This window comes from Pontivivens nitratireducens, from assembly GCF_014235845.1.
Classification (GTDB): Bacteria; Pseudomonadota; Alphaproteobacteria; order Rhodobacterales; family Rhodobacteraceae; genus Pontivivens; species Pontivivens nitratireducens.
On sequence record NZ_JACJUQ010000011.1, the window covers coordinates 1 to 55822 of the forward strand.

Below are 55822 nucleotides of genomic sequence, written 5' to 3' on the forward strand. Positions count from 1 at the left end.
TTTCGAGATGGTCATTCATGCTTCCTTTTGGTGAAGCATGAACCGGATCAATCATACACAAAAGGTCGGACACTCTCGGCCACATGCCCCTGTTGCTCCATCGCCAGCGCGTTGAAGTTCGAGAATGTCATTCCCACCATGAACATCGACATCGAGACGACCACCAGAAATGGCACCACGGTAATGATGTCCGCCGTCAGGACCAGCAGCGTGCTCAGCACGATGAAGGCGAGGACCGCGCCGTGGCTGAGAAAGCGCATCCCCCACCGCTCGACCAGCCAGGCATTCGCGAAGGATGACAGCGCGATGCTGCCCGCGATCAGCGCGAACACCAGCGGAAACCACACGCCAAGCCCCATGACATCGCCCAGAATCTGCTGCGCGGATGTGATGAAGCCAAACAGCGCCCCCATGAACGTCCCCGCAGCCAATGTATAGCCCATCGTCAAGCGCGAGGTCAGAACCGAGCGGAAGGCATCCGCCACAGCGGGAAGGCGGATCTCGCGCCGGTTCTGTGGCGCGAGCGTCTCCGGCAGGAACCTGGCGCAGATCCACCACATCACGATGGAATAGAGCGCCAGCACACCGAACACGGCCTGCCAGGGCGCGATGAACAGGACCAGTTGGCCGATGCTGGGCGCCACGACGGGAACGGCCATGAACACCATCATGATCAGCGATATCACTTGCGCCATCTGTCGTCCGGAATAGCAGTCGCGCACGATCGCGGTGCTGATGACGCGGGGCGCCGAGGACGCAACACCCTGCACCATACGCGCCAGAAGCAGAAGCTCAAAGCTGGGCGCAAAGATGCAGCCGATCGCCGCGACCGTATAGGCGGCCAGTCCGACCATCAGGATCGGCTTGCGCCCGAACCGGTCCGCCAGCAATCCAATGGCCAGCTGCCCAACGGCGAAGCCCGTCATGTAGGCGACGATGACCGTCTGCGCACGGTTGGGGTCGTCCAGCAGGAATGCAGCCCCGATAGAGGGCAGCCCCGGCAACATGATATCAATGGCCAGCGCGTTCAGCCCCATCAGCGCGGCCATGATGGCGACAAAGGCGTTGAAGCCGAGCGGAGCGTGGCGGGAACTGGAATCTGTCATGGAAACTGTCCGGTCAGGAAGGGGAAGAAAGGTCAGCGTCCCTCCCCTATTCCCATGGCACCGGACTGTCGAGGGCTTTAGCCCCGGGTCACCCAATCGTCATAATCAGATACCAGAAGGTGGGTCGGCGCGACATCCGCCTCGATGGTGGCAAACCGTCCGATGGGTTCGCGAAAGATGTTGTCGGTCAGATCGTCATTGACGGTCGAAACCTCACCAATCAGGACGTCGCCGCCCTCACCCCAGAAGGCATGCCAGTCGCCGGGGCGCAGGGTGACGCTCTCGCCGGGGGCGAGCATCAGCTTGTCACCCGGTGCGACGGTGCGCGCGATGCCGTCGCACGCGACGGTGCAGACGCGATCCTGCGCGAAGTTGCCCGCATCGTCCGAGCCGAACAACTCGATGGCCAGCGTCGCCCCGCCCCGGTTTATGATATCCTCGACCTTGTGCACATGGGTGTGCATCGGGCTGAGCTGATCGCGCCGCGAGATCATGATCTTCTCGGCGTAGAGCATGCCGGTGCCACTGTCGCGTTCCGAAAGGTCGCCGTTGCGGGTGGTGAACAGGAACAATCCCATCTCGTCAAACCGCCCGGCACCGTAATCGGTAATGTCCCAACCCAGACGGCGGTCCATGATTTGCCGCGCATCGCTGCGCACGCGCGCCACAAGATCCTCGGGCGACCAGTTCGCAAAACCGGGCAGGTGCTGGCCATGCTGCGCGATGAACGCGGCGGCATCCGCAAGGATCTGATTGATTTGGGAGCGTTTCATGAGGAATACCACGCGGTTTGAGGGTGAGGATGCGTTCGTCTCCTTCTCACCCCAATGGCAGTCTTGCGTCAACGTCCCGCGAACGTGACATCTGACGAAAGAGGGGGCGCCTGGCCCCCTCGATCATAGTCGCTTCGGTCCGGTTCAGACCGGCTGTTTCGTCTTGCGCAGATAGGGCAGGATGCGCTCGAACGATCCGAACTTCTGTTCTGCTTCCTCATCGCTGACGGCGGGGGTGATGATGACGTCATCACCCTGTTTCCAGTCGGCGGGGGTCGCGACCTGGTGTTCTGCGGTCAGCTGGATCGAATCTATGGCGCGCAGGATTTCCGCGAAATTGCGGCCCGTTGTCATGGGATAGGTCAGCGACAGCTTCACCTTCTTGTCCGGCCCGATCACGAAGACCGAGCGGACCGTGGCATTGGTCGCGGCTGTGCGCTCCTCACCCGCTGTCTCTTCCGCGGGCAACATGTCGAAGGCCTTGGCCACCTTCAGGTCGGGATCGCCGATCATTGGATAGCTGACGGATGATCCCGATACGGTTTCGATATCGGCCTTCCACCGCTGGTGATCCTCGACCGGATCGACGGAGATTCCGATCACCTTGGTATTCCGCTTCTCGAACTCGTCGATCATCCCGGCCATCGCGCCCAGTTCGGTGGTGCAGACCGGCGTAAAATCCTTCGGGTGACTGAACAGAACGGCGTAACCGTCACCGATCCAGTCGTGAAACCTTACCTCACCCTCAGTCGTGTCGGCGGTGAAGTCGGGGGCGGTATCGTTGATGCGCAGGGACATGGTGTATCCTCGATTCGTTTACAGGCGTAAACCGGAGGTAGGTGCACGGACACGTCCGCGCAACTCCTCAATCTCAGTTGCGCGGTATGGTAGGCGTCAAACCCTGCGCGCGCTGGGCCTCGATTTGTTGGGCGGTGGCGATGACGGTGCCATAGCGCTGCGCGCCGGGGGGGTGCGTGGCAAGAATGGAGCTGGACCCGGCAAAGCGGGCAAAGCTGGCAGCGCCGTCAACGGGATCATAGCCCGCAAGTTCCGCGATATAGGTGCCCAGAACGTCGGCCTCCAGCTCGAAACTCTGCGAATAGGCGCGTCCTCCGATCTGCTGGCCAAGGTCCGCACCGGCCTGCGCATCACCGCCAAGCCCCCCCAGGATCAGCGCCCCGGCGAGGCCGCCGAGTCCGACCTGCTGCTGGCGACGTTGCAAATGCCCGGCAATGTGGTGGCCTGCCTCGTGGCTCATGATGAAGGCAACCTCATTGGCGTTGCGCACGGTGCGCAGCATCGCTTCGTTGAACACGATCAGAGGGTAGCCGTTCTGGAAGGTCTGAAAGGCGTTGGGCTGATCGCCCGGGGCGATCTGAAACTGGAAATCGCAGAAATTACCGCTGCGCCCGGTTTCGGCACGGCAGGTGCTCTCGGCAATCGGCTCAATGCGTTGAGCAACCTGACGCATCAGGTCCTCCCCCTGCGACAGCGATCTGTTCGCCGCAGGCGCGGCAGTTGCAGGCGGAGCCACGGCGCCTGCAGCGTCAGGCACCTGAAAGGTGGGTTCACAGGCCGTCACGGCCAGCATGGCAAGGGCGGATATAAGAATGCGCACCGGTCTCTCCATCTTGTTACGACAGACAGAATAGCGCGTTTTTCCCCGCTTGCCATATGAGTGCCCCTGACAGTTTCACGTTGTCCGGGGGGACGCATGAAAGCGGCCAAATGTGCAAAGTCACAATGCACTGGCATAACTGCCAAATAACCAATAGCGCGCGCATCTTTTAGAAGATGGCGATTTGGGGCATTTCAACTAATTGATTTTATTACAGGAATCGGCGCCTTTATTTTCCGGCTGGGAAGAGCGTGCGCACTGACATCAAAAGCATGCGCACCGGCACCGGAGAGACGGCAAAGAAAAAGGCCCGCCGAAGCGGGCCTGTTGTCATGTCGACGATGCCGAGGCGTCAGGTGCGACCGAGGAGTTCTAAGAGGCTCCAAATCGTTTCGAGCCTGATTTGCATTTTCATCCCTAAGACGAGTTTCGAAATAACTAAAGACGTTCGCAACTGAGGGTTTCCGGAGATCGATGCCATTTCTGTCCCAAGCCTCCGTCATCAATACCCGCACTCTATGAGCGATTTTCTCCCGACGATCACCCTTGAGGTGATGCCTTGGCATCAGAGCTGCGACGGCTGACTCGCTGGGCTCCAAGGCCTCAAATTACCGAAAAAGTTCGTTCAAGGTCCGCCCCTTGTATAGAATGAACGCGTCGCTTCTGCCTCCTGCACGCGGGGAGGTGCGAATTTTCATGCTCAGTGCGATGCTCGCATGCTCAGCGATAAATTCTTTTGCCTCAGGTTTGTCCAATCCTCGTCCGGAAAGTTGTAACCGCGGGTCTCCTGCGTCAGTTCGCAATTTCGTCCGCCACTCAACCATGGCTCGGCATAGCGCCAACCTGATCTCGCCGATCTCGCGTTGGCGACTTGGAAGTGCTTGCCACGCCTTGTAACCACCTAAACGGGTTTCCAGACGGCTACCGGTGGTGGAGGGGGTAGTGTTGATCGCGGACCCAGGAAGACGCAACATTTCGACGAAGGTGGAATATGGCACGATCGAGATCGCGCCGTTTTCGCTATCCATCACCTCGTAGCCGTGCTCGGTTTGGCTGACAAAAATCACTGGGCGTCTCGCCAGTATAATTTCTGTCCTTGGTGGGAAATTGTAGCGAGGTGCGCTGGTCATGCGGCAGCCTCGATTCGATAATTTTCCCAAAGAACATGATCGAGGTTTGCTCGCAGCACGTACTGGGCAACGAGACGGTAGCATGCCGCAAATGCCCGCGGAGCTGCGACAGATGTATAAGAGAACAGGTCTTTCATATAGTAGAACGGCTGACCCGACTTCGCGATGCGACGGATCTCGTCGTCCGTTTCCACATCTGGATGCGTTACAAAGTAATGCATCCTCATCATGTTATCTCGGCGCTGGCGCCCATAATCATTTGCGTTAACAACAATCATGTCGTCAGCTACGTCAGTCGCTGTTGATGCGGCTATCCTCTGTTCCGTATCAGCGAGAAATAGCGTCTGCTCTACAGCGCTGAGTTGCTGGACAAACCGCCATTGGTCGTCATCGGAATCCTGAAATTCATCAAGGATCACAAGCGGAAATAGCCTTCCCATCCATGAGCGCAGATGGGTGCTGCCCTCGAAGAGCTCCGCCGTCGCAGCGGCAAAGAGGTCAAAGCAGACGATGCCATCTTCGTCCTTCAGACGCTCGCTTTCCGCCCCCCAATCCCCTTCGAACTGCGTGCGCCGGGTGCCTTCCTCGGAGGGGGCCATCATTTTCAGAGGTCGTCCACCCAGTAAGCGTCCGTGGCACCGCAAAATATCCCAGCAGAAGGAATGAATATCCCAGCAGAAGGAATGATAGGTCCGCACATCGATGCGTTTCATTTCTTCCTGGGTCAGAATTTCACGGCAGCGCTTCAGGATCTCCTGCACAGCGGCACGGGAAAAGCTCAAGAACAAGATGCTTTGACCAGGCGCAAGCGTGTCCAGAATGCCCTTGCACTTGAGTAGCGCGAGGGTCGTCTTGCCCGAATCCGGCCCGCCAATCACCAACGCGTGACCTTTTTCGTCTATGACGGATTGGGCGTTTTCCGCAGATCGAGAAAGTCATGACCTAAACTAAGCCCTCGATATCAATATCGAGCGGATCGGGGTCATCCGGCCCGTCTTCGCCGTCGCCTGCTGCGTCGGTATCGTCCAGCTTAGGCAACGCCATCTCAGCGGCGACGGTCTCCAAAAAGGTCTTCACCGTGTCGGGAATCTCGTCCAGCGTCTGGCATTGCTCGATCAGCATCGCGGCAAAACCCGAGCCCTTCTTGGCCTGGAGGACCTGCTTGGACAACGCGATCACGTCGTCATCGCTGTCGCCGTCTTTAAGATAGCCCTTATCGGTCGGATAGTCGGGATGGTCTTTGGCCTGATCTAAAAAACGCCGATGGACCGCAGGCGATACTTCGGCGGCCAGCAAGTCTTCTGTGCCTTAGCAGGCTGCTGAAAAAGTCGAAGACCGTCCATGTTGGCCCAGATCCGGGCCTCTTTTTGGGCTCTCTCGTCGAGCTGATGGGAATGTCTCGCTGCGGGCATCAAGCATCTTGACGAAAATCAGGCTCTGAAAACCTTTTTCAGCAGCCTGTTAGGGCCGGGAGGAACCTGAGCGATCCCGCTCAGTGTCGGCCGCAGCATTTCTTGTATTTGCGCCCCGACCCACAGGAGCATGGATCATTTCGGCCTGGCCGGGGACCGGCCTTGAACGGCACGTCGCTGAGATTCGCAGGCTCCCGCAAGGAAAGCTCGGGGCGGGACTGATGGAGTATCGTGGCGACGCAGTTCGGGATCAGATCGGGTGCTTCAAGGTCGATCTCGTCATCCGTGAACTTGCTCTGGCCGGTGTAGATATCCTGAAGCGCCATCAGGAAGATCATCGTCTCACGCGTCTCTTCGTCAGACTGATCGAGCAGGCGGCTCCAAGCCTGCGGTCGGAGCCGCATGGCGCGCGTGAAGCCAACAACCCAAGGCTCCCACATAACTTCGTCGCTATTGGGATCAACCTCGTAGATCGGTTCGACCCAAAGCGAGCCGGTTATTGCCTCAACGACCGAGTTGTAATGCGCCATCACTGCGCCAACAGTCTCCTCAGCGGCCTTTTCGTCAGGGAATTCCGCCTGCCCCGTCTCACCCCAGACATGAGGCAACCATTCCGAGGGTGGATCATCTCTGGGCAAGCAAGAACACCGACTATGTAGCCATTGAGTTCGCTGAGCGTCATTGGCATGTGCTCAGCGGGCAGCGCATGCAGCAGTGCGTCAAGTCGATCGAGTTCTTGATCGGACTGGTCCATGGATGTCTCCCGGGGAGGTCAAGCGCTGTTACTCTGCGCAACGCCAGCCTTCAACTAAGGAAATGTCAGTTCTGAGCTGGGATCGATACACGCTGCGGGCAGATTGAATGTCGACCTTGGGCCGGCGTCGCGTATGCCGCCTCCTTACGGCGAGCCGCGCGAGGAAGCCGCGTGCGCTTCGCTTGTTTTCGTGCACTGCGCAATGGAGGCGTAGCCCAGATCTGGTTGTGGAGACCAGCGCTGGATGCTTGCCAAGCTTGGGCATGTAGCCGGCAGTCCTTGAAGGCGCTCGGTCGCTCGTGCTTTCCAAGCTGTGCCGGCCTACAAATTAAATAAACAATATCAGAGCTATAAGAAAACCTCAAGAATTTCCGAGAATTCTCTTGACAGGGGTACGCAAGAAAAACTGCCGTTTTGCGCACTCTTATGCCCCATTGGCAATAACGAAGGCAAATGGCGACCCCTGGAGGATTCGAACCCCCGACCTGATGATTAGAAGTCACCTGCTCTATCCAGCTGAGCTAAGGGGCCGTTAGGGGGTCAGTGGGTCCAGGCGCCTCGCCGGTCATGGGCGAAATTGTCGCCGTAACCGCGATTTCTGATGTTCGGCTTGCGTTTCTTGGGCTCCATGACCTGATGCGGAATTCCGTGCCGCCGTGCATACTCGATAGCCGCCTCGCGGGTGTCGAACTGCATATGTACCTGACCGTTCGTATCCCCCGATCCCTGCCAGCCCATCAAGGGATCACGTCTTTTGGCCTGAGCGGCTTCGAATTCCAGAACCCAGTGGTTCAGATTCGCCGTTCCGGAGGTCATTGCGGCTCTCGCTGGCTGATAGATACGGGCAAACATGGATCATATCCCAATTAGAATTCCGCTATAGGGTATGTGCAAAAAATAACGCCCGCGCAAGGGGCGCGGGCGTGATGTGGATTGGAAATGTCTTGCACGCATTCCGGCGCGCCTGCTGTCTTCAATTGGCCGATGCGACGACAAAGCCACGCTCGACGTTGCTTTGCTGGGTCATGTAGAGCGTATCAAGGTAACCGCTGCCCGCTGCGCCGACACCGTTGGTAAAGGCAGAGGCCACGGCGGCCAGTTCTGCTTCCGCCGGTCTGGGGGCGGTTGTCGCAATGATCAAAGTGAAAAGAGCAGACAAGCCGAACAGGGCGTTCACAAGGGTACGCATTATACACTCCATTGAAATAACATAATTTATTCGTTGTATGCAGTATCAACTCGGCATCCCTCGGCAAGTTCCCGCCGATTCAGAAAAAGAATCATTTCAAATGAATTTTCTGCAATTGCCGCGCAAATTTCCCGCCATGGAATTCCGCCACGGAATAAAGCCGTTGAATACGGTTCGTGGAATGTATCGGAAGACGTTTCGACCGAAACGTGAGAACAAGACGCCGTCGATCCCTGACAAGGGAGCGTGGGTGGGTGGTGGTATTGTCAGACACCGACGGCTCTGCTGCTTGCACTTCAGAACATAGGGGGGCGCCGCACTCTGACAATTCGCTTTTTGCAATAGATCGATTCAATTTTAGTCATTACCGGAGGCCGCGCCGGTGATTGAAGCATGTGCAATCCTCGCTATATCTCATCTGTGCAGCCGAGGGGAAAAACATGAACGACACCATCACGCTTCCTGAAGTCGTCCGCCCCGAACAGCCGAAGCTGGAGGGTGGACGCAAATTCGTGATGCGAACCGACTTCTCCCCCGCCGGTGATCAACCCACGGCGATTGTCGAGCTTTCAGACGGGGTGAAGGCCGGCGAACAGGATCAGGTTCTGCTGGGTGCCACGGGTACAGGCAAGACGTTCACCATGGCCAAGGTCATCGAGGAGACGCAGCGCCCCGCCATCATCCTCGCCCCCAACAAGACGCTCGCGGCGCAGCTCTACGGTGAGTTCAAGGGGTTTTTCCCGGACAACGCTGTCGAGTATTTCGTCAGCTACTACGATTATTACCAGCCGGAGGCCTATGTCGCCCGCTCCGACACCTATATCGAGAAGGAATCGCAGATAAACGAGCAGATCGACCGGATGCGCCATTCAGCCACGCGCGCCCTGCTCGAACGCGACGACGTGATTATCGTGGCATCGGTGTCGTGCATCTACGGCATCGGCTCGGTCGAGACTTACAGCGCGATGACGCAAGATGTCGTCGTCGGGCAAAGCTATGACCAGCGCAAGGTCATGGCCGATCTGGTCGCCCAGCAATACAAGCGCAACGACGCTGCCTTTCAGCGCGGTTCGTTTCGCGTGCGCGGCGACACCGTTGAAATCTGGCCCGCCCATATGGATGATCGCGCCTGGAAGCTCAGCTTCTTTGGCGAGGAACTGGAAAGCATCACCGAGTTCGATCCCCTGACAGGTGCGAAGACCGGCACGATGGACAAGGTCCGCATCTACGCCAATTCCCACTACGTTACCCCGCGCCCGACCATCGCGCAGGCCATCGTCGGCATCAAGAAGGAGCTGAGGCAGCGGCTCGACCAGTTGGTAAACGAGGGCAAGTTGCTGGAGGCGCAGCGCCTGGAACAACGCACCCAGTTCGATCTGGAAATGCTGGAGGCAACCGGCGTGTGCAACGGGATCGAGAACTATTCGCGCTACCTGACGGGCCGCGCGCCCGGCGAGCCGCCGCCCACCCTGTTCGAATACATCCCCGACAACGCCATCGTCTTCGCGGACGAAAGCCATGTTTCGGTTCCGCAGATCGGCGGCATGTACAAGGGCGATTACCGGCGCAAGTTCACCTTGGCCGAGCATGGCTTCCGCCTGCCGTCCTGCATGGACAACAGGCCGTTGAAATTCGAGGAGTGGGACGCGATGCGCCCGCAATCCATATATGTTTCGGCCACCCCTGCCGCGTGGGAGCTGGAGCAGGCGGGCGGCGTCTTTACCGAACAGGTGATCCGCCCCACCGGCCTGCTGGATCCGCCTGTCGAAATTCGGCCAGTGGAAATGCAGGTCGATGACCTGATGGACGAAATCCGCATCGTTGCAGCGCAGGGAATGCGGGTTCTGGTGACCGTTCTGACCAAGCGCATGGCCGAGGATTTGACGGAATATTTCCACGAGCAGGGCATCCGCATTCGCTACATGCACTCGGATATCGACACGGTGGAACGGATCGAGATCCTGCGCGACCTGCGCCTGGGCGCGTTCGACGTTCTGGTGGGCATCAACCTGCTGCGTGAGGGTCTGGATATCCCCGAGTGCGGCCTCGTCGCGATTCTGGACGCGGACAAGGAAGGCTTTCTGCGCTCCGAAACCTCGCTGGTGCAGACGATCGGGCGGGCGGCTCGGAATGCCGATGGGCGCGTTATCATGTATGCCGACCGCATCACCGGCTCGATGGAGCGGGCGATAGGAGAAACCAACCGCCGACGTGAGAAACAGCAAGCCTACAACGAGGAGCACGGAATAACGCCCGAAACCGTCAAGAAGAACGTCGATGACATTCTGGCCGGTCTCTACAAGGGCGATACAGATCAAAGCCGCATCACCGTCAAGGTGGACAAGCCGATGGTGGGCGAAAACCTGGCCGCCCATCTGGAGGCGCTGCGCAAGGATATGATCAAGGCCGCCGAGAACCTGGAATTCGAGGAAGCCGCCCGCATCCGCGATGAGGTCAAGCGTCTGGAAACGGTCGAGTTGACCATCGCGGACGATCCGCTCGCCCGGCAAAGCGCGGTGGAGCAAGCCGTCACCGAGGCGAAGAGGGCCTCCGGTCGTTCCACGGCAGGCAAGGGCGGAACTCGGCACTACAGGGGCAAGAGTCAAAAGAAATTCGGAGGGTGACGTAGCGATAAGGGCTGTAAACAGCTTGTGTACGATGGCATGCTGGCCCTCAGCAGAGGGGGCGATGCGACGTGCCGACGGGGGCCACAACCACAATAGCCGAAGTCACGCGACAGATTTCCGTGCTGAACAGCGATATGAGGTTTCGCGTCCCGGCAACGACCGTGATGCTGATCATTTTCCTGTACTTCGTGGACCTGTCGGCGGCCATCTATTCAGGTGCGATCTATTATATCTGTGAGTTCATGCAGTATCGCATCGGACGCAAATACATCAAGAATCCCAGCAAAGAACATTACGCCCAGATGATGATCGCTTCGACCCTCGCGGTCAGCAGTGTCCTGTTGCCGGTCGTCATGATGTGGCATCTGGGGACCATGTATCCGCGCGTGATATGCGTCACGATCCTGACGGCGACATTCCTGCATGTTGCACTGATCCGTTCCCCCCATTTGCGATTCGCTGTCGTCACGGCCATCCCGTTGATCTGTGCCTTCTACTATTTGATAGTGCTGCAATATTTTGAGAGAAACGATGTCGTGGTTTTGCTCGTAAGCCTGCTGGGCGTGACCGCATTCAACGCGTATTTCATGTTGGCAGTGTTTACCTACAACCGCTTCCAACGCGCCTTGCTGATTGCCAGCGATACCGCACGGGCGGCGAGCACCTCGAAAAGTCAGTTCCTCGCCACGATGAGTCATGAGTTGCGCACCCCGCTGAACGCGATCATGGGTGTCAGCCAATTGTTGCACGATCAACCGCACCATCCCGCCTCCGCGGTTCGCATCGCGGCGCTGCAACGGGCATCGTTCAGCCTCAAGGCCCTGGTGGACGACGTGCTGGACCTGACGCGGATCGAGCAGGGCATGATCGAATTGCGTCCGGTTCGCACGAATCTGAAGGACGAGATCTCCGCCATAGCGGAGCTGCACCGGTCCGTCGCGATCTCGAAGGGGCTGTCCTTCGAACTGCGCTTCGCGCGGCATATACCACAATACCTCGTCTTCGATCCGTTGCGGGTACGCCAATGCGCCACCAATCTGCTGAACAATGCGCTGAAGTTCACGGATCGCGGAAATGTCAGCATGACCGTCAGGACCGCGCAAGCGCAGGGTGACGAGGTCCGGGTGGAGATTGAGGTCAGCGATACGGGCATCGGTGTTCCGCCCGGAATGCGCCACCATCTGTTCGAAAGCGGATACCAGTCTGACATTCCCCCCGCCTCGCCCACTTGCCACCGTCCGAGCGGTGCCGGTCTGGGGCTGAGCATCTCGCGTATGCTCGCACGGCAAATGGGTGGGGATATCACTTTGGTCTCGCAGATTGATGCGCAGATGGGCGCGACCTTCCGCTTTACCTTCACAGCGCAACTGGCTGGTCCCAAGCAGCCCGACACGACCGACACCGCCGCAAATCCCCTGACTATGGCTGTGCGAAACATCCTTGTGGTGGACGATATCGCCACCAACCGCATGGTCGCTGCCGCCTTCGTCGAGGCGGAAGGCCTCAACGCGACGCAGGCGGCAAGCGGGGCCGAGGCGCTCGATCTTCTCGCTCGGGGCCAGTTTGATCTGGTGCTGCTGGATATGAACATGCCGCAGATGTCCGGCCTGGAAACATTTCAAGCCATCCGGGCCTCGAACACGGCATGGGCCTCGATTCCCGTGATCGCCCTGACCGCCGACGCAATGCCCGAGGACACCGCACGCTATCTGCGTGCGGGCCTCGACGGCTATCTGGCAAAACCGCTCGACAAAAGAGCCTTGCGCGCGGAAGTCTCCGCCGTCTTCGCGGGCAGGATCAACTGTGAAGATCGCAACGGACATGCACGATGACACCGCCGCCCACCGGTTCGGACCAGGTCAGCCCGATCGCATCGGCGGCACTGCCCTGCTTGACCGCCACGCGCGGAAGGCGCCCGTCCCAGCTGGAACTGATCGCGTATGTCGGACTGACCCCATCGACCGTCAACGCACGTAAGCCGAAGGGCAGACGCCCCGCGGTCGGAACGGTCCAGGTCGTCGCGGACCCGAACTTGGTGTAGGGCACCGCCGCAGGGTTTTGCGTCCGTATCACGACATTCTCATAGACATTGCCCGTAAAGGTCACGCCGCGCGTGCGGGTCGGGTCCAGCGTTCCCCGGTCCGTATCGACATCGTCCACACGCTGGATGATATCGCCCCCGATGGTCTTGAATGCGTTGTCAGTCACTGAAATCCCGTCGATATAGCGGTTCGGTCCGATCGGGGCGATGCGGATATAGGTAAAGCTCCTAAGCACGTCGGAACAGGTGAAGATATTGCCCGTGATCGTCAGGTTTCCATAAGGATTGTCGTTTGCCGTGTTGGCATTGTGCTCATCGGTCAGTTCGATGAACGCATTGTCGCAGTAGTTGCCGGTGAACACGGTCTTGACGTTCTTGTTGGTCAGCACGACCCCGGCGGAGCGTGCGGCGCCTTCCCCCGCATTGTCACCCTGCCACCAATGGTTGCCGACGAACAGATGCCCACCACCGGCCACGACGGCAAAATGCAGGAATTGCACGGCGCGATTGTTGCGGATCTTCATGTCGTTCTTGTTGGTGTTGAACGCGATGGAGGTCCGCTGTCCCACATCCTGATCGCCATCCGGTGACAGAAACTCGTTGCTCTCGATCGAGATGCCGTTGCAACCCTCCCCGATCGAGGTGATGGCCCGATCCTTGGGCCGCACGAACCAGCAATCGTGGATGTGCCAGGCTGTACCGCTTTGCGCCAGCATCACGGCGGAGGCCCGACGGTTGCACAGAAACTCGATCTGCATCAGGCATTGCCGGTTGATCGAGGTAAATCCCGAATAGTCCAGCATGTAGCGAAACCGCGTGAAGCTGTAGGTCTGCGTGCCCGCAGCGGCATAGAGGGGCTGGCTCAGGATCAGCTTCGCGTTCGGGATATCGACCTCGCGAACATAGACCTCACGCCCCACGCCGGTGCCCTCGACCAGGCTGCCCTGTTCGATCTGCGCGACGTTGACCACATCGGTCAGTTCCAGCGGTTTCGCGCTGTCATAGCTGGCGGAGGAGGTGGCGGTGGCGTCGTTCCAGGCGGAGGAACTGGCCGCCTCCAGATAGCCGTTGCGGATTGCGCGGCGGTTGCCGAACGTGTCGCGGTCGCCTACCGCAGCGTGCACATCCACCGGGCGCGTCAAGCGGATCTGACGGCCGCACAGGTCCAGGCTGTCATGGTCGGTAAAGGCATAGAGCGCCCCCAGCGCGCGTTCCAGCGCGACCTGTTCGTCCTGAAACGCGTCCAGATAGGTGTCGTAATTGTAGTTATGCGTCAGCGCGACCCGACCGGGTGAGGAATGCGCGATCTTTCCCGTGAACCGCACCCGCGCGTCCAGCGTCAGTTCCGACCCGATATAGAACTCGCCCTCAGGCACCAGCAGATCGCGCCCGGCGCTGGCCGCGTCGGCCGCATAGAACGCATCCGTATCGTCGGTGACGCCATCGCCTACCGCGCCGTAATCGCGCACGTCCACCCAATCCATCAGATTGCGCAGAAAATTGGAGGTGGCGTCCTCGATCACAATGCTCTCGATGCGCACGGAACAATTGTTGTCGCCGATCAGGTCCAGCCCGAAATGTGCCCCGGCGACATTCTGAGCCCAGACCAGATCGACCCCGCCGCGTGCGCCCTGGCCGACGATCGCGGATACCTCGTAGACCTCACCATAGGTTTCCAGAAAGACGGCGTCGCCGGTGCTGGGCACCGTTGCCTCTGCCCCGCCATTGGTCAGGGGATAGGCCGCGATGCGAACCGAGGGGCGATTGCCGCCGACCAGCTTGACCCGGGCGGAGACGCGCAGATAGCAACCCGGAGTGATGGCGGTCTGTTCAGTATAGCGCAGTCGCTGCACGCTGTCGGTCTTGAAGATTTCGAGGCACTCGCCGAAATCCGCACCTCCCGCCACCAATGCTGCGTTCGGGGCGTCGTCATAGGTCGCCTGACCTGCCAATCCGTCCTGACTGGACCAGACGGAGAGACCGTCGGAAAATGCGGGCGGCATCAGGTCGATACCGTCGGTGACTGCCTTGTTCATCGATCAAATCCTTTCGCCCGACGGGCGCGAAGGATTTGAAGTGGAAATCGGTATCGCGCCGACTGTGCCGGTGCTGAAAATCTCCACTGAAAAATATCACCGGACGAATCCGGCGAATGTCTTTGTCGCATATGCCCGTTAACGTGTGGTTAATTCAGGCTCCGGTTCCACTTTCGGACAGCAGTCGAACGCCGTTGATCCGCCAGATTCCGTCCACTTGCACCACTTCGTATTCAGCGACGTAACTGCGCGTGTCTCCTCCCAGCACGACCTGTTGGAAGAACCTTTCACCCTCCTGCCGTAACAGTGAGAACCGAATGGAGGCGGGCCGCCAGACCATCGGATAACCCTCCCGTATCATTGCGCCAAAACCGTCGGCGGTGCCAAACATGTTCTGGATCATGGGTGAGGCATGCGCGAACGCCGCATCGAAATCATCGCGCTGAAAGGCGTCGATCTGCTGGGCAATCACGTCGCGTACTGCCGCCTCATCCGCCCGTGCCGCACCGGGCAGCATCAGCGCGAGCACGACGATCAGTCCGAGTAGTATGCGCATGACGATCCTCCTCCGGTGCTTCGATAGCATGCCGCAGCGAAGCGCCCGACAGTATCGAAACTCTATGGAATCTACGCGCCACCACTCCCGTTTGTTTCACGGCTCAGTTGGTGACGAAGACCCCGTTCAGCGCCTGATCAATCAGGGCCACCGTTTCATTCACGCCGTAGAGCGCCACGAACCCGCCGAAACGGGGTCCCTGGCTTGCCCCCAGCAGCACCTCGTAGATCGCCGCGAACCACGCGCGCAGCGGCTCGAACCCGTGCGCCTTGCCAACGGCGAAGACCTCGGATTGCAATGCTTCCGCCTCCACCGGCCCGTCCCACGCCGCCAGTCGTTCGCGCAGATCGCTCAGCGCGGCGCGCTCTTGCTCGGTGGGCAAGCGGTAGACCTTGGCAGGTTTCACGAAGTCCTGGAAATAGCGCACCGCGTGGGCTGCGGCGCGGTCCAGCCCGGGATGGCTCTCAGCTGACGCATTCGGCGCATATTTGCGGATAAAGCCCCACAGAACGTCCTTGTCCTCGGCATTCGCGACCGAGGCGAGGTTCAGCAGCATCGAGAACGTCACCTCCATGTCGCTGACCGGCACCGCGCTGCCATGGATATGGTGCACGGGATTGTTCAACCGCTGGGCGTCGTCCTGATCCACATAGGCGCGCAGATGCTGGTGATATTCATCCTCCGCCTTGGGGATCACATCGAAATGCAACCGCTTCGCGGTCTTCGGCTTTTGGTACATGAACAGCGACAGGCTTTCGGGGCTGGCATAGGTCAGCCAATCCTCCATGCTCAGGCCATTGCCCTTGGACTTCGAAATCTTCTGCCCTGCGGCATCGAGGAACAACTCATAAGTCAGCGTTTCGGGCAGCGGCTCACCCAGGGCTGCACAGATCTTCTTGGCCTGTGTGACACTGTCGATCAGATCCTTGCCCGACATTTCGTAATCGACGCCCAGTGCGGCCCAGCGCATCGCCCAGTCCGGCTTCCACTGCATCTTGACGTGGCCGCCGGTAACGGGGATTTCCACGCGCTCGCCATCCGGCTCGGCATAGACGATGGTGCCCTTGGCCACGTTGCGTTCCAGCGTCGGAACCTGCAGGACATGGCCCGTCTTGGGCGACACCGGCAGGAACGGAGAATAGGTCGCGCGGCGTTCTTCCCCCAAAGTGGGCAGCATGATCGACAGCAGTTTGTCGAACCGCTCCAGCGCGCGCTGCAACATCTCATCGAAGCGGCCCGACAGGTAATAATCGGTGGAGGAGGCGAATTCGTAGTCGAACCCGTAGGAATCGAGGAACGCCATAAGCCGCGCGTTGTTGTGCGCCCCGAAACTGTCATGCGTGCCGAACGGATCGCGCACGCGGGTCAGCGGCAGGTTCAGATCCTGCTCCAGCACTTCGCCATTCGGTATGTTCGTGGGCACCTTGCGCAGACCGTCCATATCGTCCGAGAAGCAAAGCAGCTTCGTCGGGATGTCCGACAGCGTCTCGAACGCCTGACGCACCATGGTGGTGCGCGCAACCTCCCCGAACGTGCCGATATGGGGCAGACCGGACGGGCCGTAGCCTGTCTCGAACAGGACGAAGCCCTTTTGAGGCGGCTTTTTCTCGAACCGTTTGACCAGCTTGCGCGCCTCCTCGAAGGGCCAGGCCTTGGATGTCAGTGCAAGTTCTGCGAGGTCGGTCATCGGGTCATACTCCATGGAATGCGCGCACACCTATTGAGGGGGCGGTGCCGCGTCAATATATCGGAACTGACCGACAACAGGAGAATTCCATGACAGCTCAGCTTTCGGCGCAGGATGCGCTTGTCGCAACCATGATCGCCGTCTCTGCCGCGGATGGCGCGCTCAGCGACCGTGAAACGGATTCGATCAGACGGATGATTGCGGTGCTGCCGATCTTCGACGGCTACGATCCCGCCCATCTGCCCACGGTGGCGCAGATCGTGTTCGACCTGTTCGAGGATGAGGACGGCGTCGATGCTATGGTCGGGCTGGTGGCAGATGCGCTGCCCGGTACCCTGAACGAGACAGCCTACGCGCTGGCCTGTGATGTCGCCGCCGCCGACGGCACCGTGCAGATGGAGGAGCTGCGGCTGCTCGAAATTATCCGGCACGACATGAACGTCGATCGTCTGGTCGCCTCCGCTATCGAGCGGGGGGCCCGCGCCCGCCACGCCAGATTGCCCGGCTGAGTTCCTGAGGGGCAGACGCGCCTCAAACGGGAATATTTTCCACGACCCGACCAAGAAGGATCCGACGATGAGCCTGATCATCCACCGTAACGGCGACCGCGCGACCGTGTCCGCCCCTGCCGAAGCCTTTACCGGAACTGTCCTGATCTCCCCCGTGATCGTGACTCCGAAGCCTGCCAGCATCCGTTCCGTCGATGTCAGCTTTGCGCCCGGTGGGCGGACGTTCTGGCATCACCATCCGTTGGGGCAGACCCTGCGTGTGACCTCCGGCATGGGGCTGGTGGCGTTGCGCGGCGAGGCTCCTCAGGTAATCCGCGCGGGTGATACTGTCTTTATCCCGCCGGATGTCGAGCATTGGCACGGCGCCACGCCGACCACCGCGATGAGCCACATCGCCTTTCAGGAGGAACCGGAAGGGGAGACCGTCTGGCTGGACGCAGTAACTGAGGATGACTACGCCCTCACCCCCGCCTGATGGGGCATTAAGGGCCGCGCGCGTGACAAGACCTAGCGTGTCCACAGACCCGCATTGCGGATCGCGGTGGAGCTGAGATCGACCATCGGGCCGGTCACCATAGTCCAGACCGGCGGCGTCATATGCGGCAGCAGATGCGCCGCTCCTTCCTCCAGCCGTGCATCCGTGAACATCCGCGCGGCCGGTGACAGACCCGCGCGGACCTGCTCCCCCGGTCGGGCCAGAACCCCGATTGGAACGGACCGGGCGATCCGCTGCCAGTCATCCCACTTGTGAAAGCTCGCCAGATTGTCCGCGCCCATCAGCCAGACGAACCGCACCCGTGGATACCGTGCCTGCAAGGCGCGGATCGTCTCGGCCGTGTAGCGCGTGCCAAGCTGAGCCTCGATATCGGTTACATCCACACGGGGGTGTCGCATGATCGCGCGTGAGGCCGCAACGCGCCGGGCCAGCGCTGCCGGTGCATCGGACTTGAGTGGGTTGCCGGGTGACACCAGCCACCAGACGCGATCCAGCCCGAACCGTTTCAGCGCCTCGCGCGTGATATGAACATGCCCGGCATGGGGCGGATCGAACGACCCCCCCAGCAACCCGACGATCTGCCCGTCGGCGGCGCGCGGCTGCCCCGTTTGCATTTTGCTTCGCGCTCCAACCGCTTGCGATGTGTGCTTGTCGGATTTGCAAGGACCCGTTGTCAACCGACGGGCAGGGCGGATACGCGATCATTGACGCGCACGGTGCCCGGCTCGATCACCTCGGCGCACCATCCGCCATGTCCGCGCAGGGCCGCGTATCCGCCATTTCCCAGAGCCTCCTCCATCCGCGAACATGGCGCGCAAACCGTCGTCCAGCGCAGGAGTGCCGATCCCATACGGACGCTCCGTCCCTTGAGCGCGGTCAGGTTGATGCCGCTGACCACGATGTTTCGACGCAGCATCTGGGGCAGCACGTCGCGCCCGATCAACGCGGCGATGACGTCCAGATGCTCCGCCTGTATCATTGTTACCGCCCGCTTGCCCGGTCGGCCATGATCGCCCGCCAGTCCGCCTGCGCCGATCTCGACCTCTTCGCACGGCAGCAGGGCCTCACGCCGGGCGGGCCGGATGCCGATCCACTCCACCCGCCCGGGCCCGCCGGTGCGCGCGATCAGTTCCTTGAGTTCCATCACTGCTCCCGTTGCTCCTCACCTTCAAAACCCTTATCTCCACTCCAAACCTGAATTCAGACCCGGAGTGTTCCCATGGCCGCTTACCAGTACGTTTATCACATGGACGGCGTGTCCAAATCCTATCCCGGCGGCAAGAAGCTGTTCGAGAACATCCGCCTGTCCTTCCTGCCCGGTGTCAAGATCGGCGTCGTGGGCACCAACGGCTCGGGCAAGTCCACCCTGATGAAGATCATGGCCGGCATGGACAAGGACTTCACCGGTGAGGCATGGGCCGCCGAGGGGGCGAAGGTCGGCTATCTTCCGCAGGAACCCAAGCTGGACGACAGCCTGAACGTGCGCGAAAATGTCATGCTGGGCGTGGCGGAGAAGAAGGCGATCCTCGACCGCTACAACGAGCTTGCCATGAACTATTCCGAAGAAACGATGGACGAGATGACGGCCCTTCAGGACCAGATCGACGCTGCGAACCTCTGGGATCTCGACAGCCAGATCGACGTCGCGATGGAGGCTCTGCGCTGCCCGCCCGACGAGGCCTCGGTCGATACGCTCTCGGGCGGTGAGGCCCGCCGCGTCGCCCTGTGCAAGCTGCTGCTCGAAGCGCCCGACATGCTGCTGCTCGATGAGCCGACGAACCACCTGGACGCGGAAACCATCGCCTGGCTGCAACAGCACCTGATGGACTACAAGGGCACGATCCTGATCGTCACCCACGACCGCTATTTCCTCGACGACATCACCTCCTGGATTCTGGAGCTGGATCGCGGCCGCGGCATTCCCTACGAGGGCAACTATTCCGCGTGGCTGGAGCAGAAGGCCAAGCGGCTGGAGCAGGAAGCGCGTGAGGACAATTCCCGCCAGAAGACGCTGGAGCGTGAGCTGGAATGGATGCGCCAGTCGCCCAAGGCCCGTCAGGCCAAGCAAAAGGCCCGCATCAACTCCTACAACGAACTGGCCAACAAGTCCGAGCGTGACAAGGTCGGCCGCGCCCAGATCGTCATCCCCAACGGTCCCCGCCTCGGCGCGAAGGTGATCGAGGTCGCGGACCTCAAGAAATCCTACGGCGACCGCACCCTGATCGAGGGGCTGAGCTTCTCGCTGCCGCCGGGTGGCATCGTCGGCGTGATCGGTCCCAACGGCGCGGGTAAATCGACCCTGTTCCGCATGTTGACCGGGCAGGAACAGCCGGATGAGGGCACGGTGGAATACGGCGATACCGTCAAGCTCAGCTATGTGGACCAGTCGCGCGACGCGCTCGATGGCGACGCGACCGTCTGGCATGAAATCTCCGACGGGCTGGACATCATGAAGCTGGGCGACGCGGAGATGAACTCCCGCGCTTACGTAGGCGCTTTCAACTTCAAGGGCGGCGACCAGCAAAAGAAGATCGCCATGCTCTCAGGCGGGGAGCGGAACCGCGTCCACATGGCCAAACTGCTCAAGGAAGCGGGCAACGTCCTGCTGCTCGATGAGCCGACCAACGATCTGGACGTGGAGACCCTGCGTGCGCTGGAGGATGCCCTCGTGGACTTCGCCGGGTGCGCCGTCGTCATCTCCCACGACCGCTTCTTCCTCGACCGTCTGTGTACGCATATTCTAGCGTTCGAGGGCGAAGCCCATGTCGAATGGTTCGAAGGTAACTTCGAGGACTACGAGGAAGACAAGAAGCGCCGTCTGGGTGCCGATGCCTTGGAGCCGAAGCGGATGAAGCACAAAAAGTTTGTCCGCTGATACGCGGAACATTCCGACAGTCCCAAATGACGTTGCCCGTCTACATGGTACCGCAAGTGCCGCGCCATACAGACGGGCCGTTACAGCGTCGGGCTTGGTTGTGTTACACTCTTGAGCAGTTGCAAAAATAGGGAATGTCCGACGGTTCGCCCAAGTTCATGCAAATTAAACGTGAAATATTGCTAGCATGTCCCAGTTGCATCCGAGGAATCGTGTAGCGCCAGACAGGAACGCAATTATGTCACTCACCTCCACGACCGATCCCGACCGGAGGCTGGCGACCGGCACAGCTGGCTTGGACAATGTTCTGAATGGCGGGATCACGCCGCGTCGCCTGTATCTGGTCGAGGGGACGCCCGGATCGGGCAAGACGACCCTGGCTTTGCAATTCCTGATGGAGGGGCGCTCGCAGGGCGAAACCGGTTTGTATATCACCCTGTCCGAAACCGTGAACGAGCTTAGCGCAGTCGCCCGATCGCATGACTGGACCCTCGACGGGATCGAACTGTTCGAAATCATCGCCGAGGATGAATTCGCCACTGCGAACGAGCAGTCCCTGTTGCATCCCAGTGAGGTGGAACTGGGGGAGACGGTGCGTGGAATCATCGAATTGGTCGAGAGGCTCGACCCCGCCCGCGTCGTGCTCGACAGCCTGTCCGAACTGCGCCTTCTGGCGCAAAACCCCTTGCGGTATCGCCGTCAGATCCTGGCGCTGAAACACTTTTTCGCCCGTCGTAACTGCACCGTTCTGATGCTGGATGATCGCACCGCGGAACCCGGCGATCTGCAACTTCATTCGATCGCGCATGGTGTTATTTCGCTCGAACATCTCGCCACCGATTTCGGGTCCGAGCGCCGCCGGCTGCGGGTCATCAAGATGCGCGGTCTTAAATATCGCGGGGGCTATCACGATTTCACCATCGAAACGGGGGGCATCTGTGTCTATCCCCGGCTGATCGCGGCACATCACCATCGGGAATTTCCCACCGAACCGGTCACCACAGGTCTGGTGGAGCTGGATGCCCTGCTGGGCGACGGTCTGTTTCCTGGCACCAATGCACTGCTGACGGGGCCGGCGGGGATCGGAAAGACGACGACGGCTGTGCAGTGCATGATGGCGGCGTTGAAGCGGGGGCAGAGGGCCGCTTACTTCCTGTTCGACGAACGCCTGTCCACCCTCATGATCCGATCCAGGGCCCTGTCGATGGATCTGCAGCCCTATATCGACAACGGTCTTCTTCAAATTCGCCAGATTGATCCCGCCGAATTGTCACCGGGGGAGTTTGCCAGCGCCGTGCGCGAATCGGTTGAGGGTGACGGGGCAAGCGTCGTCGTGATTGACAGCCTCAACGCATATCTGCACGCGATGCCGAGCGATAATTTCCTCGTTCTTCAGATGCACGAATTGCTCAGCTATCTTTCGCAACAAGGCGTCGTGGCGCTTATGATCCTGGGCCAGCATGGGGTGACGGGCGATCTGCGAACAGACCTCGACATCAGCTATCTGGCCGATACCGTCATGATGCTGCGTTTCTTCGAGGCCGGGGGCGAGGTTCGCAAATCCATCGCCGTTATCAAGACCCGAACATCGGATCATGAACGCAGCATACGCGAATTCACGATCACCCCGAACGGGATCGGGATAGGTGAGCCTATCCGCAGCTTTACCGGCATCCTGTCCGGATCGCCCGTCTACACTCGTGAACTGGGCAATCTGCTTTCGGAGGAGGGCAGCAAGAAGTGAGCACGTCATCCGATCACCTCGATGGCGGGGGGGATACCTCGGCGGATGTTTCGACGTCGGTCGCTGTGCTCGCACCCAAGGGGCGCGACGCGTCGGTCGCTGTTCAGGTGTTTGCCAAGGCCGGTATTCCATCGCAATCCGTACCGAATTTGCAGGCGCTGGCCGACCTGATCGAAAGACAGATCGGGGCGATCCTGATCACGGAGGAAGCCCTGAGCGGCCCCGGCGCGGACGCAGTGGCACAGGCTATCGCTTCGCAACCGTCCTGGTCGGACGTGCCGTTCATTGTTCTGGCGAACGGCACCATCGCCCGCCGAAGCGATCACGCCGCAAGCAAGATGGACGTGCTTCGGAATGCCGTCCTGCTGTCGCGCCCGCTGCATGCCGAGGAACTGACCCGCGCCATCCGATCTGCCCTGACGGCCAGATGCCGGCAATACACCGCGCGCGATCAGATGGAGGAGTTGCAGCTTCGTGAACGTCAGTTGTACGAGAGTGAGGCGAAATTCCATGCCATCGCCAATTCCGTGGACCAGATGATCTGGTCCACTCTGCCGGATGGGTTCCACGATTATTACAATGATCGCTGGTACGCCTTTACCGGCGTTCCCCCCGGATCGACGGACGGGGCAGGATGGAACGGAATGTTCCACCCCGATGATCAGGAGCGCGCGTGGCAGCGATGGGACCGGTCCCTGAAAACGGGCGAACCGTATGAGATCGAATACCGCTTGCGTCACAGATCGGGCGAATACCGCTGGGTGCTGGGCCGCGCGCAGCCTGTCCGGGACAAGGACGGTACGATCATGCGTTGGTACGGCACCTGTACCGATATACATGAGATCAAGATGGCTGAGGAACAGCGCCAACTCATGCTGGGTGAGATGAATCACCGGGTAAAGAACACCCTCGCTATGGTTAACGTCATGGTCTCCCAGACCTTGCGCCGGGCCGACAGCCTGGAGGACGCGCAGCTTTCTATTCAGTCGCGGATCGGGATGATGGCGCAGGCGCATGACCAATTGATCAACGCAACCTGGACGGAGACCCATATCCGCGAGGTCATTGACGCCGCTCTGGCGCCCCATCGCACGGGTGAAAAACGATTCGAGATCGAGGGGCCGGATATTCCCATCGGGTCCAAACAGGCACTGGGATTGACCATGGCGCTGCATGAGCTTTCCACGAATGCCAGCAAATACGGGGCCTTGTCAGTGCAGCAGGGAAAGGTGTGCGTCACATGGAGCGTTGAATCGCACAACGATGACAACACATTTCGGTTCCATTGGGTTGAGCGTGATGGCCCCACGGTCGCCCCGCCGTTGCGTCGTGGCTTCGGCAGCCGCATGATCGAACAGGCCCTCGCCGGATATTTTAACGGACGGGCGGAACTGTTATATGACCCTGCGGGTTTGAGTTTTGACCTCACAGCACCGTTGACTGGTTTGACGCTGCAATAATGCGAGCCAGAAGTTAACGATATGAGTGCCGAATGACCGTGAATACCCGCAAGCCTCCTGCCGTTCTCATCGTTGAGGACGAGCCGCTGATCCGTATGGACGCCATTGATATTGTCGAGGATGCGGGGTTCCGAACCTATGAGGCTGCCTCCGCCGATGCCGCTTTGCTGGTGATGGAGCGTGTCGATGACATTGCGATCCTGTTCACGGATGTCGATATGCCCGGTTCCATGAACGGGTTGGAGCTTGCAGCCCATGTAAGGAACACCCGACCCTCGGTGAAGATCCTTATCACATCGGGAATTTTCAATGTGGATCAGTCATCCCTGCCGAATGGGGCGGTGGTGATACAAAAGCCATATGCAATGGGCCATGTGACCCGAAAATTACAGGAAATCGCCGCCGAACTCGACGCGCCTTGCGATCAGGACTGATTTACGGAGCTGCTCGGACAGGGCCGCCGACCCTGCCACCGGCCCTGCGCCTTCTCAGCTGAAGCGATTGACCGGCAGCTTCAAATAGACGTTTCCGTCAGTTTCCGCCGGGGGGAGCCGCCCGCCCCGCAGGTTCACCTGCAACGCCGCGAGGATGCGGTTCGGTAGCGGAACGATCCTTTGGCGATCTTGCTCAGGCCTGCCGCCTGCCGCAACCGACCATGTCACAACAGCTAAAGCGTTTGAGGGAGGCCTGGCTGGTCACTGGCCGCCGGGAGGGGCAGACGATCTTCTACGCCATCAAGGGCCGTGAAGTAGCGGCCGTGCTGAAGACGCTTCACAGTTTGTACTGCGCTCGCTAGGGCGCATCGCCCTTCGCGGGAATTGCAGCGCCACGATGCCTTGCATAATGTGCGACGCATCTGGTTCACCTTCTTTCCAACGTATCGGGGCCTTTTCCATTCCTGTCAGTTCGCAAATTCGTAAGGAGGATAAGGGCGCACCGGCCTTGCGTCTGCTGGGGGCGCGGGCCCTGTTCGATCTGCACCCCGAACCTGCCGAAATCTCCATCGTGGGGGGGCGGATCGCGGCCAGTGGCGGGCGGGATGTGGACCTGTCGGGGTGCCTGCTGCTGCCGGGGATCGTCGATCTGCACGGCGATGCCTTCGACAGGCACGTCGCGCCCCGGCGGGGTATGGTCCGCACTCCGGCCGACGGGCTGCCGATGTTGTCGTCCGAGCTGGCGGCATGCGGCATCACCACAGCCTATCTGGCGCAGTTCTGGAGTTGGGAGGGCGGAATGCGCAGCCCCGACTTCGCAAAGGCATTGGCGGATGCGCTGGCCGATTGGCGCGGCGACGTTGATCTGCGTATGCAGTTGCGGGTTGAAACGCACATGATTGCGGATTTCAACGCGATCGCGCGATTTGTGCGCAAGGCGGGTATCGACTACGTCGTGTTCAACGATCACCTGCCCCACGCGGCCCTGGCCCGCGAAGCCCTGCCGCAGCGTCTGACCGGCGCGGCGTTGCGGGCAAAGCGGTCGCCTGAGGCGCATCTGCGCCTCATCCGCACATTGGCCGCGAACGCGCCGCAAGTCCCGGTGGCGCTGGCCCGTCTGATCGCGGAGTTGCCGCCGATCCGGCTGGGCTCGCATGACGATACAAGCGCCACGGTCCGGGAAACCTACGCTGGCATGGGGGTCGCCATAGCGGAATTTCCCCTCGTGCCTGAGGCGGCGCATGGGGCCGAGCATGGAGCTGTGATCCTTGGTGCGCCGAATGTGGTTCGGGGGCGGTCGCACGGGCGCGGGCCTTCGGCCATTGACCTGATCGGGCAGGGGAAATGTACCGCGCTGACCTCTGACTATCACTATCCCGCCCCCCTGCAGGCGGTGCACAGACTGGTGGCCGGGGGGATGGCGCTGGGCCAGGCATGGTCGTATGTTTCCGCGAACCCGGCCCGATTGATGGGGCTGTCGGATCGGGGCAAGATCGCGATCGGGGCGCGGGCGGACCTTGTCGTGCTCAACGCGGACAACCTGTCACTGATGGCGACGTTCGCAGCGGGCCGTCCGGTCTGGATGCAGCCGGACATGGCGACAAGGCTGCTGCGGTGAGGCTGGTTCGTGCAAGGCGATCTGCGAAAGGGTCGGGGCTGGTATCCATTCACGCAGTTCGGATCGCAGCGCGGATCGCGGTCTTCCTGACCACGGTCGGCTTGGTGTGGGGCGTGGCGCAATCGCACCCATGGCTGACCCCCTATGTGGAGCGTTCGGCCCGGGATGTCGCCCTTATCCTCGACGCGGCGACGGCGCGAAACCTCAACGCGGGCTGGGTGGATGCGCAGCTTCGTCTGGCCGTCACGGCGCGGGATCGCGACCGGGTCGCCCTGATTGTCGGACTGGCCGAGCGATATGACGTGCCGCTGGACCCGGCGTTGAAGGCGCAGGCGGATCAGGTGGGTGAGATCTCCGTCGCGCAACGCGTGATCGTGTGCGGCGCGTGCGCCTACGATCTGAACAGTTGCCCCGGTCTGGCCGATGTCGTTTCGTGCAATCTGCCTGTGGAGCTGACCCCGTTGGGGGACGTGAACGCCCTGCGGCGCGGGGCCGTCGATTGGTGGCAGGATCAGCCCGTGGACCGGTTCGACGTGGCGCTTGCATCGGTCGGGCTGGCGGCGACGGGTCTGGCCGTGGCCAGCGGGGGGACCAGCGTCACGGTAAAGATCGGCGCATCTGTCCTGCGGGTCGGTCACAGATTGGGTCGTGTGAACGCCCGCCTGTTGCACGCGGTGTCGCAAGGTGCGGACAGCGCGGCGGGGCTGCGCGGCTTGCGCGTCATGGCGGGCGATCTGGCAGATGTGCGACAGCACACGTCGCTGGCCGATACGGTGGCATTGTTGGCGCATGTGGACGATGTAGGCGACGCCGTCCGTCTGGCTCGCGTCGCGGAGGCCGCCGGTCCCGCCACGCGCGGGCATTTCGAGGTTCTGGGCAAGGGCCGGGTCTTTCGCGCGCTGGTCAGGCTCAGCCGGCCGATGATCGCGCTCGGCGTCCTGATTCTGGCGCTGCTGACACAGATTTCTGGGATCATCGCCAGTCTGCTGGTCCATCATTTGACCCGACACAGGCGGTTGCGCGGTGCAAGGCGATAGGTCATCCTCACCGACGCGCCTGTGCCGCGCGATTGAGAGGGAGGCTCTACAATGCGCAAATTCCTGGTGGTTCTGGACGAAAGCCCCGAGTGCATCAACGCCATTCGCTTCGCCGCGTTGCGGGCGTGCAGCACGACCGGCGGGGTGCAAATCCTGTCGGTGATCCAGCCCGAAGTCTTTCAGCACTGGGTCGGGGTCGGTGATCTGATGCGGGCCGAGGCACGACAGGTGATCGAGGAGAAATTCGCCTTCTTCGCGGAAAAGATGCGCCAGAACGAGGGGATCGATCCCGAACTGGTCATCCGTGAGGGGGAAACTGCGAAGGAAGTCCTCGCCCAGATCAAGGAGGACCGTGAAATCGGCGTTTTGGTTCTGGCGGCGGGCACGCATGGCGACGGGCCCGGCCCGCTGGTCACGCAGCTTGCGGGACGGATGGCCGGCGACATGCCCGTGCCCGTGACGGTGGTGCCGGGGGGGATGACACTGGAGCAGATTCGTTCGGTTTGTTGAATAGCAGACCTGGCCTATCGACTTTCGAAGCTATTACGTGCCCTCAGGCAGAGTTGCTTGGGGCATCTGCAATATCGTGGATGGGGCGACAGGACGGGGAACCGCCACGCCAACTTGGAATCATTCCAGATATATCTTGAACATTTCGCTCAGGATGGGCATTTTGAAAAGTAACCAAGGAGTACCCCCATGTTCATCCAGACCGAAGCAACGCCGAACCCCGCGACCCTGAAGTTCCTGCCCGGTCAGGCAGTCATGTCAGCCGGCACCGCCGATTTTCCCAGCGTCGAGGCCGCCGAGGCGTCCCCCCTCGCCATGCGCATCTTCGCCGTGGAGGGTGTGGCCGGTGTGTTCTTCGGCCCGGATTTCGTGACGGTCACCAAAACGGATGCGGTCATGTGGGATCACATCAAGCCTGCCATCCTGGGTGCCGTGATGGAGCATTTCCAATCCGGCGCCCCAGTGATGAGCACTGATGCCGGCACTGTCGATCATGCTGAACATTCCGGTGAGGATGAGGAAATCGTCACCCAGATCAAATCCCTGCTGGACACCCGCGTTCGCCCGGCCGTGGCCCAGGATGGCGGTGACATCACATTTCACGGCTTCGACCGTGGCGTGGTCTATCTGCACATGCAGGGCGCGTGTGCGGGATGCCCCTCCTCCACCATGACCCTGAAGCACGGGATCGAGAATCTGCTGCGCCATTACATCCCCGAAGTGACCGAGGTTCGTCCTGTCGGGGTCTGACCTGCGCATCCTCGCCTTCGACACATCGGCCGCGCATTGCGCGGTCGCTCTGTTCGCGGGGGGGCGGATGCTTGCCCAACAGCGTGAGGAGATGGACCGCGGACAGGCGGATCGTCTGATGCCGATGCTCAGGTCCGTCGGTGAAGGTTTCGACGTCGATGCGCTGGCCGTATGCACCGGACCGGGCAACTTTACGGGCATCCGCATCGCTGTCGCCGCCGCACGGGGGCTGGCGATGGCAATGTCCATTCCGGCGGTCGGTGTCAGCGTGCTCGAAAGCCTCGCACCGCGCGAAGGGGAGGCTCTGGTCCTCGCCGATGCGCGTCAGGGGCGGCTCTATACGCAACTGTACCGGGACGGGCAGGCGGTGCGCGACCCGGACATGATGCTGATGGAAGAAATCGCGCAGGCCGCACCGCAAAACTGGCACATCGTCGGTCATAGAGCGGAGGAGGTCGCGCAGGCGCTTGCCGCGCCGAGCTGGGACGATACTGCCCATGCCGACCTGTCCAGCATGGCCCGCATTGCACAGGCGCGCGTGGCGGCAGGCGACGTGACACGCCCGTCACCGCTTTACCTGCGGCCCGCCGATGCTGCGATCTCCAGCGAGGCACCGCCGGTTCTGCTGCCATGACGGCGCAACGGCTCGCGGCGCTTCATGCACGCTGTTTCAGTGACGGCCCGCGACCGTGGAGCGTGGCGGAATTCACGGATTTTCTGGCCTCCGATCTGGATCACGTCCTGCTTGATCCTGATGCGCTGGGCGTGGTCAGGGTGGTCGGGGATGAGGCTGAGTTGCTGACGATCTGCGTCGATCCCGGCGCGCAGAGCGCGGGGCGCGGGCGCGCGATGCTGAACCGCCTGATCGCAGAGGCGCAGGCGCACGGTGCGACAGCGATGTTTCTGGAGGTCGCTGCGGACAATACCGCTGCCCTTGCCCTCTATAACGCCGCAGGTTTCGTCCAGACAGGGCGACGGGTGGGATATTATCGCCGTGACGGGGGCGTTGTGGACGCGCTGGTAATGGTGCGCGCCTTACCCTTTCAACAAGGCTGACACGCGGATTCATCCTGCGCAAATTGCGGGTGAAGAACCTGCGTGATTTGAATCTCCTGCTCTATGACTTGCGAAGGGTGGGGAAGATTTGACCGTCATGGGCACGGCCCGAGGTGGACCGGTTCTAGCTTACGCGCGACGGATTGTGGTGCGGCAGACCCTCTGCGGCCTTGACCAGGACCCGCCCGCGCGCCAAGTCGGATACATGACACAAAACCTCTCCGACCTGACCCACGCCCTGATCGACGCCGCCAGATCGGCGGGTGCCGATGCCGCTGACGCTGTCGCGATTTCCGATGACAGCCTTTCGATCGAGGTGCTCAAGGGTGCCCTGGAACATGCGGAACGGTCCGAGGGGACCGAAATCGGCCTGCGCGTCATGATCGGGCAGAAACAGGCGAGCGTCTCAGGCTCCGATACGCGGCCTGAGATGATTGCCACATTGGCGGCGCGCGCTGTTGCAATGGCGCGCATCGCTCCGGACGACCCTTGGTGCGGGCTGGCCGATGCGGACATGCTGTCGGATGTGCGGGATGCCGGTACGCTCGACCTGATCGACGACAGCCAGCCCGATCCGCAGGAGTTGGAACGCTGGGCGCTGGAGGTTGAGGCCGCGGCACTGCAGGTCAGTGGCGTCATGCAGACGCAGGCCTCGGGCGCGGGCTGGTCGCGGCGTCAGATGCATCTGGCGGCGACCAATGGGTTCAGCGGCGGCTATGGCCGCACCGGCTGGTCCGTCTCCTCCGTCGCGATCTCGGGCGAGGGGCTGGGGATGGAGCGTGATTACTACGCCGACAGCCGCACCCATTCGGATGAGTTGATCAGCCCGGCGGAAATCGGGCGCTTGGCGGGTGAGCGGGCCGTGATGCGCTCAGGTGCCAGCAAACCGCCCACGGGCCGGTACCCTGTGCTCTATGATGAGCGGATCAGCTCCGGCCTGATCGGACATCTGGTGCAGGCGTCGAACGGTGCCAGCATAGCGCGTGGTTCAAGCTGGCTGAACGATGCGCTGGGCAAGCAGGTTCTGCCCGATGGCATTGACCTGATCGAGGATCCACACCGCGCCCGCGCAGCAGGCTCCCGTCCCTTCGACGGCGAAGGCCTGCGTACAAGGCGCCGTGCTCTGGTCGAGGATGGCCGCCTGACAGGCTGGACGCTGGACCTGTCCACGGCGCGGCAACTGGGCATGACATCCACTGCGAACGCGGCGCGGGGAACGGGCGGTGCGCCATCGCCCGCAGTAGGCAACCTGACGCTGACCCAAGGCGACAGAACGCGCGAGGATATGCTGGCCGATATGGGAACCGGCTTGCTGATTACCTCGCTGATCGGATCGTCGATCAATCCCACCACCGGCGATTATTCGCGCGGCGCATCGGGTTTCTGGGTCGAGAACGGCCAGATCGTGCGCCCCGTCAACGAATGCACGGTCGCGGGAAATCTGCGTGACATGTTGATGAGCATCGTCCCCGGCAACGACGCCCGTCCGCATTTGAGCAGGGTTGTCCCCAGCCTGCTGGTCGAGGGGTTGACCATTGCCGGAGCATGAAGCCGACCGCACTCTGTTGATCGAGGCTGCCCGCGATGCGGCGCAGGTCGCGCTGCGCCATTTCGGAGCCTCGCCGCAGGTTTGGCAGAAAAGCGGCGGCCAAGGCCCCGTTTCTGCCGCCGATCTGGAAGTGGACCAGTTGCTGCGCGAAGGCCTGATGACCGCGCGCCCCGATTACGGCTGGCTGTCAGAGGAAACCGCCGACGCGCCCGACCGGTTGCGCCGCAAACGCTGCTTCGTGGTCGATCCCATCGACGGGACGGTCAGTTTCCTCAAGGGCAAGCCGGGCTGGGCGATCTCTCTCGCTGTGGTGGAAAACGGCACGCCGGTTGCGGCGGTCGTGGCAATGCCCGTAACCGGCCATGTTTACAGCGCAACACGGGGGCGTGGGGCGATCTGGAACGAACAGCCGATGACGCTGACTCGGGCCGCGAACCTGCCGCGCATCTCGATCCCTAAGAACCAGTTGGCAGCCGAATTCTGGCCCGCGGGCCCTGCCCAGATCACTCCGGTGCATGGCGGGGCGCTGGCCCTGCGCCTGACCCGTCTGGCCGAGGGGGATGTGGACGGCACGGTCACATTTCGGCCCGTGTGGGAATGGGACATCGCGGCGGGCGCCCTGATCGCGGCGGAGGCAGGGGCGCGGGTATCGGACCGGGCCGGCCTGGACCTGAGCTTCAATTCGCCCAGCGCGCAGTTGAATGGACTGATCGCCGCGGCACCTGACCTGCATGCCGATCTGATGACGCGCACGGCGCGAACTTGACCTTCGACGCGCCGTGGCTACGGTGCGGGCAACTTCAATCCCGGTAGTGGAGAGACCTATGACACAGCGCTTGCACCTGGTATTTGGCGGCGAACTGATCGATACGCAAAGGACGACGTTCGCGGACGTGTCCAAGATCGACGTCGTGGGCATCTATCCCGATTACAAGAGCGCCTACAGCGCATGGAAAGACGCCGCTCACCGCACGGTGGATGAGGCCCAGACCCGCTATTTCATCGCCCATCTGCACCGCCTGCGGGATGAGGAAATCGCCGCCTCGCCTACCGAAGAACTGGACTGAAGCGGCCGCGATGCGGGTTCTGGCATGGCTGATGTATTACTATCTGCGGCTGGTCTGGTTCACCGCGCGGGTGCAGGTTTCGGGTAACACGGACCTGCGGGCGCAGGCTTTGCAAGGGCGTGCGCGGTTCGTCTATGCCCTGTGGCATGGGCGGCTAACCGGTGTGACCTATGATGCGTTACAAGGGGCCACCATTACCGGCATAGCGTCACGATCCGGCGACGGTGAATTCGCGACCCGGTTCCTTGAACTTTTCGGATTTCGCCTGATCCGTGGGTCCAGCGCCAATCCCAACAAACCGACCAAGCAGAAGGGCGGGGCGGCAGCACTCGTCGCTGCGTTGCGGTTCCTGCGCCAGACCGATAACGGAATTCTCGCTCTGACGCCGGACGGGCCGAAGGGACCCCGGGGGGTCTGCCAGCACGGCGTGGCCGCAATCGCGGTCCGAACCGGTGCCCCGGTCGTGCCCGTGGCCTGGTCATCGAAATACACGTTGACGTTCAACAGTTGGGACCGGGCGCTGATCCCGTTGCCCTTCAGCCGTATCCATCTGATCTGGGGGCAGGCGCTGACCCCACCGGCCAACATGGCGGACCGCACCGCGATCGAGGCGTTTCGCGGCGAGGTCGAACGCGCGCTGCTTGACGTGACGCTGGAAGCCGACCGAAATGCCGGACGTGCGGAACCGTTCTGTCAGGGTGAGGCGACGTGATGCCATCGCTGGGTCTGGGTGCATATGATGTCTTCGCGCGCTTGGGTGAGCGTATGGGCCAGCGTGCGCTGGACAAGCGTATGGCGCAGGGCAAGGAAGACCCCGAACGTGTGGGCGAGCGGATGGGCTATACCGAGATGGCCCGTCCCGACGGTCCGCTGGTCTGGTTCCATGCGGCCTCCGTCGGGGAATCGCTGTCCGTCCTCGATCTGATCCGGCGGATCGAGCGGCGCTGGCCGGAGCTGCATGTTCTGGTGACGACGGGAACCGTCACCTCGGCGCAACTGATGGTCAGCCGCTTGCCCGAGGGTGCGATCCATCAATTCTATCCGCTGGATTTCCGGGCCAGCGTGACGCGCTTCCTCGACCACTGGAAGCCCGATCTGGTCCTGTGGACGGAGAGCGAGTTCTGGCCGACCATGCTGGATCAGGTGAAACGACGGGGCACCCCGTTGATCCTTCTGAACGCCCGGATATCGGAAAAATCCGCGAAGGTCTGGCGCTGGGCGCCATCTGCGGGAAAACAAATCGTTCGCAAGTTCGATATGATCATGACGCAGGATCAGGCCACACGGGACCGGCTGCTGCGCATGGGGGCCTTGCCCGATTGCGTCGAGGTGACAGGCTCACTGAAGGACAGTGCCGCGCCGTTGCCGCATGATGAGACGCAGCGCAAACGCTTGAGCGCGCGGCTGGGCGCCACGCTGGTCTGGTGTGCCGCTTCGACCCATCCGGGTGAGGAGGCCGTCGTCGCGCAGGCGCATCGGCTGGCGCGACGTGGCGCGCCCAATCTGGCCTTGATCCTGGTGCCGCGCCATCCCGACCGGGGGCCGCAGATTGCATCGGATCTGGCGGATGATGGCTGGCGCGTCGGTCTGCGCAGCGCGGGGGACGAGATCGGGGAAAACGTCGAGATCTACGTGGCGGACACACTCGGCGAACTGGGCCTGTGGTATCGCCTGTGCCCGGTCTCGCTGGTCGGCGGTTCCCTCGTGCCGATCGGAGGGCACAATCCGTTCGAGCCGGCGGCCCTCGGCTCCGCTATCGTGCATGGTCCACATATCTCGAACTTCGCCGAGGCTTACCGGCAACTGCACAGCGCCGGTGCCGCGGTGGAGGTTCAGGGTGCCGTCGATCTGGCAGCCGCGATTTCCGATCTGCTTCGCCCTGACCGGGCGGCAGTCATGGCGACCGCCGCGTGGGATCTTTCCTCCGCCGGGGCGGGCACGCTGGACCGGGTGCTGTCCTTGCTGACGCCTGTCGTGACAGCCGCGGTGCAGCGGTGAAGGCGCCGCATTTCTGGTACGCCCGCCCGGGCTGGCAGGCACTGGCGCTGCGACCGCTCGAAGCTCTCTGGCGCGTCGGTGCCAAACGCAGACAGGCGCGCGGGCGGGGGGAGGCCGTTGGTGTTCCGGTGATCTGCGTCGGCAATCTGACCGTCGGTGGCACGGGCAAAAGCCCGACAGTCATCGCCCTGATCGAACGGTTGCAGGCCCGCAATCTGACGCCGCACATCCTCAGCCGAGGTTATGGCGGCACGCAGACCGGGCCGATCCGTGTCACGCAGGACATGACGGCGGATGAGGTAGGCGACGAGCCGCTGATGCTCGACGCGTTCGCGCCCGTCTGGGTCGCACGCGACAGGGTGGCCGGCGCGCGAGCCGCCTGTGCTGCGGGGGCGGATGCGCTGATCCTGGATGACGGATTTCAGGACCCTGCGCTGATCAAGGACATCTCGATCCTGGTGGTGGACACCCAAACCGGATTCGGGAATGGCCGGGTTCTGCCGGCAGGCCCGTTGCGCGAACCGGTGGCACAGGGTCTGTCGCGGGCGGATGTGATGCTGGCTATAGGCGGTGGCACCCCACCTGACAGCCGGGGCGTGCCCATCGCGAGAGGAGAAATCCTGCCCTTGCAGACAGGAATGCCCTGGCAGGGAATGCGGGTCATCGCCTTTGCCGGGATCGGGCGGCCTGAAAAGGTCTTCGCGACATTGAGTGAACTGGGTGTCGATTTGATCGCCAGCCACGCCTTCGGTGATCACGAGCCGTATTCCAAGACGGTTCTGAACCGTCTCCTTCATGAGGCGCAGGGTGAAAATGCGCGTCTGGTCACGACGGAGAAGGACATTGCCCGTCTGCCGGACTGGTTTCGCCCCCACGTGATGCCGCTGCCGGTGCGGTTGAGTCTGACGGACGCCAAGGCAGTGGATGACGCGCTGGACGCTCTTTTCTCTTGATAAAGGTATAGACGGCGAGGATTTCCCCCGCCGTCAAACGTGATATTCTCACTGAACATAGCTGTGGAAAACCGAACCGAAGTTGGTGCGGTCGGTTGTTTCAGGGTGCTTTCAAAACGCGTGGTCCGATGCCGCACGTCTTGTCTGCGCCATCACCCTGCCGTGGGCAGGTCCGCAATCAGTGCGTCCAGATCACCATTACGACGGTCGAGCATGGAGGCGATGGCCGACCGCTCCGTTGTCAGCATGCTGACACCCTCCGCCACAATGTCGATCAGAAGCGGCTGCCCGGAGCGATCGGAAAACTGCCATTGCACGATGAATGGGCTCGAACCGGGCCGCGTGACCGTGCTTTCAACGACGATGCCGCGATTGCCCAGATCGTTCGCGCTACCGATGGTGATTTCACCACCCTCATAGCCACTGAACTGCGATCCGTACTTGTTGGCCATATACTCCGCAAACGCGGTGGTGAAGGCCTCCTGCTGCGCGGGGGTCGCGCTGCGCCATGCGACGCCCAGAACGTATCGACCGATCGCGGAGGTGTCGGCATAGCGATCCATCGTCTGACGGAACGCTGCCTGTTTTTGCGCCAGCGACATATCGCTGTTCACGTAACCTTCGACCTCGTCAGCGATGGTGTTCGTCAGCGCGGTCGCCTCCTGCGGGGTCAGCGCCTGAGCGCTGATCGGCAGGGTTGCCATAGCAGCGGCAAGCATGGTCGCGCGGGCAGATTTCAAAATGAACATGGTAAACTGTACTCTCCGAACTGAATTATTCAGCATATATGTCTACGAACCCGTCGTCTCCACTATCGGTTCCATTCACGAATGCGCGACGATTCTGGATGTAGGCGGTTTTCGCGGCGGAGTAGCTGTCCTCAGACTCGTAGAGGATACCGTCGAGCACGGGCCCCAGATCGTCGCGCGTATCAATGGCATCCACGACGCCCGAGGTGATCAGAACCTCCTCGGCGGTATCGCTCTCGCTCCACGTGAAGGGGTTCAGGACGAAATCCACCACGGTTCCCGTCGCGTCACGCGCGGTGCTGGGCCCAAAGATCGGAAGTTCGACATACGGCCCCTCGGCCACGCCGTACCCTGCCAGCGTCTGTCCGAAATCGGCGGGATGACGCGGGATCCCAGCCTCGCCGGCAATGTCGAGCAGGCCGCCAAATCCCAGCGTCGTGTTCATCAGGAACCGGCCCAGATTGTCGCCCAGTGCGACAGTGTCACCCTGCAACGTATTGTTGATGATGTCGCCCGGCAGCGCCAGATTGCCGATGAAATTCTCGACAGTCCGCTCCACCGGTTCGGGCAGTACGGCGCCATAGACCTGCGAGGCGGGACGCAGGACCACCGTATCGACCCCTTTGTTGAACGCATGAATCCCGCGGTTCGCAGGCTCCAGCGGATCCGCGATCAGGGAGGTCTGGTCGGTGGTATCGCCGGTGCAGGCCGACATCACGAAAAGGGCGGAAAAAACGACGGCGGGCAGGGCAGATTTCATCACTGGGCTCTCATTCACTCGGAAACAGGTCGGGTACGATATGCGGTTTACAGTATCAGATATCGTGCACATCAAGATCGCCAATCGTTGGACCTGCCGAAAAGCGGTGCTATAGCCATTTTCAACAAGACAAACGACCGGCTGCACGAATTGGTCATATTTTAGTGTCAGCACGGTATATGACGATCAGTACAGGTAGGTGAACATGGCGGCAAGAGGCCCCGCACCCGGACGTGAAGAGCTGCGCGCGACGCTTCGCAAGAGCCGTAGCCTGTTCCGGGTCGTATTGCTGTTCAGTGTGTTCGCGAACATCCTGGTTCTGACGGGGCCGCTGTTCATGTTGCAGGTCTACGACCGTGTGCTGTCCAGCCGGTCCGAGGCGACACTGGTGGCGCTGTTCGCGCTGGTTGCCGTGCTCTACGCTATCATGGGTGTGCTGGATTATGCCCGGGGGCGCATTCTGGGCCGTGTCGGCGCGCGGTTTCAAAGCATGCTGGACCGCCGCGTCTTCGACGCGTTGCTGCGGCGCTCGGTCGATCCGAATTTCCGCAATCGACCCGCCACGGGGCTGCGCGATCTGGAATCCATCCAGCGGCTGCTGTCTTCTCCCGCGTTGTTCGCGTTCTACGATCTGCCGTGGACACCGCTGTTTCTGTTCGCGATCTTCATCTTCCACCCCCTGCTGGGCTGGCTGGCGGTTGCCGGCGGGCTGGTGCTGATCGTGGCGACCGTGCTGAATCAGGTTCTGTCCAAGGCGCCGCAGCGTGAGAGCATGCAGGCCTCGGCCACGGCCGAATCCTTCGCTGAATCCGTGCGCCGCGATGCGGAGGTCGTGCAGAGCCTCGGGATGCGCGATGCCGTTCTGGGCCGCTGGCGGCAACAGCGTGACATGGCGCTGGACACGTCCATCCGAGCGGCGGATGTATCCGGCACGTTCTCGACCTTTTCCAAGACGTGGCGTTTCTTCCTGCAATCGGGGATGCTTGCACTCGCGGCATATCTCGTCCTTCAGGGGGAGCTTAGCCCCGGTGCCATGATCGCGGGGTCGGTGCTGCTGGGCCGCGCATTGGCCCCGGTCGAGCAGGCGATCGCGCAATGGTCGCTGGTTCAACGCGCCCGGCAAGGCTGGGTATCGCTGACCCAACTGCTCGAGGCGACGCCGGAGGAAGAGGAAAAGACCGAACTGCCGCGTCCGCGCGCCATGCTCGACGTGGCTGGCCTGACGGTCATCCCGCCGGGGGAAAAGATTCCCACGCTCAAGGCGGTGTCGTTCCGCGTCGGTCCGGGTATGGCCCTTGGGGTGATCGGGCAGAGCGCATCGGGCAAATCCACGCTGGCCCGCGCCATTACCGGCATCTGGCCCGCCTTTCAGGGCAAGGTCCGCCTGGACGGCGCAGCGTTGGAGCAGTTTTCGAGCGAAACACTTGGCCAACATATCGGCTATCTTCCGCAGGACGTGTCGCTGTTCGACGCCAGTGTCGCTGACAACATCGCCCGCCTGTCCGCCAATCCCGACCCCGCCCAGATCGTCGAGGCGGCCAAGAAGGCCGGCGCGCATGAGATGATCCTGAAATTGCCCGACGGCTACGACACCCGGATCCAGTCCGGCGGCAGTCGCCTGTCGGGCGGTCAGCGCCAACGGCTGGGCCTGGCCCGCGCGCTGTATGGCGCGCCGGTCCTGCTGGTGCTGGATGAGCCGAACGCGAATCTGGACAGCGAGGGCTCGAATGCGCTCAATTCCGCCATTGAGGGCATGAAGGCGGCGGGGGGCAGCGTCATCATCATGGCGCACCGCCCGGCCGCTATCACGCAATGCGAACTGTTGATGGTGATGGAGAACGGCAGCGTGAAGGACTTCGGCAAACGCGACGATGTGCTGCGCAACAACGTCAAGAATTACGAACAGGTCGCGGGCAAGCCCACCCCTGCGAAACGTGTCGCCCAGGCCCAGCCATCCCAGCCGCCCAAGGTTGCGCTGTCGCCGCAATCATCCGCCCGGATCGGTCAGATCGCGCCGGTAAAACCCTCAGGGACGGAGCAGGGAACATGAGCCAGCCCGAGAAGTGGAGCGCCGTTCGTCCGATCATGCTAGGGGTGCTCGCCCTTCTGTTCCTCGTCGGCGGGGTCTTTACGTGGTCTATCGCCACCACCATTGCGGGCGCGGTCATCGCATCGGGGCAGTTGGAGGTCGAATCGAACCGGCAGATCATACAGCACCCCGAGGGGGGCGTGGTCGGCGTGATTTATGCGAATGACGGTGACATGGTCGAAGCGGGGGAAATCCTGATCCGTCTGGACGATACCATGCTGCGCTCCGAACTGGCCATTATCGAGAGCCAGTATTACGAACTGATCGCCCGTCGCGGACGCCTGCGGGCGGAGAGCGAGGATTTGCCCGCGATCCGCTTTGATGAGGACTTGCTGGAAATTGCGCAACAGAACGAGGAGATCGCTGAACTGGTCGGCGGCCAGATCCGCCTGTTCGAAGCGCGCATCGCCTCCAACGCGCAGCAGATCAGCCAGCTTCGCGAACGTCAGATCCAGATCGAGGAGTTGATCGAGGGGCGCAATGTGCAGCTTGCCGCGCTCAACGAACAGCTCGGCCTGATCTCGGAGGAGCTGATCGACCAGCAATCCCTGCTGGATCGCGGGCTGGCACAGGCCAGCCGCGTGCTTTCCCTGCGGCGTGAGGACGCGTCGCTGCGCGGGCAGGTCGGTGAACTCGTCGCCTCGGTCGCGGAAAGCCGGGGCCGCATCGCAGAGCTGGAGATCGAGATCATCCGGCTTCAAACCACCCGGCAGGAGGAGGCCATCACCACCCTGCGCGACATGCAATATCGTGAGAACGAACTGCGTGAGCGGCGCCTGTCCGCCATCGAAACGCTGTCGCGCCTCGAAATTCGCGCGCCCGTCTCCGGCATCGTCTATGGTTCCACTGTCCATGCGGTGCGGTCGGTCATCCGGCCCGCCGATCCGGTGATGTTCATCGTGCCGCAGGACAGCCCGCTGGTCATCACCAGCAGGATCGAGACGATCAATATCGATCAGGTCGTCGTGGGGCAGGAGGCCGTCCTGCGCTTCGCCGCTTTCGACCAGCGTACCACGCCCGAACTTTACGGTGTCGTCACCCGCATTTCCGCGGATGTGCTGACAGATGAGGTGTCGGGCATGAACTATTACGAGGCGCAGATCCTGCCCTATGATGGTGAGATCGACAAGCTTCAGGGGCTGGAACTGGTCCCCGGCATGCCGGTCGATGCCTTCATCCAGACGGGGGAGCGCAGCCCGCTGACCTTCCTGACCAAACCTCTTACCGATTATTTCACCAAGGCGTTTCGCGAAACCTGAGCGTGCGCCGAAAGGAGATACCATGTCCATCGAAGCCCGTCTGAACGAACTCGGCATTGCCCTGCCGGACGCCGCCGCGCCAGCCGCAAATTACGTGCCCTTCGTGCGCACGGGCAATCTGCTCTACGTGTCCGGGCAGGTGCCGCAGCAGGATGGCAAACTGGTCGTGGGCCAGCTTGGCGCAGGCTACAGTGTCGAGGATGGCAAGGCGGCAGCGCGGCTGTGCGCCCTGTCGCTGATCGCGCAGGTGCGCAAGGCCTCCGGCGATCTGGACAAGGTTCGGGTGCTCAAGCTGAACGGCTTCGTCAACGCCACCGCCGATTTCGGCGAGCACCCGGCGGTGATCAACGGCGCGTCCGACCTGATGGTCGAGGTGTTTGGCGAAAAGGGTCGCCATGCCCGGTCCGCCGTCGGATCGTCCTCACTGCCATTCGGGGTCGCGGTCGAGGTCGAAGGCATCTTTGAAATCGAATGAAGTTTCCACGCGAAATGCTCGCCCGCCCGCTGGCGCATCGTGCCTTGCACGGGCCAGGTTGCTCCGAAAACTCCCTATCCGGCATTCGTGCGGCAGTGGCTTCGGGTTGGGGGATCGAGGTCGATGTCCAGCCTGCCTCGGATGGCACGCCGATGGTCTTTCACGATTACGCGCTGGAGCGTTTGACCGGGCGTGAGGGCTGGGTGCGGATGCACGATGTCGAACAGTTGCAGGGCATCCATCTGCTGGGCGGGCAGGAGGGTATTCCGACCTTGCAGCAGGTACTGGATGAGGTGGCGGGGCAGGTGCCCCTGATTGTCGAGATCAAGGACCAGGACGGCAGCCTCGGCCCCTCCGTCGGCGCGTTGGAGCGGGCCACGGCCGAGGTCTTGCGCCGCTATGACGGGCCCGTGGCTGTGATGAGCTTCAACCCCAATTCGGTCCGGGTCTTCGGCGGGTTCGCTCCTGACATTCCACGCGGTCTGGTCACGGATGCGTTCACTGCGGACGACTGGCCGATGGTGCCCCTGGCACGACGGCAGAAACTTGCCGCGATGCGCGATCTGATCCCGTGCGGCGCGACGTTTATCTCTCACAACAGGAAAAGCCTGCATCTGCCACAGGTGCTGGCCTTGCGCGATCGGGACTTTCCGATCCTGACCTGGACTGTCCGCTCGCAGGAACAGGCGGACGCGGCCCTGGAGGTCGCGGATCAGATCACGTTCGAGGGATTTATCCCGCGATAGGCCCCCCCGGCGACATTGCGCAGGTTGATCTGCTCCGGCGCGACGCCAAGTGTGAGGCGGCAGGAGGCGACATATGCGCGACGACACACGGATCGAGATCGACGTTCTGAACGACCTTTCGCAGATCGAGGCGGCGCAGTGGGATGCCTGCGCCTGTCCTGAGGACGGCCGTCCGCGTGATCCGTTCACCACGCACAGATTTTTGAGCGCGCTGGAACGCTCCGGCTCCGTCGGGCGGGGAACGGGCTGGCAGGCCCGCCATCTGGTCGCGCGCGCCGGTGGTCAGGTCATCGCGGTGATGCCGCTTTATGCCAAGGGGCATTCGCAGGGCGAATACATCTTCGATCACAACTGGGCCCATGCATATGAGCAGGCAGGCGGGCGCTATTATCCGAAGTTGCAGGCGGCGGTGCCCTTCACCCCCGCGACCGGGCGCCGCTTCCTGTGCCGTCCGGGGCAGGAGGCCGTGGGCCAGTCCGCGCTGCTGCAAGGGCTGGTACAGCTTGCCAGTGAGAATGAGCTTTCCTCCGCCCATGTCACCTTCTGCACGCAGCAGGAATACGAGGCGGGCGGTGCGGCTGGCCTGTTGCAGCGGACCGGGCAGCAGTTCCACTGGTTCAACCGCGACTACGCCGATTTCGACGCCTTCCTCGCGGACCTCAGTTCCCGCAAGCGCAAGACCATTCGAAAGGAGCGCCGCACCGCACAGGATTTCGGCGGCACGATCCACCTGCTGACCGGGGACCAGATCGAACCGCAGCACTGGGATGCCTTCTGGCAGTTTTATCAGGATACGGGCGCGCGCAAATGGGGCACGCCGTACCTGACCCGCGCTTTCTTCGAGGAGGCACACGCCACCCTGCGTGACGATATCCTGTTGGTGATGTGCGAGCGGGATGGACGCTGGGTCGCGGGCGCGATGAACATGATCGGGGCCGATACGCTTTACGGTCGCTATTGGGGCTGTGTCGAGGATCACCCCTGCCTGCATTTCGAGGTGTGCTATTATCAGGCCATCGACTGGGCACTGGCGCACGGTCTGTCTCGGGTCGAGGCCGGCGCGCAGGGGGAGCACAAGCTGGCGCGCGGCTATCTGCCCACGCCCACCTATTCGCTGCACTGGATCGCGGACCCTGGATTTCGCCGCGCGGTGGAGCAGTATCTGGAGGGGGAACGCGCCGCCGTGGGTGAGGAGATCGAAATCCTCACCGAATACGGCCCGTTCCGAAAGGTACAGGGAGAGGACTAATGATAGCGAAACTGAATAAGGCCGAGTGCGAGCGCGCACTGGCCGACCTCACCGGATGGGATTTTGCCCGCGACGGGGCGGCCATCACCAAGACGTACAAGTTCAAGTCCTTCGTCGCGGCGTTCGGCTGGATGAGTTCTGCCGCGATCCTCGCGGAGAAGGCGAACCATCACCCCGAATGGTTCAACGTCTACAATCGGGTCGAGGTGACGCTGACCACCCATGATGCGAACGGCCTGACCGAACGCGATTTCGCGCTGGCCGCGCAGTTCGACGCGCTTTGATTCTCGACCCCCGGTGCGAACCGGGGGCCGGATGGCTTACATCTGTTCAAGCAGGGCCTCACCGCCCGACAGGTCGCATTCACCCGGAGATGCCTCGACACCGACGGCCGTGACCTCTCCGTTGCGCACGATGCACGCATAGCGTTGCGACCGGTCGACGAAACCGATAGGCGGTGCGCTGAAATTCATACCCACGGCCTTGGTGAACTCGGATACGGGATCGGCCAGCATCTCGATGCCGGCCTCGGTCGCGCCGGTGGAATCGCCCCAAGCCTTCATCACGAACGGATCGTTGACGGAGACACAGACGATACGGTCCGCACCCTTTTCACGGAACTGATCGGCGGTGCGGATGAAGCTGGGCATATGTGCTGCCGTGCACACCCCGGTAAATGCACCGGGCAGTGCGAACAGCACAACCGTCTTGTCGGCGAACAGATCGGCGGCTTCTACGGATTGCGGTCCTTCCTGACCCATCGTGATGAACGTGGCGTCGGGCAGAGTGTCCCCTTTGGCGATCGTCATGGTGTTTGTGACCTTTCGGTTTGGCTTCGGTTGACGCAAGTTAAGGTAGGGACGAACGAAGCAAAGGACGAGGGCCATGGACGGACATATCGTAATCGGCGCAGGACAGGCCGGCGCGGCACTGGTGGCGAAGCTACGCCAGATGGACCCCGATACCCCGATCACCCTGATCGGTGAGGAACCCGTGCCCCCGTATCAGCGCCCCCCCTTGTCCAAGAAATACCTGATGGGTGAGATGGAGTTGGAGCGCCTGTACCTGCGCCCCGCACGGTTCTACGACGAACAGAATATCGACCTGCGCCTGTCCAGAAGGGTCACGGCCATCGACCGTGCGGCCAGGACGGTAACGTTGCAATCGGGGGAGGTGTTGTCCTACCGAACGCTTGCCCTGACCACCGGCTCCACCCCCCGGACCTTGCCTGCCTCCTCCGGGGGAGGGCTGAAGGGGGTCTATTCCATTCGTTCGCTGGCGCATATCGATGAGATGGCGAAGGTCTTCGCGCCCGGTGCGCGCTGCCTGATCGTCGGGGGCGGCTATATCGGGCTGGAGGCCGCCGCCGTGGCGACCTCTCGCGGTCTCGACGTCACATTGGTGGAGGCGATGGACCGCATCCTGCAACGTGTCGCGGCACCGCAGACCTCGGACTATTTCCGCGCGCTGCACGCAGCGCAGGGCGTGGATATCCGTGAGGGCACCGGCCTCGACCATCTGACGGGCGAGGGCCACGTTTCGGGCGCGGTCCTCAGCGATGGAACGAAGCTGGACGTGGATTTCGTCGTCGTCGGGATCGGCATCGTGCCTGAGACCGCCCTGGCAGAGCAGGCCGGTTTGCAGGTTGAGAACGGCATCCGCGTGGATTCGCATGCCCGCACCAGCGATCCGGCAATCTTCGCCGCAGGTGATTGCGCCTCGTTCCCCTATCGCAGCGCCCGCATTCGCCTCGAATCCGTGCCGAACGCCATCGAACAGGCAGAAATTGCCGCGCAGAACATGGCCGGAGGGGATGCGGAATACCACGCGAAGCCGTGGTTCTGGTCGGATCAATACGACACGAAACTTCAGATTGCGGGCCTGAACACAGGCTATGACAATATCGTGGTGCGGCCCGGCCCGCGTGAGGGGACGCAATCGGTCTGGTATTTCCGGGGCGACGACCTGCTGGCCGTCGATGCGATGAACGATCCGCGCGCCTACATGATTGGGAAGCGCATGATCGAAGCGGGCACGTCCCCGGCTGCCGAAGCGGTCGCGAACCCGCAAACCGATCTGAAATCGCTCCTGAGCTAGCAGGCGTACCGCGTCTTGCTGACCGGGGCGAAGCCCGCTCAGGCGCTGCCGCCAACCGTCAGGCCGCCGATCAGCAGGGTCGGCTGCCCGACGCCCACAGGCACCCACTGGCCGGCCTTGCCGCAATTGCCCATGCCGGGGTCCAACACCATGTCGTTGCCTATGGCGCGGATCTTTTGCAAGGCAGTGGCTCCGTCTCCGATCAATGTCGCGCCCTTGACCGGGGGGCCGACCTTGCCGTTTTCCACCTTGTAGGCCTCGGTGCAGGAAAAGACGAACTTGCCATTCGTAATGTCCACCTGTCCGCCGCCGAAGCCGACGGCGTAGATGCCGTCCTTTAACCCGGACAGCATGTCCGCAGGGGTCGCGTCGCCGCCCAGCATGTAGGTGTTCGTCATGCGCGGCATCGGAGCATGTTCGAATCCCTGCCGCCGCCCGTTGCCCGTAGGCTCCACCCCCATCAGGCGCGCGTTCTGACGGTCCTGCATATAGCCGACCAGCACGCCATCCTCGATCAGCACGTTGCGCGCCGACGGCGTGCCCTCATCGTCGAAGGTGATCGAGCCGCGACGGTCCGGGATCGTGCCGTCGTCGATGACCGTCACGCCCTTCGAGGCTACCTGTTGGCCCATCAACCCGGCGAAGGCGGATGTCTTCTTGCGGTTGAAGTCCCCCTCCAGCCCGTGCCCCACGGCCTCATGCAGCAGGATGCCCGGCCAGCCCGGCCCCAGCACGATGTCCATGGTTCCGGCGGGGGCAGGTACGGCGTCGAGGTTCACCAGCGCCACGCGCAACGCCTCATCCGCGACAGGTTGCCAGTGCGACGGTTCCAGCATTCCGGCGAGGCCGAACCGCCCGCCGCCCCCCGCCGCCGCTGATTCGCGGCGTCCGTCACGTTCCACGATGACGGAAATGTTGACCCGCGCCATGGGCCGCGCATCGACATAGCGTTCGCCCGAGGCGCGCAGGATTTCGACCTCCTGAAAGCTCGCCGCCATCGAGGCGCTGACCTGCACCACATGCGCATCGCGGCTGCGCAGATAGTCGTCGATCTGCTTCAACACGTCGATTTTCACCGCGAATTCGGCGTCCGCCGTCGGGTCGATCTCGTCGTAAAGCTTGCGATTGGTGCGCACCGGATCGCCGGCGACCACGCCGTTGCCGTCGCGGATGGCCAGACGTACGGTTTCGCCCGCCCGGCGCAGGGCCGCCACATCCAGCGTGGTGGAATGCGCATATCCCGCCATTTCTCCCCGGACCGCCCGCAGGCCGAACCCCTCGGATGCGGTGTAGTTCGCGGTCTTGACGCGCCGGTCGTCCAGCATCAGGACTTCCGACCGGCGCCGCTCCAGAAAAAGCTCACCATCATCCGCGCCGTTCAGGGCCTCGCGCAGGGTCGTCAGGGATGCCTGCGGGTCCAGATCGGTCTCGAAAGGGCGAAATGGCGCTGTCGGTGTGCTCATGAAAGCTCCTGGGTCGAAATGCGGCGGTTTTGCCATGCGACGGTTTGCGGCATACTCCCGCCTTGTCCTGAGGCACCTAGTGTGGTTTTAAGCAGCAATCAATTGACCGCGCCGTTTCAGTGGCGATGCCCTGACGCGCGTGGTTGCAAGACGACGATCCGGGATTCGACACATGCAACTTGCCAAGACCCTTTCGGCAGCCTTCTTCGGCTTTCTTGCAGGCGGTGCCGCCTACGCTCAGGAAGAGGCGCTGACCAGCGATCTTCCCATCATCGGCATGCCACAGCCGGGCGGGATCGCGTTTCAGCCTGCCGCGACCAGCATTGCGCAGGATATCCACTTCCTCGACAATATGCTGCTGGTGATCATCACGCTGATTACCTTGTTCGTGACCATGCTGCTGGTCGTGGTCGCGGTGAAGTTCCGCGCCGGACGCGGGCATCAGGCCGCCCGCTTCACCCATAACAGCACGATCGAAATCGCCTGGACCATCATTCCTGTGATCATCCTTGTCGTGATCGGCGCATTTTCCCTGCCGCGCCTGTTCGATCAGCTTGAGGTCCCCGAGGCCGACGTGACGATCAAGGCGACGGGCTACCAGTGGTACTGGGGTCATGAATATCCCGATTCGGGCATCTATTTCGAAAGCTTCATGCTGGCCGAGGATGAGCTTGCCGAATACGGCTATCCGCCGGAAACCTATCTGTTGGCCACGGACACGGCCGTGGTGGTTCCGGTCGGCGCAGTCGTGAAGTTGCAGACGACCGCCGCAGATGTGATCCACGCGTGGAAAATCCCGGCCTTCGGTGTGCATCTGGATGCCATTCCCGGCCGTCTGAACGAAACCTGGTTCCGTGTAGACGCGCCAGGCATCTATTTCGGCCAGTGTTCCGAGCTGTGCGGAATTTCGCATTCCTACATGCCGATCACGGTCAAGGCCGTGCCGCAGGACGAATATGACGCATGGCTCGAAGCTGCCGTCGCGCGCTATGCTGACGGCGGTGGCGCGACGACGCAGCTTGCCGCCCGCGAGTGATCGGGGCGCACGCGCTTTGCAGGGAACCGGGTGCTGCCCGGTCCCTTCGTCGCTGTTATTTGCGTAGTTTAAGTTTGCGAGTGATCTTCGATGACCGATACCGCCATGGATATTGAAACCGTACAAACGGGTGAGGCGCAGGTGAAGGACTACTTCGCGCTGATGAAGCCGCGTGTCATGTCGCTGGTCGTTCTGACTGCGGCGATCGGCATGTTCGCCGCACCCGGCGGAGTTCATCCGGTGATCGCCCTCGCAACCATCCTGTGCATCGCCATCGGGGCAGGGGCGTCGGGTGCACTGAACATGTGGTGGGATGCCGATATCGACGCGGTAATGAAGCGGACGGCCAATCGTCCCCTGCCGTCGGGCGTGGTGGAACCGGGTGAGGCGCTGGGCATCGGTGTGGCGCTGTCGATCATGTCGGTCCTGATGCTCAGCATCTTCGGCAACATCTTCTCCGCCGTGTTCCTGGCCTTCACGATCTTCTTCTACGTCGTGATCTACTCCATGTGGCTGAAACGTTCGACGCCGCAGAATATCGTGATCGGCGGCGCTGCCGGTGCGTTTCCCCCCATGATCGGCTGGGCCGTGGCAACTGGCGGTATCAGCCTCGAATCACTGTTGATGTTCGCGCTGATCTTCCTGTGGACGCCGCCGCATTTCTGGGCCTTGGCGATCTTTCGCAACGAGGATTACGTCAAGGCAGGCGTGCCGATGCTACCGGTGGTGGCGGGCGACCGTGCGACCCGCAACCAGATCCTGATCTACACATTGCTTCTGTTCCCGGTTGCGATGGTGCTGGCATTCACCTCCGTCGGCGGGCCGGTCTACTTTGCCGTGGCGCTGGCCTACAACGCTCGCTTCCTTTGGGGCGCATGGTCGATCTGGAAGCGGGATGAGGCGACTGCGACCGCTGACAAGTTCAAGACCGAGCTTCGCGTCTTCCTCGAATCAATCGGATACCTCTTTGCATTGTTCATTGCGTTGGGGATTGAAATCATGCTGCGCGCGCTGGACCTGAGCTGGTCCGGCTGGCCGGTTCTGTTCTGAGGAGCGATCATGTCCATTGACCAAACCGCGACCCATGAGATCTATACCCGCCGCAAGGGCCGCAACGTCGCCGTGCTCTTGATCCTGCTGGCCTTCGTCGCGCTGGTTTTCGCCGTCACCATCGTGAAGATGAGCAATGGCGCCAGCATGGAGGCGTTCGACCACGCGATCCGCCCCTCGATCCTGCCCGAGGTGAGCGAATGAGCCCCAAACGTACAGCCTTTGGCCTGCTGGGCCTTGTCGTGTTCATGGTGGGGATGAGCTTCGCTGCCGTGCCGCTCTACGATCTGTTCTGCCGCGTCACCGGCTACGGCGGCACAACGGCGGAGGGGCGCGGCTCCGACACCGTGCTGGATCAGATGATCTCCATCCGGTTCGACGCCTCGAAAAACCGCGACATGGCGTGGGAGTTTCGCGCGCCCGAACAGCGTGTCTCCAGCTTGCAGATCGGTCAGACCGGGTTGGCGTTCTTTGAGGCGCACAACCCCACGGATCGTGTGATCGCCGGTCAGGCGTCCTATAACGTCACGCCCTATTCCGCCGGTGCATACTTCACCAAGATCGACTGCTTCTGCTTTACCGAGCAGGTCTTGCAGCCCGGACAGACGGTGCAGATGCCCGTCACCTTCTATGTGGACCCTGAAATCCTGAACGATCGCGAAGCGAGGTTTGTGCAGGAGATCACGTTGTCCTATACATTCTTTGAAATAGACATTCCGGAGGGTGAGGTCAGCCTCGCCCCCGCGCAGCCTGCTGACGAAGAGGGATAAAATGGCCCACGCCAAGAATCACGACTACCACATTCTCGCGCCAAGCTATTGGCCCTTCGCGGGCGCCGTCTCGGCGTTTGTCATGCTGTTCGGCGCGGTCCTGTGGATGTCCCCGCACTCCCCCATGCAGCAGCCATGGGTGTTCGCCATCGGTTTCGTCGGCGTGCTGTTCGTCATGTACAGCTGGTGGTCCGACGTGATCGTCGAATCCAAGGTTGGCGACCACACCCCCGTCGTTCAAATTGGTCTGCGCTATGGCATGATCCTGTTCATCACCTCCGAGGTTATGTTCTTCGTCGCCTGGTTCTGGAGCTTCTTCAAGCACGCGATCTATCCGGCCGGCGTCGAAACCGTCGGCGGTGTCTGGCCTCCTGTCGGGGTGGAGACGTTCGATCCGTGGCACCTGCCCCTCATCAACACCCTGATCCTGCTCCTGTCCGGCTGCGCCGTGACATGGGCGCACCATGCGATCGTTCACGACAATGACCGCAAGGCGATGTCGCAGGGCCTGCTGATCGCCGTTCTGCTGGGCGCGGTGTTCACCATGTTTCAGGCCTACGAATACAGCCACGCGGCATTCGGGTTCTCCAACTCGATCTACGGCGCGAACTTCTTCATGGCGACCGGGTTTCACGGCGCGCATGTCCTGATCGGGACGGTGTTCCTGCTGGTCTGTCTGGTTCGTGCACGTCGGGGTGACTTCACCGCTGACAAGCATATCGGGTTCGAGGCCGCGGCCTGGTACTGGCACTTCGTTGACGTGGTGTGGCTGTTCCTGTTCGCCGCGGTCTATATCTGGGGCGGCTGAATTTCGCATCGCAGGTTTGTAATGACGCCGCGCAGCACAGCTTGCGCGGCGTTTTCCGTCCTATTTCAGGGGTTTGCATGAAACGTATTCTGGGGCCGTTGGCGTTTGGCGCAATCGGTTGCGCGATTCTGATCTCACTCGGCGTTTGGCAGATGCAGCGGCTTGCGTGGAAGAAGGATCTGATCGACACGACGGAGCGGATGATGTCGGCCCAGCCCATCGCCCTTCCCGAAGCGCCGACCGAGGCAACCGACGAATATGTCCCCGTTTCCGTCGAAGGTTTCATTCGCGAGGGTGAAATCCACGTCCTGACCACACAGCGTATCGCGGGGCCGGGTTTTCGGATCATTGCACCATTTGAAACAAATGAGGGTCGGCGCATTCTGGTCGATCGCGGCTATGTGCCCGAGGAGCAGAAGGACGCGGAACGCCCCATCGGCGCGGCGCAGCTGAACGGTGTGTTGCACTGGCCGGATGAGCGAACCTTCGACACGCCGGAAAATGACGTCGAGGACAATTACTGGCTGGCGCGCGATGTCGATCAGATGGCTGAGGTTCTGGGAACGGAGGAGGTCATGATCGCGGTCGCGGCCAGCTCGATCGAGGGTGGCCCGCAACCCGTTCCGCTGACGGCCGCCTATCACAACCGGCACCTGGAATATGTCATCACCTGGTTCGGGCTGGCGTTGGGATGGGCCTTGATGACCGGCGTCTGGGTCGTGGCGCGGCTCAAGGATTAGCGCCGTCCGGCAATCGTCCTCGACAGGACGCACATCAGTTCGAACATGATGTTCACGCCCAGCCATGCGGTGCCGCCGGACTGGTCGAACGGCGGCGAGACCTCGACCAGATCCGCACCGATCAGGTTCACCCCGTCGAGCAGTCGCACGCATTGCTGGGCCTGAAAACTGGTCGGACCGCCGATTTCCGGCGTGCCGGTTCCGGGTGCGTAGGCGGGGTCGATGAAGTCGATGTCAAAACTGCAATAGGTCAGGCCGTTGCCCACAACCTCACGCGCCTGACGCATGACCTCCTTCACGCCGAGGTCAAAGAACTCCTCAATCGTGATGATCCGCACCCCGACGGAGCGCCCGAACTCGATATCCTCACCATCGTACATCGGGCCGCGAATGCCGATCTGAACGACGCGCGTGGGGTCGAGGATGCCCTCCTCGATCGCGCGGCGGAACGGGGTGCCGTGGGTGTAGCGGTAGCCGCCGAAATAGGTGTCGTACAGATCCGTGTGCGCATCGAAATGCACCATGCCCAGCGGTTGCGCGTGGGCGGCGGACAGGGCGCGCAACACGGGCAGCGAACTCAGGTGATCGCCCCCTCCGGTCATCGGCACGATGCCCTGTGCCGCGACGGCGGCGTAGAATTCGGTGATGCGTCCCAGCGTGTCCTGCACATCCACCGGATTGGGGTTCACATCGCCCAGATCGGCGCAATTGCACAGGTCGAACGGGTCAGTTCCGGAGGCCGGGTTCACCCGGCGCATCATCGTCGAGTAGTCGCGCAACTGGCGCGGGCCGTGCCGCGGGCCGGGGCGGTTCGTAGTGCCGGCATCCCACGGAATGCCGATCAGGCCAATCTCGACCTGCGCGCGCCTGGTATTCTCGGGCACCAGATGCGGCAGACGCATGAAGCTGGGCACCCCGGCGAAGCGGGGCAACTCCTGCCCTGAAATCGGATGAAAGAATGCGTCGGACATGTGATTGCCTCGCTGTGCGCCGACCTCGCCCCATGCCGCGCCGGATCTGTCCCGCCACCCTGACACGGAGCGGCTGCGATCGAAAGGAGCCGATATGCGCAAGCCGGATCGGCCTTGCCGCATCATCGCCTACATGTTGTGTGAGCTACTCCCCATCTCTTGGACAGGATCTGGCGTAAATTAAGCTACTCGTTGCACCTGCTGATCGGGTTGGTTGATATCATTTCTCTGCCAGTAGACCAGCGCCGGAGGCTGGCCGCCCAGGGCTGAATGCGGGCGCTGGTGGTTGTAGAAGGTCATCCATTTCCGGATGGCCGCCTTTGTCTCCGAACCGGTCTCCCAGGCATGCAGGTAGACGCATTCGTATTTCAGGGTACGCCACAATCTCTCGATGAAGATGTTGTCGAGGAAGCGGCCCTTCCCATCCATCGATATGCGCACGCTGGACCGGCGGAGCCGATCCGTCCAGGCAAAGGACGTGAACTGGGATCCCTGATCTGTATTCATTATCTCTGGCGGGCCGAACTTGTGGATGGCCTCGTTCAGCGCCTCGACACAGAAGTCGGCCTCCAGCGTGTTCGAGATCCGCCAGGACAGGACCTTGCGGGTGTGCCAGTCCATGATCGCCACGAGGTATAGGAACCCGCGCCCCATGGGCAGGTAGGTGATATCCGAGCACCAGACCTGGTTCGGGCGTTCCACCCGCAGACATCTGAGCAGGTAGGGATAGGTCTTGTGGCCCTTCGTCGGCCTGCTCGTGTTGGGCTTCTGGTAAATCGGCATTAGCCCCATCAGGCGCATCAGTCGCCGGATGCGCTTCTCGTTCACCAGGTGGCCGTCGTTGCTCAGGTGCCAAGTCATTTGCCGGACGCCGAAGAACGGCGTCTCCAGGAACTGCTCGTCGATCCGCCGCATCAGGCCGAGGTTCTGCTCAGACTCGCCCTTGGGCGTGTAGTAGAAAGACGAACGCGCGATCGACAGCAACTTGCACTGCTGGCCGATCGACAGATCCGGGTGGTCAGGCTCGATCATGCCGCGCCTCACTTCCCGCCCCAGGGCTTCAGCTTTCGTTCCCAAAAAGAGTTGGCCACCGCCAGCTCCCCGATCTTGGCGTGGAGCTCCTTCACCTGCTCCTCGTCAATCTCCGGCTTCTTGCGGCCCCCGCGTTCGAACACACCGGAGGCGCCTTCGAGCAGGACTCGCTTCCATTGATGGATCATCGTCGGATGCACCCCGAACCGGCTTGCCAGCTCGGCAGCCGTCTCCTCGCCTTTCAGGGCTTCCAGCGCGACCTTCGCCTTGAACTCAGGCGCGTGCTGCTTCCGTTTCGACATCTTTGATCTCCTTCTCGTCGAAGATCAGCAGACTGCAAATCGTAGCTTATGTCAGTGTCCGAATTTCGGGGGGTAGCTCAGTGGCTGCTGATGCGAACGCACAGACAGTGACGATCATGGCGCGCGACAGGCCCTGTGTCGGGGGGCTCAGCGGTCGAGATGTTTGCGCAGGTCGCGCAGAAACGGCAGGGCGGTGCGAATGCGCTCACGGCCCAACCCCTCGATCACGTCCTCGAACAGGGGGGTGATGCACTGCACGGCATAGTCGCGGGCGGCGCGACCGGCGGGACTGATCGTGACCCACTTCCTGCGACCGTCATCCCAGTCCGGGCGGATGTGCACCCAGCCCGATGCCTCCAACTTCTTGAGCGTATTGGTCATGGTGCCGCGCGTGACGTGGAATGCCCGGGCAAGCTGGGCGGGCGTCTTCTCCCCCCCCAATCTGGCGAAATGGTTCAGCACGGAGAACTGGGACAGCTCCATCCCCTTGGGCAAGGCGCGTTGCAGACGCGATTGCACCAGTTGTTCCAGAGTGTCGATCTCACTGAACAGGGCGATGGCGAGCGGGTCTGACGGGCTTTCGGTCATGTGCGCGAAGGTGCCGTGAACGCCCTTCCATTGGCAAGAGCAGGGATCGCCGCGCGGGCAGATTCTACCTCCGCCACGTCCAGATCGGCGGTGATGATATCGGGTGTGTCGCCTCCCTCCGCCAGAATGCGCCCCCAGGGGGAAACGATCAGCGAGTGGCCCCAGGTCTTGCGCCCCGAACCGGGATGCGTCCCGCATTGCGCGGGCGCCAAGACGAAGGAGCCGGTCTCGATCGCGCGGGCGCGCAGCAGCACCTCCCAATGGGCGCGCCCGGTGGGCACGGTAAAGGCGGCAGGGGCCGTGATGATCCGCGCACCGGCATGGGCCAACGCGGCATAGAGCGGCGGGAACCGCATATCGTAGCAGATGCTGAGGCCCAGCGTGGTGCCAGCCGCATCCACCGTGACCGCGCGGTCGCCAGGCGCGAAGCCGGCGGATTCGCGGTAGGTATTCTCCGCGTCCACATCCACGTCGAACATGTGGATCTTGTCGTAATGGTCGAGGATATCCCCATCCGGTCCGATCAGGAACGAGCGATTGACGAACCTGCCCCCCGCACCGCCCAGCAGCGCGAGGGAGCCGATCAGGACGGTAACGCCAAGTTCCGCCGCCAAGCTGCGTATCGCGGCGAGGGTCGGGTCGTCCTCCTGCCGGCGCAGGACCTCAGCTTGATGTTTGCGGGAATCGGAGACGCAGTTCGTCACCTCGGGCGTGGCGATCAGGCTGGCACCGCCCTCAGCCGCCGCGCGAATCGCCTGCGTCACATAGGCCGTGTTGACCGCCGGATCGTCAGTGGACGTCATCTGGACCAGGGCGACCCGCAGCAAGCTCACGCCAGCAACCCGTCCAGCTTGCCCGAGCGTTCCAGCGCGTGCAGTTCATCACTGCCACCGATTGGCGTACCGTCGATGAAGATCTGCGGCACGGTGCGCCCGCCCTCGGCCCGCTTCGTCATCTCCGCCCGTTTGGCCGGGTCGGACATGACGTCGTATTCGGTGAAGGATACGCCCTTGCCGGTCAGCAGGCGTTTGGCGGCGTGGCAAAACCCGCAAATCGGGGTGGTATAGATCTCGACAGTCTTCATGGGGGATCCCTCCTGTTGGGGTAGGATATAGGATCGGCGGCATCGCGCACAACACGTGCGAGGACACATATCGTGACGTCGGCCGCACCCCCCGCGCGCAGGGCGCGGGCACAGGCGCCCAGTGTGGCGCCGGTTGTCAGCACGTCGTCCACCAGCAACACCCGGCGTCCGGTCACATCGCGCGATGGACCGATGGCGATGGCCCCGTCCAGAATTGCCCCCCGCTCGCCCCGGGTCGCACCGTCGAGGCTGGGCGTCCGGCGCGTGCGGCGCAGCAGGTCCGGCACGGCCTTGTCCGGCGACAGGGCGCGGACCAGTTCGGCGGATTGGTTGTACCGGCGCTTGACCAGACGTGACCAGTGCAGGGGCACCGGCGCGATCATGTCCGCCGCCGCGATCAGGTCCCCGGCGCTGCGGGCGATCCAGCGGGCAAGCGTCGGCGCGATGTCCAGCCTGTCGCCATGTTTCAGTTGCAGCACCACCGTGCGCCCCGCCCCGCCATAGACCACGGCGCTGCGGCCTGCCGACCAATCGCGCGGGTGACGTTCGCATTCATCGCAGCGCAGGTCCGCCGCGCGCCCGCCGCCATCCACCGGGGTGCCACACAGCGCGCAGACCGGGCCGCTGATGAATTGCACGTCGCGCCAGCATGTGGCGCACAGACCGCCTGCAACGTCCGTCTCCTCCGGGCAGGACAGGCATCGGGGCGGGTAGATCAGATCGCGTATCGCGCTCAACATTGCGCCACCCCTTTCCACAGATGCCGTCGCGGCATAGATGATGCCATCATGACCCAGACCGACCGCCCCGACCTGTTCGACCAAACCGCCCTGGCCCTGCACCGACAGCGCGCGAGCGGCGCCACTTTTCTGCACGAGGCCGCGGCGCATGAGCTTTCAGAAAGACTGCAAGAGGTTAACAGGACGTTTACCAACGTGGTTTTCATCGGGCCGGAAGCCGCGCTCTGGTCCCGGTTGACCGGCATTCCGGGCCGTTGCATCGCGGATGATGCAACGCTGGATCTGAAGGTTGGCGAGTGTGACCTGATCGTGCACGGGCTGGCGCTGCACTGGGCGGAGGATCCGGTGGGTCAGCTTGTCCAGATGCGCCGAGCGCTGCGCCCCGACGGCATGATGATCGCGGCCCTGTTCGGCGGGCGGACCCTGCACGAACTGCGCACGTCCTTTGCCGAGGCGGAAATCGCGGTCGAGGGCGGGCTGAGCCCCCGCGTCGCCCCGATGGGAGAAATCCGCGATCTGGGGGCCTTGTTGCAAAGGGCGAATCTGGCATTGCCCGTGGCGGATTCCTTGGCCCTGACTGTGGATTACGCCGATCCGCTGGCCCTGTGTCGCGATTTGCGCGCGATGGGGGAAACGAACGCCATGGCCGCACGCAGACGTGGCGGGTTGCGGCGCGAGACCTTGATGGCCGCCATCAGCCATTACGCAACGCATTTCGCGCGCCCCGACGGGCGGGTCGATGCCACGTTCGAGATCGTTTTCCTGACCGGCTGGGCCCCGGCGGACAGTCAGCAGCAACCCCTGCGCCCCGGGTCGGCCCGGACGCGCC

59 protein-coding genes, 1 tRNA gene and 3 pseudogenes (1 of these 63 cut by a window edge) are annotated in these 55822 nt (G+C 62.2%); 35 read left to right on the top strand and 28 right to left on the bottom strand.

The annotated features are described in order from the left end of the window. Positions 1 to 47: 47 nt before the first annotated feature. The 12 genes and pseudogenes from H1S03_RS12340 to H1S03_RS12390 all read right to left on the bottom strand — a co-directional run bounded on the left by H1S03_RS12340 (position 48) and on the right by H1S03_RS12390 (position 7982). Positions 48 to 1106, bottom strand: a complete 1059-nt coding sequence (locus tag H1S03_RS12340) for a multidrug effflux MFS transporter (protein ID WP_185804728.1) — start codon at positions 1104 to 1106, stop codon at positions 48 to 50. A gap of 77 nt (positions 1107 to 1183) precedes the next feature. Beyond that, a complete protein-coding gene (locus H1S03_RS12345) occupies positions 1184 to 1879 on the bottom strand; it encodes a D-lyxose/D-mannose family sugar isomerase (protein ID WP_185804729.1) in 696 nt (231 codons plus the stop codon). Positions 1880 to 2023: 144 nt separating this feature from the next. Continuing rightward, positions 2024 to 2677 carry a peroxiredoxin gene (locus H1S03_RS12350; RefSeq protein ID WP_185804730.1) on the bottom strand — a complete coding sequence of 218 codons (654 nt, stop codon included), beginning with the start codon at positions 2675 to 2677 and terminating at the stop codon, positions 2024 to 2026. Between the two features lie 73 nt (positions 2678 to 2750). Then, positions 2751 to 3497 (bottom strand): M48 family metalloprotease, encoded by a 747-nt coding sequence (locus H1S03_RS12355; protein ID WP_185804731.1) that lies wholly within the window; start codon positions 3495 to 3497, stop codon positions 2751 to 2753. 608 nt (positions 3498 to 4105) lie between these two features. Continuing rightward, positions 4106 to 4627 (bottom strand): hypothetical protein, encoded by a 522-nt coding sequence (locus tag H1S03_RS12360; protein WP_185804732.1) that lies wholly within the window; start codon positions 4625 to 4627, stop codon positions 4106 to 4108. Next, positions 4624 to 5532, bottom strand: a pseudogene (locus tag H1S03_RS12365) (UvrD-helicase domain-containing protein); the annotation flags it as partial. The gene H1S03_RS12360 and the pseudogene H1S03_RS12365, both read right to left, overlap by 4 nt. A gap of 37 nt (positions 5533 to 5569) precedes the next feature. Continuing rightward, the gene (locus tag H1S03_RS12370) at positions 5570 to 5923 is read right to left on the bottom strand and encodes a hypothetical protein (protein ID WP_185804734.1); all 354 of its coding nucleotides are present in this window, start codon (positions 5921 to 5923) and stop codon (positions 5570 to 5572) included. Positions 5924 to 6119: 196 nt separating this feature from the next. Further along, the gene (locus H1S03_RS17780; RefSeq protein WP_430700914.1) at positions 6120 to 6212 is read right to left on the bottom strand and encodes an SEC-C metal-binding domain-containing protein; all 93 of its coding nucleotides are present in this window, start codon (positions 6210 to 6212) and stop codon (positions 6120 to 6122) included. 111 nt (positions 6213 to 6323) lie between these two features. Further along, positions 6324 to 6793, bottom strand: a pseudogene (locus tag H1S03_RS17785) (UPF0149 family protein); the annotation flags it as partial. Positions 6794 to 7247: 454 nt separating this feature from the next. Beyond that, positions 7248 to 7324 (bottom strand) — tRNA-Arg (locus H1S03_RS12380). 9 nt (positions 7325 to 7333) lie between these two features. Continuing rightward, a complete protein-coding gene (locus H1S03_RS12385) occupies positions 7334 to 7645 on the bottom strand; it encodes an ETC complex I subunit (RefSeq protein WP_185804735.1) in 312 nt (103 codons plus the stop codon). Positions 7646 to 7766: 121 nt separating this feature from the next. Beyond that, positions 7767 to 7982, bottom strand: a complete 216-nt coding sequence (locus H1S03_RS12390) for a hypothetical protein (protein ID WP_185804736.1) — start codon at positions 7980 to 7982, stop codon at positions 7767 to 7769. 440 nt (positions 7983 to 8422) lie between these two features. Here H1S03_RS12390 and uvrB point away from each other — a divergent pair, with 440 nt between their 5' ends. Beyond that, positions 8423 to 10606 (top strand): excinuclease ABC subunit UvrB, encoded by a 2184-nt coding sequence (gene uvrB, locus H1S03_RS12395; protein ID WP_185804737.1) that lies wholly within the window; start codon positions 8423 to 8425, stop codon positions 10604 to 10606. A 167-nt stretch (positions 10607 to 10773) separates the two neighbouring features. Next, complete coding sequence (locus tag H1S03_RS12400; RefSeq protein WP_185804738.1) at positions 10774 to 12441, top strand: response regulator; 1668 nt, start codon at positions 10774 to 10776, stop codon at positions 12439 to 12441. On the opposite strand, the gene H1S03_RS12405 is transcribed toward H1S03_RS12400, so the two are convergent. From H1S03_RS12405 to H1S03_RS12415, 3 genes are all read right to left on the bottom strand, one after another. Continuing rightward, a complete protein-coding gene (locus tag H1S03_RS12405) occupies positions 12407 to 14686 on the bottom strand; it encodes a glycosyl hydrolase family 28-related protein (RefSeq protein ID WP_185804739.1) in 2280 nt (759 codons plus the stop codon). The two genes, H1S03_RS12400 and H1S03_RS12405, sit on opposite strands and share 35 nt — an antisense overlap. A 154-nt stretch (positions 14687 to 14840) precedes the next feature. Next, positions 14841 to 15242: a DUF4864 domain-containing protein gene (locus H1S03_RS12410; protein WP_249777908.1), complete on the bottom strand. Its 402-nt coding sequence runs from the start codon at positions 15240 to 15242 to the stop codon at positions 14841 to 14843. A gap of 103 nt (positions 15243 to 15345) precedes the next feature. Further along, the gene (locus tag H1S03_RS12415; RefSeq protein ID WP_185804741.1) at positions 15346 to 16929 is read right to left on the bottom strand and encodes a lysine--tRNA ligase; all 1584 of its coding nucleotides are present in this window, start codon (positions 16927 to 16929) and stop codon (positions 15346 to 15348) included. Between the two features lie 89 nt (positions 16930 to 17018). Between H1S03_RS12415 and H1S03_RS12420 the strand changes: the two genes are divergently transcribed. Together H1S03_RS12420 and H1S03_RS12425 are read left to right on the top strand one after the other, a co-directional pair. Continuing rightward, on the top strand, positions 17019 to 17438 hold the full coding sequence (locus H1S03_RS12420; protein ID WP_185804742.1) for a tellurite resistance TerB family protein: 420 nt from the start codon (positions 17019 to 17021) through the stop codon (positions 17436 to 17438). 67 nt (positions 17439 to 17505) lie between these two features. Continuing rightward, positions 17506 to 17913 carry a (R)-mandelonitrile lyase gene (locus H1S03_RS12425; RefSeq protein WP_185804743.1) on the top strand — a complete coding sequence of 136 codons (408 nt, stop codon included), beginning with the start codon at positions 17506 to 17508 and terminating at the stop codon, positions 17911 to 17913. A 32-nt stretch (positions 17914 to 17945) separates the two neighbouring features. Here the strand turns inward: H1S03_RS12425 and H1S03_RS12430 are convergent, their stop codons facing one another. Together H1S03_RS12430 and H1S03_RS12435 are read right to left on the bottom strand one after the other, a co-directional pair. Then, positions 17946 to 18548 carry a nicotinate-nucleotide adenylyltransferase gene (locus H1S03_RS12430; protein WP_185804744.1) on the bottom strand — a complete coding sequence of 201 codons (603 nt, stop codon included), beginning with the start codon at positions 18546 to 18548 and terminating at the stop codon, positions 17946 to 17948. Between the two features lie 59 nt (positions 18549 to 18607). Beyond that, entirely contained in the window at positions 18608 to 19078 is a 471-nt protein-coding gene (locus H1S03_RS12435; protein ID WP_185804745.1) for an MOSC domain-containing protein, read from the bottom strand. A gap of 75 nt (positions 19079 to 19153) precedes the next feature. Here H1S03_RS12435 and ettA point away from each other — a divergent pair, with 75 nt between their 5' ends. The 4 genes from ettA to H1S03_RS12455 all read left to right on the top strand — a co-directional run bounded on the left by ettA (position 19154) and on the right by H1S03_RS12455 (position 24447). Continuing rightward, the gene (gene ettA, locus H1S03_RS12440; protein ID WP_185804746.1) at positions 19154 to 20809 is read left to right on the top strand and encodes an energy-dependent translational throttle protein EttA; all 1656 of its coding nucleotides are present in this window, start codon (positions 19154 to 19156) and stop codon (positions 20807 to 20809) included. A 238-nt stretch (positions 20810 to 21047) separates the two neighbouring features. After that, positions 21048 to 22553, top strand: coding sequence for an ATPase domain-containing protein (locus tag H1S03_RS12445; RefSeq protein WP_185804747.1), 1506 nt, complete (start codon positions 21048 to 21050; stop codon positions 22551 to 22553). Continuing rightward, positions 22550 to 24013: a PAS domain-containing protein gene (locus H1S03_RS12450; protein ID WP_185804748.1), complete on the top strand. Its 1464-nt coding sequence runs from the start codon at positions 22550 to 22552 to the stop codon at positions 24011 to 24013. Before H1S03_RS12445 ends, H1S03_RS12450 begins: the two co-directional genes overlap by 4 nt. A 32-nt stretch (positions 24014 to 24045) precedes the next feature. After that, positions 24046 to 24447 (top strand): response regulator, encoded by a 402-nt coding sequence (locus H1S03_RS12455; protein ID WP_185804749.1) that lies wholly within the window; start codon positions 24046 to 24048, stop codon positions 24445 to 24447. Between the two features lie 54 nt (positions 24448 to 24501). Here H1S03_RS12455 and H1S03_RS17495 read toward each other — a convergent pair. Beyond that, positions 24502 to 24618 (bottom strand): annotated as a pseudogene (locus H1S03_RS17495) (MBL fold metallo-hydrolase); the annotation flags it as partial. A 35-nt stretch (positions 24619 to 24653) separates the two neighbouring features. Between H1S03_RS17495 and H1S03_RS12460 the strand changes: the two are divergent. The 13 genes from H1S03_RS12460 to lpxK all read left to right on the top strand — a co-directional run bounded on the left by H1S03_RS12460 (position 24654) and on the right by lpxK (position 34985). After that, complete coding sequence (locus tag H1S03_RS12460; protein WP_185804839.1) at positions 24654 to 24809, top strand: ArsR/SmtB family transcription factor; 156 nt, start codon at positions 24654 to 24656, stop codon at positions 24807 to 24809. Positions 24810 to 24955: 146 nt separating this feature from the next. Continuing rightward, positions 24956 to 26065, top strand: coding sequence for an alpha-D-ribose 1-methylphosphonate 5-triphosphate diphosphatase (locus H1S03_RS12465; protein ID WP_185804750.1), 1110 nt, complete (start codon positions 24956 to 24958; stop codon positions 26063 to 26065). Beyond that, on the top strand, positions 26062 to 27102 hold the full coding sequence (locus H1S03_RS12470) for a hypothetical protein (protein WP_185804751.1): 1041 nt from the start codon (positions 26062 to 26064) through the stop codon (positions 27100 to 27102). Before H1S03_RS12465 ends, H1S03_RS12470 begins: the two co-directional genes overlap by 4 nt. A 51-nt stretch (positions 27103 to 27153) precedes the next feature. Beyond that, the gene (locus tag H1S03_RS12475; protein WP_166187402.1) at positions 27154 to 27612 is read left to right on the top strand and encodes a universal stress protein; all 459 of its coding nucleotides are present in this window, start codon (positions 27154 to 27156) and stop codon (positions 27610 to 27612) included. A 189-nt stretch (positions 27613 to 27801) separates the two neighbouring features. Then, positions 27802 to 28362, top strand: a complete 561-nt coding sequence (locus H1S03_RS12480; RefSeq protein WP_166187399.1) for a NifU family protein — start codon at positions 27802 to 27804, stop codon at positions 28360 to 28362. Positions 28363 to 28369: 7 nt separating this feature from the next. Next, positions 28370 to 28996, top strand: a complete 627-nt coding sequence (tsaB, locus tag H1S03_RS12485) for a tRNA (adenosine(37)-N6)-threonylcarbamoyltransferase complex dimerization subunit type 1 TsaB (RefSeq protein ID WP_347339230.1) — start codon at positions 28370 to 28372, stop codon at positions 28994 to 28996. Next, positions 28993 to 29418, top strand: coding sequence for a GNAT family N-acetyltransferase (locus H1S03_RS12490; RefSeq protein ID WP_185804752.1), 426 nt, complete (start codon positions 28993 to 28995; stop codon positions 29416 to 29418). Before tsaB ends, H1S03_RS12490 begins: the two co-directional genes overlap by 4 nt. 205 nt (positions 29419 to 29623) lie before the next feature. After that, positions 29624 to 30967, top strand: coding sequence for a TldD/PmbA family protein (locus tag H1S03_RS12495; RefSeq protein WP_185804753.1), 1344 nt, complete (start codon positions 29624 to 29626; stop codon positions 30965 to 30967). Then, a complete protein-coding gene (locus tag H1S03_RS12500) occupies positions 30954 to 31733 on the top strand; it encodes a 3'(2'),5'-bisphosphate nucleotidase CysQ (RefSeq protein WP_185804754.1) in 780 nt (259 codons plus the stop codon). Before H1S03_RS12495 ends, H1S03_RS12500 begins: the two co-directional genes overlap by 14 nt. A gap of 58 nt (positions 31734 to 31791) precedes the next feature. Continuing rightward, positions 31792 to 32034, top strand: a complete 243-nt coding sequence (locus H1S03_RS12505; protein ID WP_185804755.1) for a DUF4170 domain-containing protein — start codon at positions 31792 to 31794, stop codon at positions 32032 to 32034. 10 nt (positions 32035 to 32044) lie between these two features. Next, the gene (locus tag H1S03_RS12510; protein WP_185804756.1) at positions 32045 to 32746 is read left to right on the top strand and encodes a lysophospholipid acyltransferase family protein; all 702 of its coding nucleotides are present in this window, start codon (positions 32045 to 32047) and stop codon (positions 32744 to 32746) included. Next, positions 32746 to 34032 carry a 3-deoxy-D-manno-octulosonic acid transferase gene (locus H1S03_RS12515; RefSeq protein ID WP_185804841.1) on the top strand — a complete coding sequence of 429 codons (1287 nt, stop codon included), beginning with the start codon at positions 32746 to 32748 and terminating at the stop codon, positions 34030 to 34032. The genes H1S03_RS12510 and H1S03_RS12515 overlap by 1 nt, the downstream gene beginning before the upstream one ends. Then, the gene (gene lpxK / locus H1S03_RS12520) at positions 34029 to 34985 is read left to right on the top strand and encodes a tetraacyldisaccharide 4'-kinase (RefSeq protein WP_185804757.1); all 957 of its coding nucleotides are present in this window, start codon (positions 34029 to 34031) and stop codon (positions 34983 to 34985) included. Before H1S03_RS12515 ends, lpxK begins: the two co-directional genes overlap by 4 nt. A 152-nt stretch (positions 34986 to 35137) precedes the next feature. On the opposite strand, the gene H1S03_RS12525 is transcribed toward lpxK, so the two are convergent. Continuing rightward, positions 35138 to 35734 carry an MlaC/ttg2D family ABC transporter substrate-binding protein gene (locus tag H1S03_RS12525; RefSeq protein ID WP_185804758.1) on the bottom strand — a complete coding sequence of 199 codons (597 nt, stop codon included), beginning with the start codon at positions 35732 to 35734 and terminating at the stop codon, positions 35138 to 35140. A gap of 25 nt (positions 35735 to 35759) precedes the next feature. Next, a complete protein-coding gene (locus H1S03_RS12530) occupies positions 35760 to 36494 on the bottom strand; it encodes an MlaA family lipoprotein (RefSeq protein ID WP_185804759.1) in 735 nt (244 codons plus the stop codon). Between the two features lie 205 nt (positions 36495 to 36699). On the opposite strand from H1S03_RS12530, the gene H1S03_RS12535 reads away from it, so the two are divergent. From H1S03_RS12535 to H1S03_RS12560, 6 genes are all read left to right on the top strand, one after another. Continuing rightward, positions 36700 to 38544: a type I secretion system permease/ATPase gene (locus tag H1S03_RS12535; protein ID WP_185804760.1), complete on the top strand. Its 1845-nt coding sequence runs from the start codon at positions 36700 to 36702 to the stop codon at positions 38542 to 38544. Next, positions 38541 to 39842 carry an HlyD family type I secretion periplasmic adaptor subunit gene (locus H1S03_RS12540; protein ID WP_185804761.1) on the top strand — a complete coding sequence of 434 codons (1302 nt, stop codon included), beginning with the start codon at positions 38541 to 38543 and terminating at the stop codon, positions 39840 to 39842. Before H1S03_RS12535 ends, H1S03_RS12540 begins: the two co-directional genes overlap by 4 nt. Before the next feature lie 22 nt (positions 39843 to 39864). Next, entirely contained in the window at positions 39865 to 40317 is a 453-nt protein-coding gene (locus tag H1S03_RS12545; RefSeq protein ID WP_185804762.1) for a RidA family protein, read from the top strand. After that, a complete protein-coding gene (locus H1S03_RS12550; protein ID WP_185804763.1) occupies positions 40314 to 41063 on the top strand; it encodes a glycerophosphodiester phosphodiesterase family protein in 750 nt (249 codons plus the stop codon). The genes H1S03_RS12545 and H1S03_RS12550 overlap by 4 nt, the downstream gene beginning before the upstream one ends. 73 nt (positions 41064 to 41136) lie before the next feature. Beyond that, the gene (locus tag H1S03_RS12555; protein WP_185804764.1) at positions 41137 to 42312 is read left to right on the top strand and encodes a GNAT family N-acetyltransferase; all 1176 of its coding nucleotides are present in this window, start codon (positions 41137 to 41139) and stop codon (positions 42310 to 42312) included. Continuing rightward, positions 42312 to 42596 carry a 4a-hydroxytetrahydrobiopterin dehydratase gene (locus tag H1S03_RS12560; RefSeq protein ID WP_185804765.1) on the top strand — a complete coding sequence of 95 codons (285 nt, stop codon included), beginning with the start codon at positions 42312 to 42314 and terminating at the stop codon, positions 42594 to 42596. The genes H1S03_RS12555 and H1S03_RS12560 overlap by 1 nt, the downstream gene beginning before the upstream one ends. A gap of 36 nt (positions 42597 to 42632) precedes the next feature. Here the strand turns inward: H1S03_RS12560 and H1S03_RS12565 are convergent, their stop codons facing one another. Next, entirely contained in the window at positions 42633 to 43121 is a 489-nt protein-coding gene (locus H1S03_RS12565) for a peroxiredoxin (protein WP_185804766.1), read from the bottom strand. A gap of 76 nt (positions 43122 to 43197) precedes the next feature. Between H1S03_RS12565 and H1S03_RS12570 the strand changes: the two genes are divergently transcribed. After that, a complete protein-coding gene (locus tag H1S03_RS12570) occupies positions 43198 to 44409 on the top strand; it encodes an NAD(P)/FAD-dependent oxidoreductase (protein WP_185804767.1) in 1212 nt (403 codons plus the stop codon). Between the two features lie 38 nt (positions 44410 to 44447). Here H1S03_RS12570 and tldD read toward each other — a convergent pair whose 3' ends face one another. Continuing rightward, a complete protein-coding gene (gene tldD, locus H1S03_RS12575) occupies positions 44448 to 45872 on the bottom strand; it encodes a metalloprotease TldD (RefSeq protein ID WP_185804768.1) in 1425 nt (474 codons plus the stop codon). A gap of 172 nt (positions 45873 to 46044) precedes the next feature. Here tldD and coxB point away from each other — a divergent pair, with 172 nt between their 5' ends. The 6 genes from coxB (at position 46045) to H1S03_RS12605 (ending at position 50276) form a co-directional block, all read left to right on the top strand. Then, positions 46045 to 46908 (top strand): cytochrome c oxidase subunit II, encoded by an 864-nt coding sequence (coxB, locus tag H1S03_RS12580; protein ID WP_185804769.1) that lies wholly within the window; start codon positions 46045 to 46047, stop codon positions 46906 to 46908. 90 nt (positions 46909 to 46998) lie between these two features. After that, positions 46999 to 47958: a heme o synthase gene (locus H1S03_RS12585; protein WP_185804770.1), complete on the top strand. Its 960-nt coding sequence runs from the start codon at positions 46999 to 47001 to the stop codon at positions 47956 to 47958. 9 nt (positions 47959 to 47967) lie between these two features. After that, positions 47968 to 48162, top strand: a complete 195-nt coding sequence (locus tag H1S03_RS12590; RefSeq protein WP_166187353.1) for a hypothetical protein — start codon at positions 47968 to 47970, stop codon at positions 48160 to 48162. Then, positions 48159 to 48728: a cytochrome c oxidase assembly protein gene (locus tag H1S03_RS12595; RefSeq protein WP_166187351.1), complete on the top strand. Its 570-nt coding sequence runs from the start codon at positions 48159 to 48161 to the stop codon at positions 48726 to 48728. The genes H1S03_RS12590 and H1S03_RS12595 overlap by 4 nt, the downstream gene beginning before the upstream one ends. A gap of 1 nt (position 48729) precedes the next feature. Next, complete coding sequence (locus H1S03_RS12600) at positions 48730 to 49536, top strand: cytochrome c oxidase subunit 3 (RefSeq protein ID WP_166187349.1); 807 nt, start codon at positions 48730 to 48732, stop codon at positions 49534 to 49536. 77 nt (positions 49537 to 49613) lie between these two features. Beyond that, positions 49614 to 50276 (top strand): SURF1 family protein, encoded by a 663-nt coding sequence (locus H1S03_RS12605; protein WP_185804771.1) that lies wholly within the window; start codon positions 49614 to 49616, stop codon positions 50274 to 50276. On the opposite strand, the gene H1S03_RS12610 is transcribed toward H1S03_RS12605, so the two are convergent. The 6 genes from H1S03_RS12610 to H1S03_RS12635 form a co-directional block, all read right to left on the bottom strand. After that, entirely contained in the window at positions 50273 to 51247 is a 975-nt protein-coding gene (locus tag H1S03_RS12610) for an agmatinase (protein WP_185804772.1), read from the bottom strand. The two genes, H1S03_RS12605 and H1S03_RS12610, sit on opposite strands and share 4 nt — an antisense overlap. A 180-nt stretch (positions 51248 to 51427) precedes the next feature. After that, positions 51428 to 52581, bottom strand: a protein-coding gene (locus tag H1S03_RS12615; RefSeq protein ID WP_430700912.1) for an IS3 family transposase whose coding sequence is annotated in 2 segments (ribosomal slippage) — positions 51428 to 52329 and positions 52329 to 52581 — 1155 coding nt in all. Because the reading frame shifts where the segments join, the coding sequence is not laid out codon by codon here. 147 nt (positions 52582 to 52728) lie between these two features. Next, positions 52729 to 53169: a MarR family winged helix-turn-helix transcriptional regulator gene (locus H1S03_RS12620; RefSeq protein ID WP_166187343.1), complete on the bottom strand. Its 441-nt coding sequence runs from the start codon at positions 53167 to 53169 to the stop codon at positions 52729 to 52731. Continuing rightward, positions 53166 to 53993 carry a carbon-nitrogen hydrolase family protein gene (locus H1S03_RS12625; protein WP_185804842.1) on the bottom strand — a complete coding sequence of 276 codons (828 nt, stop codon included), beginning with the start codon at positions 53991 to 53993 and terminating at the stop codon, positions 53166 to 53168. The genes H1S03_RS12620 and H1S03_RS12625 overlap by 4 nt, the downstream gene beginning before the upstream one ends. 5 nt (positions 53994 to 53998) lie before the next feature. After that, positions 53999 to 54253 (bottom strand): glutaredoxin 3, encoded by a 255-nt coding sequence (gene grxC, locus H1S03_RS12630; protein ID WP_185804773.1) that lies wholly within the window; start codon positions 54251 to 54253, stop codon positions 53999 to 54001. Then, the gene (locus H1S03_RS12635) at positions 54250 to 55077 is read right to left on the bottom strand and encodes a ComF family protein (RefSeq protein WP_249777911.1); all 828 of its coding nucleotides are present in this window, start codon (positions 55075 to 55077) and stop codon (positions 54250 to 54252) included. The genes grxC and H1S03_RS12635 overlap by 4 nt, the downstream gene beginning before the upstream one ends. Here H1S03_RS12635 and H1S03_RS12640 point away from each other — a divergent pair. Further along, positions 55042 to 55822: the 5' portion of a methyltransferase domain-containing protein gene (locus H1S03_RS12640; protein WP_185804775.1), read on the top strand. Its footprint extends 44 nt past the window's final position; 781 of the gene's 825 nt are visible here — the first part of the coding sequence; its start codon is at positions 55042 to 55044; the stop codon falls past the right edge of the window. The two genes, H1S03_RS12635 and H1S03_RS12640, sit on opposite strands and share 36 nt — an antisense overlap.

Coding starts and splice junctions, on each gene's coding strand:
- H1S03_RS12340 (WP_185804728.1), bottom strand. CDS start 1,106: ATGACAGATTCCAGTTCCCGCCACGCTCCGCTCGGCTTCAACGCCTTT.
- H1S03_RS12345 (WP_185804729.1), bottom strand. CDS start 1,879: ATGAAACGCTCCCAAATCAATCAGATCCTTGCGGATGCCGCCGCGTTC.
- H1S03_RS12350 (WP_185804730.1), bottom strand. CDS start 2,677: ATGTCCCTGCGCATCAACGATACCGCCCCCGACTTCACCGCCGACACG.
- H1S03_RS12360 (WP_185804732.1), bottom strand. CDS start 4,627: ATGACCAGCGCACCTCGCTACAATTTCCCACCAAGGACAGAAATTATA.
- H1S03_RS12385 (WP_185804735.1), bottom strand. CDS start 7,645: ATGTTTGCCCGTATCTATCAGCCAGCGAGAGCCGCAATGACCTCCGGA.
- H1S03_RS12390 (WP_185804736.1), bottom strand. CDS start 7,982: ATGCGTACCCTTGTGAACGCCCTGTTCGGCTTGTCTGCTCTTTTCACT.
- uvrB (WP_185804737.1), top strand. CDS start 8,423: ATGAACGACACCATCACGCTTCCTGAAGTCGTCCGCCCCGAACAGCCG.
- H1S03_RS12400 (WP_185804738.1), top strand. CDS start 10,774: ATGCTGATCATTTTCCTGTACTTCGTGGACCTGTCGGCGGCCATCTAT.
- H1S03_RS12405 (WP_185804739.1), bottom strand. CDS start 14,686: ATGAACAAGGCAGTCACCGACGGTATCGACCTGATGCCGCCCGCATTT.
- H1S03_RS12410 (WP_249777908.1), bottom strand. CDS start 15,242: ATGCGCATACTACTCGGACTGATCGTCGTGCTCGCGCTGATGCTGCCC.
- H1S03_RS12415 (WP_185804741.1), bottom strand. CDS start 16,929: ATGACCGACCTCGCAGAACTTGCACTGACATCCAAGGCCTGGCCCTTC.
- H1S03_RS12420 (WP_185804742.1), top strand. CDS start 17,019: ATGACAGCTCAGCTTTCGGCGCAGGATGCGCTTGTCGCAACCATGATC.
- H1S03_RS12425 (WP_185804743.1), top strand. CDS start 17,506: ATGAGCCTGATCATCCACCGTAACGGCGACCGCGCGACCGTGTCCGCC.
- H1S03_RS12430 (WP_185804744.1), bottom strand. CDS start 18,548: ATGCAAACGGGGCAGCCGCGCGCCGCCGACGGGCAGATCGTCGGGTTG.
- H1S03_RS12435 (WP_185804745.1), bottom strand. CDS start 19,078: ATGGAACTCAAGGAACTGATCGCGCGCACCGGCGGGCCCGGGCGGGTG.
- ettA (WP_185804746.1), top strand. CDS start 19,154: ATGGCCGCTTACCAGTACGTTTATCACATGGACGGCGTGTCCAAATCC.
- H1S03_RS12445 (WP_185804747.1), top strand. CDS start 21,048: ATGTCACTCACCTCCACGACCGATCCCGACCGGAGGCTGGCGACCGGC.
- H1S03_RS12455 (WP_185804749.1), top strand. CDS start 24,046: ATGACCGTGAATACCCGCAAGCCTCCTGCCGTTCTCATCGTTGAGGAC.
- H1S03_RS12475 (WP_166187402.1), top strand. CDS start 27,154: ATGCGCAAATTCCTGGTGGTTCTGGACGAAAGCCCCGAGTGCATCAAC.
- H1S03_RS12480 (WP_166187399.1), top strand. CDS start 27,802: ATGTTCATCCAGACCGAAGCAACGCCGAACCCCGCGACCCTGAAGTTC.
- H1S03_RS12490 (WP_185804752.1), top strand. CDS start 28,993: ATGACGGCGCAACGGCTCGCGGCGCTTCATGCACGCTGTTTCAGTGAC.
- H1S03_RS12495 (WP_185804753.1), top strand. CDS start 29,624: ATGACACAAAACCTCTCCGACCTGACCCACGCCCTGATCGACGCCGCC.
- H1S03_RS12505 (WP_185804755.1), top strand. CDS start 31,792: ATGACACAGCGCTTGCACCTGGTATTTGGCGGCGAACTGATCGATACG.
- H1S03_RS12510 (WP_185804756.1), top strand. CDS start 32,045: ATGCGGGTTCTGGCATGGCTGATGTATTACTATCTGCGGCTGGTCTGG.
- H1S03_RS12515 (WP_185804841.1), top strand. CDS start 32,746: ATGCCATCGCTGGGTCTGGGTGCATATGATGTCTTCGCGCGCTTGGGT.
- H1S03_RS12525 (WP_185804758.1), bottom strand. CDS start 35,734: ATGTTCATTTTGAAATCTGCCCGCGCGACCATGCTTGCCGCTGCTATG.
- H1S03_RS12530 (WP_185804759.1), bottom strand. CDS start 36,494: ATGAAATCTGCCCTGCCCGCCGTCGTTTTTTCCGCCCTTTTCGTGATG.
- H1S03_RS12535 (WP_185804760.1), top strand. CDS start 36,700: ATGGCGGCAAGAGGCCCCGCACCCGGACGTGAAGAGCTGCGCGCGACG.
- H1S03_RS12540 (WP_185804761.1), top strand. CDS start 38,541: ATGAGCCAGCCCGAGAAGTGGAGCGCCGTTCGTCCGATCATGCTAGGG.
- H1S03_RS12545 (WP_185804762.1), top strand. CDS start 39,865: ATGTCCATCGAAGCCCGTCTGAACGAACTCGGCATTGCCCTGCCGGAC.
- H1S03_RS12550 (WP_185804763.1), top strand. CDS start 40,314: ATGAAGTTTCCACGCGAAATGCTCGCCCGCCCGCTGGCGCATCGTGCC.
- H1S03_RS12555 (WP_185804764.1), top strand. CDS start 41,137: ATGCGCGACGACACACGGATCGAGATCGACGTTCTGAACGACCTTTCG.
- H1S03_RS12560 (WP_185804765.1), top strand. CDS start 42,312: ATGATAGCGAAACTGAATAAGGCCGAGTGCGAGCGCGCACTGGCCGAC.
- H1S03_RS12565 (WP_185804766.1), bottom strand. CDS start 43,121: ATGACGATCGCCAAAGGGGACACTCTGCCCGACGCCACGTTCATCACG.
- H1S03_RS12570 (WP_185804767.1), top strand. CDS start 43,198: ATGGACGGACATATCGTAATCGGCGCAGGACAGGCCGGCGCGGCACTG.
- tldD (WP_185804768.1), bottom strand. CDS start 45,872: ATGAGCACACCGACAGCGCCATTTCGCCCTTTCGAGACCGATCTGGAC.
- coxB (WP_185804769.1), top strand. CDS start 46,045: ATGCAACTTGCCAAGACCCTTTCGGCAGCCTTCTTCGGCTTTCTTGCA.
- H1S03_RS12585 (WP_185804770.1), top strand. CDS start 46,999: ATGACCGATACCGCCATGGATATTGAAACCGTACAAACGGGTGAGGCG.
- H1S03_RS12590 (WP_166187353.1), top strand. CDS start 47,968: ATGTCCATTGACCAAACCGCGACCCATGAGATCTATACCCGCCGCAAG.
- H1S03_RS12595 (WP_166187351.1), top strand. CDS start 48,159: ATGAGCCCCAAACGTACAGCCTTTGGCCTGCTGGGCCTTGTCGTGTTC.
- H1S03_RS12600 (WP_166187349.1), top strand. CDS start 48,730: ATGGCCCACGCCAAGAATCACGACTACCACATTCTCGCGCCAAGCTAT.
- H1S03_RS12605 (WP_185804771.1), top strand. CDS start 49,614: ATGAAACGTATTCTGGGGCCGTTGGCGTTTGGCGCAATCGGTTGCGCG.
- H1S03_RS12610 (WP_185804772.1), bottom strand. CDS start 51,247: ATGTCCGACGCATTCTTTCATCCGATTTCAGGGCAGGAGTTGCCCCGC.
- H1S03_RS12620 (WP_166187343.1), bottom strand. CDS start 53,169: ATGACCGAAAGCCCGTCAGACCCGCTCGCCATCGCCCTGTTCAGTGAG.
- grxC (WP_185804773.1), bottom strand. CDS start 54,253: ATGAAGACTGTCGAGATCTATACCACCCCGATTTGCGGGTTTTGCCAC.